Consider the following 53,809-nt stretch of genomic DNA (forward strand, 5'->3'; position numbering starts at 1 on the left):
AGCCACGGCAGTTGCCGCGCGAACTGGACCGGATCCCACCCGACCGACGCCCACATGTTGAGCCCGACCACCTCGAACGCGAGGAACCCGAAGAACAGCGACAATATGCCGAGCCCGCCCAGATAGATCGGGCCGATCTGCGCATTGCCGATCTTGCCGATCCAGTAGGAGAAGCCTGGCTTGCCGAGCCGCGGAAAGTCATAGGGCCCGAGCAGCGGGCCCATTTCCGGTGCCCCGCGCAATTGCACCTGCGTGAAGATGTTCTGATAGCGTGCCATCGTCTTTCCCCCTCACGACCAGATCGGCAGGTTGAGCCACCAGCTCCACCATTCTGGCCACCCGCGAGCCCACAACGGCCCCGAGATGATGATGCAGATCGCGCTCCAGAACCCCGCACTCAGCGCGAGGAACAGCCCGAGCCGGTGGATCCCCAGCGTCCCGATCGAATAGCCGATCGTGTCGCGGAAGAAGGCGTCCTCATATTCGGGCGACTTGACCTCGCCTTGCGTCCCGTCCGGGTTCTTTGCGGGGTTGACCGCGGACAACACCAACCCGCCATGCAGCGCGAGCGCGAGCGTGGTGGTGAAGAAGAAGCTCACCGCGAGCATGTGCGCGGGATTGTAATGGAAATGGAGATATTGGTAGCCGGTGTTCGACACCCAATCGAGATGGCTGAAAATCCCGTACGGAAAGCCGAAGCCCCACGCCCCGAGCAGCCACGGGCGGATCACCACCAGCGAGACATAGGCGAAGATCGCCACGCCGAAAGCGATCGGCACATGATAGCCGATCCCGAGCTTTCGACAGATCTCGACTTCGCGCAGCGCCCAGGACACGAACGACCCGACCGCGCAGATCGTGATGATCTGCCAGAACCCGCCTTCGCGCAGCGGCGCCAGCGACAAGCCATAGGACAGGTCTGGCGGCGCGATGCTGATCAGCCAGATGTTCCACGTCGGCCCGAGCGACGCGGCATAGACGATCAACGCCGTGCCAAGCCCCGCGAACAGCGCGGTCGTCACGCCGAAGAAGCCCACGTAAAACGGCCCGACCCAGAAATCGAAAAGATCGCCGCCGAGCAACGTGCCTCCTCGGACACGGTATTTCCGTTCGAAACTCAGCAACGCCATGACGACTTCCTCCTCCCCCGGAAGGTCGCGGACGGCCCAGACCCGGGTTTACAGTCTTTGCGGTTCGCTGCGACGGGAACGGATATTCCGCACCCGCCGCACCGAGTGTCTGCGTTTCACTGCGCCGGCGGCGCCGCTGGCGCGGTTGCCACCGCCTGCGCGTGATGCGGACCGTCGAGCCAATTGAACCGGTCGGTGCTGAGCAGGATGAAGTGGATCAACAATGCCAGCACGAACAGGAACGCGAACAGCGCGACGAGCGTCCGTCGCGGATCGAAGATGAGCCAAATTCTCCACATGGTGGAAGTCTCCCTTTTATCTGTATCAGGCGATCACTGGATCCACGGTTTCCACATCCACACCAGAATGTGCGCGACGATCGCAACCGCCGTGAACAGGGCGAAGCTGGTGATGAAGATCTTGTGGAACTCCCTCGCCTCTTCAGGGGTCAGGTAGGTTCCCGGACCGAATCTCTCGTCTCTCTTGTCGCTCATTGTTCCGCCTCCATCGTGACGACCAATATCAGGAGCGTCGGATGCGCTCCCCGGCTGCATCCGCGCGGCGTTGCACCGTGGGGATCTGGGGTCCGCGTTGCCGCGGCAGGGAGCGCGCGCGGAGTCATCCGCCGCGGCTCTCGAGAAGGGCGTGCGCAAGGCGAGTCGGGGTGACCGATTCCTCGCCTGCACGGCGGGCGCCACGTTCCGCGGCATCGCGAATGCGTTTGGCGGCGGAGATCCGGACCAGCACCGGCTCCCGCTCGACCGCTGCGTCGAGCGCCGCCTTGGCGGCGTCCTCCCAGGCGACCGCGCGATCAACCCGTGCCGGTGTCGGATCGACCTGATCGAGCTGCCCAGCGAGCGGAAGGATATGGAAAAGCGCGTCGAACAACGCGTTGCACACTTCCTGGATCAGATAGGTCGCACCGGCATAGCCCATGAACGGGGTGCCGGTATGGCGGCGGATCACCGCGCCGGGGAAGCTTGCGGGAATATAGACCCCGCGCGCACCCGCTTCGGCCATGTACATCCGCTCGTTGAAGCTGCCGAACACGATCAGCGGCGGATTTGTGCGGATCGCGTCGATCACCGCCTGATTATCGGGCTTCACGCCCGCCGACCGAGCGAAAGCGAAATGACATGGCAGCCCCATGTCGGTTTCGAGGAAGTTCCGGATTCCCCGCGCGTAGGTTTCGGTCGCGACGATGCCGAAGCTCGCGGTGCCGAAGAAGTCCTGCGTGACCGAGCGCCACAGGTCCCATAGCGGCTTGATCGTGGTGTGCTTCTCGCGTTCGATGAACGGCTCGGGATCGAGACCGAGCAGATCGCCGAGCGTGCGCAGGAACAGGGTCGTGCTCTCCAGCCCGATCGGTGCCTGCAGATACGGCCGCTCCAGCACCTCGCACAGGCCGCGCCCGAATTCGCGGTACATGCAGACGTTGACCTGCGCGTCGGCGAGTTTGCGGACATCGGCGAGATGGCTGCCGAGCGGGAAGACCATGCCCACTTGCGCGCCGATCCCCTCGATCAGGCGGCGGATCTCCGCAAGATCGGAGGGCATGTTGAAGCTGCCGTACATCGGCCCGATGATGTTGACCCTGGGACGCTCACCCGGTTTGAGCGGACGCGGCGCCGGGACCTTCTTCGGCCCGAACTGAGTCCACAGCCAGGTCAGCGCGCGGTCCCCCGACTGCCACTGGTCCTCGTCGATCGTGCGCGGCAGGAAGCGCTGGATATTGGTGCCTTCGGGGGTGACGCCGCCGCCGATCATCTCGGCGATCGAGCCGGTCACCACCACCGCGGGCAGATCCGGGTCGAGCGTCGCCCAGGCGCGCTTCATCGCGCCTTCGGTCCCGTCGCGCCCGAGTTCCTGTTCGCCGAGCCCGGTGACGACGATCGGCAATTCATGCGGCGGCAGCGCATCGGTATAATGGAGCACCGAGGTGACGGGGAGGTTCTCGCACCCGACCGGGCCGTCGATGATGACCTGCAACCCTTTGATCGCGGTGAAGGCGTAGACCGCGCCCCAATAGCCGCCTGCGCGGTCGTGATCGAGGATGAGGGTCATCGGATCGCCCCCGTTGCGTGCGCTGCAAAGCGAGCTGGACTCGCGCAAAGACGCAAAGACGCGAAGCAAGATATCTTCCTAGGAAGCACGGCGTCGACGTTCGGCGTCCGCCCGCTTTGCGCCTTTGCGCCTTTGCGTGAGGCCAACTTGCTGCAAGCGCTGCTACGCGCGGTAGGAAAACCGCTCATGACCCAACGCTTTCTTCGGCCTTGGCCGCGGCGATGCGTTTGGCGGCGTATTTCGCCTTGAACTCGGGCCGGTCGACTGGCGTGTCTTCCCACACGCCAGCCGTCGCACCTACGCCCACGCCCTCGAAGAACGCCGTCATCTTGTCGAAGCGCGCCTGATTGGCGAGCGCCGCGTTGACGACCATCGCAAGGCTCCCCGCCCCCGCCGGGCCCATCAGCGGGCGCGCCGAGATGAGGTTGGTGAAATACAGCGCCGGGATCGATTTCTGCTTGGCGTGTTGGACCACCGGGGTCGTGCCGATCGCCAGATCCGGGCCGAAGGCATCGACCGCGGCGAGATCCTGCTCGAGGCTCGCGCGATACTGGACCTGGACGCCGCGGCCGACCAGCCAGTCGCGGTCGGGTTCGGACCAGGGGGTGCGCGGGCAGGCGGTGCCGACATAGGGCACGTCCGCGCCGCTTTCGATCAACAGCCGCGCGACCAGCAGTTCGGAACCTTCATACCCCGAGACGGTGATCCGCCCGGCGATCGGCTTGGCCGCAAGCGCGCCGCGAATGGCGGGGAGGAAGCGATTCTTCGCCGCATCGACCTTGTCCTGCGCGATGCCACAGGCCGCGCCGATCGCGTCGAGCCACGCCGCGGTCCCGTCCGCGCCGACCGGCGCCGAGCCGACGACCGTGCGCCCCGCCGCCTCGAATTCGCGGACGCTCGCGGTGTAAAAGGGGTGGATCGCCGCGACGACGGCGCCGTCGAGCGCGGCATACAGCTCGCGCCATTCCCGCGTGGGGACGACCGGACCGGCCGCAAGGCCCAGCGGTTCGAGCAATAGCCCGATTCCTGGCGGGTCAGCCGGAAACATCTCGCCCAGGAGAGTCACGGTCGGCCGGTCCGGTCGTTGCTTGGGCGCAGCGACGGGGCCGAGCTCGGCCTCCTTGCGCGCATAGGCGAGCATTGCGCCCGCCAGGACATCCTTTGCCTCGGCATGCGTCGGCACGCCAAATCCGGGGACATCGATTCCGATGATCCGCACCCCGTTGATCTGGTCGGGAAGCAATTGCAGCGGCACGCCTGAGGCGGTTGGGACGCAGAGGTTGGTGACGATGATCGTGTCGTACAGCGCCGGGTCGGCCAGTTGGTGGACGGCATCGCGGATGTCTTCGAACAATTTCCCCGTCACCAGCGTCTCGGACGAGAAGGGGACGTAGCCGACGCTGCGTTTGGCGCCGTAGAAATGCGAAGTGAAGGTCAGGCCGTACACGCAGCAGGCCGAACCGGAGAGGACGGTCGCGGTGCGGCGCATGCGGAGTCCGACGCGGAGGGAGCCGAAAGCGGGGCACATGGATTGCGGTTGGTCGTGAGGACCTTTGGGGTAATCGGCGTCGTAGCGGGCTAGGATATCGGATTTTCCAGCGAGCTCGGCGGCTTCGCGGAGGGTGGTGCCGTTCGAACACGCAAGCCCCTCCTCTTCAGGGGAGGGGTTGGGGTGGGGCAGTCCAGCAGACACACCGCCGGAAGCAGGCACGGCCCCACCCCCAACCCCTCCCGTGAAGGGGAGGGGCTTGAGAAGATCTTGGCCCTCAGACGGCATCGTACACGACCTCGAGCGTCGGCTTCGCCACATAGGCAACACCGCGCATGTCGGCCTGGCTCGCGGGCTTCAGCGCATAGTCCGCCCCCGTCACGTCCGCTGAGAACAACCCCAGCAACCCGTCCTGATCCAGCGGCGACGGCCGTAGCGGCGGGGCCTCCGCCACGTTGACCGCGAGTTCCTCGAACAGGCTTGCCCATTGCCCGCCGGGCTTGCCGATGATCTGATAATTCGCGCTTTTCTTGCGAATGTTCTCGTTCGCGGGGATCGCGGTGAGTACCGGGATGCCGACCGCTGCGGCAAACGCCTGCGCTTCGCCGGTGCCGTCGTCCTTGTTGAGGATCATCCCCGCGACGCCGACATTGCCGCCCATCTTGCGGAAATATTCGACCGCTTTGCACACGTTGTTCGCGACATAGAGCGATTGCAGGTCGTTCGAGGCGACCACGATCACCTTCTGGCACATGTCCCGTGCGATCGGCAGGCCGAAGCCGCCGCACACCACGTCGCCAAGGAAGTCGAGCAGGACATAGTCGAAGCCCCATTCGTGGAACCCGAGTTTCTCGAGCGTCTCGAACCCGTGGATGATCCCGCGCCCGCCGCATCCGCGCCCGACCTCGGGTCCGCCCAACTCCATCGCGAACACCCCGTCGCGCTGGAAGCAGACGTCCTCGATCCCGATCTCCTCGCCCGCGAGTTTCTTGCGCGACGATGTCTCGATGATCGTCGGCGTGGATTTTCCGCCGAACAGCAGCGACGTGGTGTCGCTCTTGGGATCACAGCCGATCAGCAGCACGCGCTTGCCCTGTTGCGCCATCATGTAGCTGAGGTTGGCGAGCGCGAAGGATTTCCCGCTGCCGCCCTTGCCGTAGATCGCAATGATCTGGGTTTCCTTGGTGACCGGGCCGGTCGGGACCGGGTCCGGTTCCTGGGCGGCTTCGTCGCGCAGGGGGCCGGGATCGAGCATCGTCATACGGCTCTCCAGTCGAGTACCATCTTGAGGCAGGCAGGGTCGCCGAACGCCGCCGGATAGGCATCGGCAGCATCGGCGGCTGGGCGAACGTGGCTGATCAGGGAATCGAACCTCAAAGCTTTGGTCGCCACCAGCGCGGTCGTGGCGGCGACATCCGCTGGCGTGAACTCGGCGGAGATGCGAAGGCGCGCCTCGCGTTGGAAAGCGGGCGGAAACGCGAAGCTCAACCGGTCGTAAAACCCTGCGAGGACGATCTCCCCGCGTTTGGCGAGGCGAGAAACGGCCAGATCGAGAATGTCGGCCGCGCCGCTGGCGTCGCAGATCGTCGCATAGTCGCGGAGGTCATCCTGACTCGGGTCGATCACCGTATAGCCGTCACTGTCCTGCCGAGCAGGATTGGTTTCCCACACGACCGGCGCGGGTGCGCCGAGCGCGACCACGATACGCGCGATCAGCCGTCCGACGATCCCGTGACCGATCACCAGATCCGGCGGATTGCCCCCCGCCACCGCATGATAGGCCGTTGCCGCCAAAGCGGTCAGCGTTCCGTCGGCGCCGAGACGTTCGTCGATCGGCATGGCACGGAGCGACGGAAGTACGACCCGGCGTGCCGTTCCCCCGAACAAGCCGCGCGCGTCCCGGTAGCAATTGGCGCCAGGGACGAAGACCCATTCCCCGATCCGCCCCCGCACATCGGATCCGGCATCGACGATACGCCCCACCGACTCATATCCCGGCACCAGGGGATACCCCATGCCCGGGAAGGCGGGCATCCGGCCCGACCACAGCAGTTTCTCGGTGCCCGAGCTGATCCCGCTCCAGGCGACCTCGATCAGCACGTCTCCGGCGCCGATCGGGTTCAGCGCGAGCGGACGGAGCAACAGCCGTTCCGGCGCCTCCAAAACCACTGCCAGTGTCTCCACCGCGCCTCTCCCAAATCAACCGCCGAACCAGCGATCTTGTTGAGTGTCGGTTTAGTTGGACATTTCTGACTGTCAATATCGTTGATCAATTACCGCGCGACGCGACGATGATGCTGCACGTCAACGGCAAGGCGGTCGCGACCGTGCGCGCCGTTGCGAACCCGGCCAGCCGGAGCATTGCGTTGATTTCGTGGGACGTCCGCGGGCGACCGGACCCCATCGCAAACAGATACATCCCGAAATAGGCATCCCCCGCCGGTTCTGCCCCGCGCGTTCCCGCCATCGGTTCCGCGATCAGCAGGCGTCCTCCTGCCGGGAGCGCGTCGTGGATCGCGCGTAACAGGCGGAGCGCCGGGGCATCGTCATGATCGTGGAGCACGCGCACCAACGTGATCAGATCATACCCCCGCGGCAACGGATCGACCAGAAAGCTTCCGGCATGGAACGTCGTTCGCGATTCGAGCCCCGCTTCGCCGAGTCGCGCCCGCCCGCGCTCGACGACGGCGGGAAGATCGAACAGGCCAAGGTTGAGCGCCTTGGCCGTACGCGCGACCGTTTCGAGAAACCGCCCTTCCCCACCACCGATATCCAGCATCCGCCGATGCCTGGAAAACCGATAGGATCGAACGATTTGCGCGGCGACCAGCGGCTGCGACGCCGCCATCAGCCGCGAATACGGATCGACTTCCGCCGACTCCAGGGCGTCGTGCGTGCGGGCATAGCCCCAATAGTTGGCCAGGCGTCCGCCGCCCCCGCCCCGACGCAGCAACCCGACCGGATCGGCGAGATCGGCGTAGAGCATCGGGTGATGCGCGACCATTTCGGTGATGCCCGCATTGCCGCACAGCGCCGCCCCGGCACGCCCCAACACCCACTCCTCGCCGAGGTGGTCGACCAGCCGTAACGCCGCCGCCGAACGGAGCAGCCGGAGCGCCGCGGGTGGTGGCAAGGCACAGTGTTCCGAAACGTGCTCGGTGCTGGTCGGCCCGCGCGCCAGCAGGTCGAGCAGCCCGGTCTGAACGCATGCCGTCAGCGTCTGTGTGTAGACGAACCCCGCCACCAGATCGAACAATTCGCGGGCGCGCGCACGGGCGATCGGCCGGGTCGGCCAGAAACGGGTCGCCGCTTGCTGAAAGCGCGGCGACGCCAGCACCCGGTTGCGCCAGCCGACCCACGCCGTCCGCATCCGCAACCAATAGCCCTTTGACATGTTGCTTGAAGTGGACGAAGCCATATGTCCAGTTGATTGGACATAAATCCTGCTTCGGTCAACTGGCGGGAGCGCGTTCGATGGTATCGCAGCACAATACCGTGATCATCGGAGCCGGGATCGGCGGACTGGTGAGCGCTGCCCTGCTTGCCGCACGCGGCATCGGCGTCACGGTGGTAGAGGCTGGCGTAGCCCCCGGGGGCAAGCTGCGCGAGATTGTTGCAGACGGGGTTGCGATCGATGCGGGACCGACCGTGTTTACGCTCCGCGACGTGTTCGACGAGGTTTTCGAACGCTGCGGCACGACGCTCGACGCCCATCTCTCGCTGCGCCCCGCCGCTATTCTCGCTCGCCACGCCTGGGGAGCCGACCGGCTCGACCTGTTCGCCGACCCCGCGGAAAGCGAAGCTGCGATCGGTGCCTTTGCGGGAGCACGCGAAGCGGCGGGCTATCGCGCCTTCCGGGCCGAGGCGAAGCACATTTTCGAGACGCTCGACCGTCCCTTCCTGCGCGCGCCCGCCACCAATCCGCTCGAACTGACGTGGCGGATGGGGTGGCGGGGGTTTGCCGACCTCACTCGCATTCGCCCGTATGAAACGCTGTCGCGGGCGCTTGCCGGGCATTTCCAGGATCCGCGGCTTCGGCAATTGTTCGGGCGGTACGCGACCTATGCCGGATCGTCGCCGTACGCCTGCCCGGCAACGCTGATGTTGATCGCGCATGTCGAGGCAGCGGGGGTCTGGCTGATCGACGGCGGGATGCACGCCTTGGCCCGTGCGCTCGAAGCGCTCGCGATCCGCAATGGCGCGACCTTCCGATACGGCGTGCCGGTTCGCGAGATCACGGTGGACCGCGGACGGGCGGCGGGCGTCATCCTCGCGTCGGGGGAACGGATCCCGGCAGCCGCGGTAGTGTGCAACGCCGATCCCGCGGCGCTTGCCGCAGGAGCCTTCGGGGAGTCCGTCCGTCGGGCCGTTTCCGGCGTCGCGCCGAAGCGGCGGTCGCTGTCGGCGCTAGTGTGGTGCGCGCGCGGAACCGCCGACGGATTTCCGCTGGTCCGCCATAACGTGTTCTTCTCCGGGCAATCCCAGGCCGAATTCGGTGCGCTCGCGGCGGGCCGGCTGGCCGACGACCCGAGCGTCTACGTCTGCGCGCAGGATCGCGGCGCAGACCGGTCGGAGCACGCGTCCGGAGACGCCCCCGACGGGCGCACGCCGCACCGCGAGCGCTTCCAGATCATCGTCAACGCGCCCCCCACCGGCGACACTTCCCCCCTTACTCAAGCGGAGACGGACCAATGTACCCAGTCGATGCACGCAACGCTGCGCCGCGCCGGCCTGACGCTGGACTTGCCGGCACAAGCGACGGTTCTCACGACGCCGGCTACTTTCGCCACGCTGTTCCCACAGACGGGTGGAGCCCTTTATGGACCGGCCTCGCACGGGTGGGCGGCATCCTTCCGCCGCCCGGGCAGCCGGACGCGGATCCCTGGGCTCTATTGCGCGGGCGGGAGTACCCATCCGGGCGCGGGCGTCCCGATGGCGGCCTTGTCCGCCCGCCTAGCCGTCGCATCCCTGCTCACGGACCACGCTTCGATGGCGCGGTCGCACCCGGTGGCTATGCCTGGTGGTACGTCGATGCGTTCAGCGCGGACCGCCGCTTCGGCCTGACCATCATCGCGTTCGTGGGGAGCGTCTTCTCCCCCTATTACAAACTCTCGGGTCGCGAACGGCCCGACAATCATTGCGCGATCAACGTGTCGCTCTGCGGGCCGCGCGGAGGGGCGTGGGCAATGACCGAACGCGGGCACAAACGCGTGCGGCGCGACGCGGACCATCTCGCGATCGGACCGAGCGCGCTGAGCTGGGACGGCGATACGCTGGTGATCGACATTGCGGAGATTTCCGCCCCGTTGCCCTATCCCGTGCGCGGCACTGTCCGCGTGAAGCCCGAGATGATCGGTACGACGGCGTTCGCGCTCGATCCGGCAGCGCGGCATCGCTGGCACCCGGTCGCCCCGCGCGCGCGCGTGGAGGTCGACATGATCCATCCCGACATGCGCTGGTCGGGGGACGGATACTTCGATTCGAACTTCGGGGACGAGCCGCTTGAGGCCGGGTTCGACGACTGGCATTGGTCGCGCGCGCATCTGACACGCGACGTCGCGGTTCTTTATGAAGGACGACGCCGGAGTGGCGAGCCGTTCGATCTCGCGCTCAAGTTCGACCGTCAGGGGCGCTGGCACGATGTTGCGCCACCACCGCGAGTCGCCCTGCCGCGGACGGGCTGGCTAGTGTCGCGGGCGACTCGCGCGGATGTCGGATCGCACCCGAAAGTCGCGAAGACCTGGATCGATGCGCCCTTCTACGCCCGCTCCGCGCTGGATACGCAGCTGTTCGGCGAGCCCGTGCGGGCGGTGCACGAGAGCCTGTCGCTGGGGCGTTTCCGCTCACCCATCGTCCAGTCGATGCTCCCCTACCGCATGCCCCGCGCTTTCTGGTGAGTCCGCCTTCTTCGCCTTGTCCCGCGCGATCTCGCGGTTGATCGAGACGAGCTGCCAGACGACGAACACGATCGTCGGCACTCCGACGATCGCCATGTCCATCAACGCGAACAGGCCGGAAGGCATTGCGCTACGACACCGCTTGGGGGACCGGCATCGATGCCGGATCCGCCGCGAGGGCGCGGATCATCGCTGCCACGTCGGCGGGCCGTTCTTCATGCGCCAGATGCCCCAGATCCGGCAGGACCTGCACGTGACAGGCGGGCATCCGTTTCGCCGCCTGCTCGACCGAGGCCAATGGGATCGCCGCATCCGCCCCGCCGTGGAGCAGCAGCGCTGGCACGGTCATCCGGGGCAAGTCGCGCGCGAACGTGTCGAGATCCCACGCGGCCATCATCGTCAGCGCTCCTGCCACGTGATCCGACGTCGCGAAGAGCCGACGGTACAAGGTGACCCCAACGGGATCGATCCGCGACCCCGTCGCGCGCTGGAGATACGCCCCCGCATCCCCCGGTCCGCGAGCGAGCCCCGCGACCAGATGCGGCACGAACGGGTTGACGAACAGCATCCGGGCGAAGGTCGGGAACATCTTCGCGGCCAGCCCCGGAAACGGCATCAGCGCCGGGTTGAGGCCGACGACGGCGTTCGGCGCGACGATGCCATCCAGCACCATCCGGAACGCGATCGCCGCACCGGCGGAATGCCCGACGACGAGATCGGGCGCAGCCCCAAGCACGCGGAGCAAGTCGCCGACGCTCCGCGCCATTGCGGGCATCGCCAGACCACCGGTCGGACGCCCGGTCGTGAAGCCGTGCCCCGGCAAATCGGGGGCAATCACGGTGAAGTCCGCCGCGAGCAAGGGGGCAAGCGCCCGCCAGCTGTGCGTTGCCGCGCCTGTGCCGTGCAGCAGCAGCACCGCCGGCGCAGTGCCTAATTCTGCGCCGAGGACCTGTACGTGCCAGCGGATCCGCCCGGTATCGACGAAACGGCTCGCCGCGCGGTTGGGCCAGTCGCGCCCCTCGTCCGACCAGGTCGCGCGACTCATGCCGCCTGTACCGCCGCGATCGCGCGGTGCATTGCGGCGGCATCGGCGCGCGGCAACGGCAGGTAGCGCGCGCCCATCGCGAGCGCGAGCCGCGCACCCTCAGGCCGCGGGCGGGCGGCGGTATCGATGAACACCGCCCCGATCCGCGCCTGCCCGATCGTCCGCGCCGCCAGCTCGGCTTCCTGCTCGGCGCGCGCGCGGACCGCGCTGCCGTCGAGCGCGATGTTCGCGCGACCATCGGTGAGGACGACGAGAAACGGCGTCCGCCCCCGCCCCCGCGCCGCTTCCGCCAGCGCGCGGGCGGCATCGAGGCCGGCGGCCAGTGGCGTTCCTCCGCCGCCGGGCAAGTCCGCCAATACGCGCCGGGCACGCGTCAGCGAGCGCGTTGGCGGAAGCAATACCTCCGCCGCAGTCCCGCGGAACGCGATCAGCGCGACCTGCGCGCGTTTTACATAGGCTTGGGCGAGCAACAGTTCGACCGCGCCTTTGGCTTCCGCCAGTCGCGCGGCCGCCGCCGATCCCGATGCATCGACCGCGAAGATCGTCAGCGTTTCCGCGCGCGCCTCGAACCGGCGAATGCGCAGGTCGTCACGACGGATGCGGATCGGACCGTTCCCCCGATCGCGCAGCGCCTGCCACGGCGCAGCGGCGCGAAGGGTATCGATCAGACTGAGCCGCAATCCGCCGCGCGGCACCCCTGCGCGCGCACTCAACGGCCGTCCGCGGACAGCGGACTTGCGCCGTTCCCCCGCGCCCCGCGACCGAGTGCTTCCGCGCGGTCCTCGTCCGAGCGCAAGGCGTTCGAGCACGTCGCGCGGAAGCGTCGCCAGCGCGGCGGCGAGGATCACATCCTCGGGAAGGTCGGATCCGGTCTGCTCCCCCTCGCTCTCGTTGTTTTCGGGCGGCGGCGGTGGTGGGGCGGTGGTCCTGTCGGGCTCGGACGTCGGTGGAAGCCGGGTCGCACGCGGCCCCAGGACGAGGCGCACCGCAAGCAGCACGTCATCGCTGTCGATCGTCGAACGCCCGGCCAATGCTGCGGCGGCGCGAGCCGCCCGGAGCGCGAACACCGGCGCGCGCGCGGAGTCGACGCCAAGCGCCAGCGCGGTCGCGGCGAGGATCGTGATGGGGTCGATCGCGGCAGGATCGTCTTCCATGCCACTTGTCGAAACCGGCGGGTGCGCCGCCATGCGCTGTTCCGCGAGCGTGCCCGGGACAGCGGCATCCGGGAGTCTACATTCGGAGAGGTCGATCCGAAACGCCAGCCGCTCGACCAGCGCGGCCGGTGGCGCTTCCTCTTCGACGCCGTCGTCAAGCGCGATCACCGCAAGCCGCACGGACGCGCCATCCACCGCACCCGCATCGAGCACCGCCGCGATCTGCGCCGCCGTCGCCCCACTCATACGCTCCGCCATCGGTAGCACGACCACGCCACCGTCCGCAGCAGCCAACACGCCGCGTTGCCGCACCGGTCGGCCAAGCGCGAGCGTTGCGGTGAGATCGAGCCCGCCGACCAGTCCGTCGCCATCGACATGCGCAGGGATTCGCCGCAGCGGGGCGTTGTCCGGAAGCGCCGCGTGCAGGGCCGCGACCACCTCGTCGCGCAGGTCGCCGCCGCCCCGCAGGATGATTCCCCCCAGCCCGACCGAATCGATTGCGCATAAGCGTGCTGCCATCAGCGCATCGTCCAGCGACGAAGGCTTGGCGATCATGCCGCCGCCAGGTCTTCCAGCGCGCGTTCGATGCGGACGGTCGATCCGGTTTCGTCGAGCACCCCACGCCGCAACCGATGCCGCAGCGCAAGCGGCGCGACCCGTGCGATGTGCTCCGTCGCGACCGACCCTGCGCCTTCCAGCGCCGCGAGTGCGCGGCTCGCGCGCATCAGCGTCAGCTCGCCGCGCAGCCCGTCCGCCCCAACCGCCATACACAATTGAGCCGCACGGGCGAGCATCGCGTCTGGCACTGCCACCGCGGACACGGCTGCGCGTCCGCGCGCGATCCGCTTCACCGTCTTCTTTTCGGAACTGTGCCAGCTTTCGGCAAAGGCTTCGGGGGTTCGCTCGAACGCGTCGCACCGCTTCAGGATCTCAACTCGGCTTGCCAGGTCCTGCGGGGTCCGCACCTCGACCGACAGGCCGAAGCGGTCGAGCAATTGCGGACGCAGTTCGCCTTCTTCGGGGTTGCCGCTGCCGACCAGCACGAAGCGTGCGGGATGCCGTACCGACAGCCCTTCCCGCTCGACGACATTCTCGCCCGACGCTGCAACGTCGAGCAGCAGGTCGACGATATGGTCCTCGAGCAGATTGACCTCGTCGATATACAGGAACCCGCCATTTGCGCGCGCCAGCAGACCAGGCTCGAACGCTTTCACGCCAGCCCCCAGCGCACGCTCGAGATCGAGCGCGCCGACGACCCGGTCCTCGGTGGCCCCCAAGGGCAGATCGACGAAGGGGACCGGTACGGTGGCCTTCGCCGGCGGCGGTACTGCGCCCTCCGGATGGAACCCCGCGAGCGCGGCGGACATCGGCGGGAGCAGCGCCGCCAGCGCCCGCACTGCGGTCGACTTGCCCGTCCCGCGATCCCCGAACACCATCACGCCGCCGATCCGCGGATCGACCGCGGCGATCAGCAGCGCGAGCTTCATCTCGTCCTGACCGACGATCGCCGAAAAGGGAAAGGCCTTGCCCATACGCTTGGTGTACCACACACTTGACACCGGGCAAGTGGACACTGGTGTTTCGGGGCGCGATGCTTCAAGGAATTTACGATGAATCCGCTCTATGTCTCCGGCGCCTGTGCGATCGCGCTTCTCGTAGCCGGCGGTCTCGCAACGCCGATCGGCGCTTGGTACCGCGATTTGCGCAAGCCGAGCTGGCAGCCCCCCAATTGGCTGTTCGGTCCGGCATGGACAATTCTGCTGGGCCTCGCGGCCTGGTCGGCGGCGATCGCGTGGACTGCGGCTCCGGATGCGGCGGGGCGCACCACGGTGGTCATCCTGTTCGCAGTCAACGCGCTGTTCCATTTCCTGTGGAGCCCGCTGTTCTTTGCGCTTCGCCGTCCCGACTGGGCCCTCATCGAGGTCGTGTTCCTGTGGGGGTCGCTCGTCGCGCTCCTCGTTGGCCTTGCGCCGATCTCAGGCTTTGCCGCGCTGCTGATCGTGCCCTATTTCCTGTGGGTCAGCTTCGCGGCGGTGCTCAACTGGGCGATCGTGCGCCTCAACGCGCCGTTTGGACAAGCGGATCGGACACCGCGCGCCCAACCCTAGACTGCGCCGCCGCCATCCGCGCGAACTGGTCGATCGCGGCGACCCGCTCGACGATGTCGGCGCGGTAGAGCGCGCCCGCCGGAGTCACCGCCAGCGCATACGCCCAGAAGGGACGCGCCGCGGTCAGATCGCCCGCGTCGACATACGCCATTCCGAGGAAGAACGCCGGCCCCGGTGTGCCGGGCGCAAGCGCCACCGCTCGGCTGAACGCGAATTTCGCGGCGGGCGATACCGCGCGATCGTGCAAGGCCAGGACATAGCCGAGTTCGGTCCACAACGCCGAATCACGCGGATGTTGCGCGAGATCCTGCAACAGCCCTTGTGCGGCGGCGTGCGTATCCCCCGTCTCAAGCCGTCCATCCGCACTGGCGAGCGCGAGCGCGTCCGGCGATTGCGGCGCGAACACTGCCGTCCGGAACGCCACCATTCCGGGATCCACCGCAATCGGTACGCTGGCGGCGCGGACCAGGATCCCCGGCTGGTGCCGAACTGCCTGTACCGCAAACCCGGTCGCCCCGACCATCAGCGTAGCGCCGACCAGCATCGCGAGCGACCGCGCGATTCCCAGCGACCACAGCAGACCCACGGTCGCCGCCCCCATCAACGCCAGCATCACCATGTTCATAGCATCACGCCCCGCACGGTTGCCGTGCCGATGCGCTCCACCCCGACCAACCGATCCGCCATTTCGGCCAGGGCAGGACATTTCGACACCGGTACGGGATACGCTTCCTTCGATCCGAGCGCCACAATTTCAAAGGAGCGGCAGATCGGCAGCGCAAACAGATCGACCGCGCCCGATCTGGCTCGCTATGACCGGCGCAGGAGGAGCCCATTGTGACCAAGCCATTCAACCCCGGGACGCCGCAATGATCACGCTGATTCTGGCGCGCGCTACGAATGGCGTGATCGGTCGGGACGGCGCGCTGCCGTGGCACATTCCCGCCGATCTCAAACGTTTCAAAGCGCTGACCATGGGCAAACCCATGATCATGGGGCGGAAAACGTTCGACAGTTTCCCCGCGCCGCTGCCGGGGCGGCGCCACATCGTGCTGACCCGCGACCGGGACTGGCGCGCCGACGGAGCGGAACCGGTGTACGACGTGGACGCTGCGCTCGCCTGTGCCGGGGACGGAGCGGTTGCGGTGATCGGGGGCGCCGAAGTGTTCGCGCTATTCGAACCGCTCGCCGACAAGCTTGAACTAACCGAAGTCCACGCCTCGCCCGTAGGCGACGTGACCGTCCCGCGTTTCGTCGGTTGGAAGGAAACCGCGCGGGAAGACCATTCCGCGACCGAATCTCAACCGGCGTACAGCTTTGTAACCTCCGCAAGACTTTGAAACGTCGCGCGGGGTTGTCGCCACCGTTACCAGACCGCATACCGACGGCATGACCGGACGTGGCATCGCGGATGCCGCATAAAAGTCCTGCATGATGGAGAGCGGTGCCGATGCGCAAAGTCCTGGGGGCGGTGGCCGGCATCGTCGCGCTTGCGGCAATCCTGTTCTTCATGCTCGCGCCCAGCATGATCGAGCGCAGCATGAACGTCGTGGCACCGCTGCCCTTACCGATCTCGCCGCGCGCCGCGGCGCTCCACGCGCGGTTGCAGGTCGCCGACATGCATGCCGACAGCCTGCTGTGGAACCGCGACCTGCTGACGGAGTCGCGGCAGGGACAGGTCGACGTACCCCGACTGCTGAAAGGCAACGTCGCGCTGCAAGTGTTCTCGTCGGTCACGAAGACACCGAAACGGCAGAATTACGACTCGAACCCGGCCAACAGCGACACCATAACCGCGCTCGCCATCGCCCAATTGCAGCCGCCGCGCACGTGGGGATCGCTGCTGCAACGCTCGCTGTGGCATGCCAGCAAGCTCGATCGTTTTGCCGCCGCCTCGAACGGACGCTTGCGCGTGATCCGGTCCGCCGCGCAGTTCGACCGCCTGCTCGCCGATCGAGTCGAAGGCGCCAAGGTCGTCGGCGCGATGCTGTCGATCGAGGGGTTGCAGGACCTCGAAGGTCAGCTTTCCAATCTCGACGTTTTGCACGGCGCCGGGTTTCGGATGGCGGGCCTCGCGCATTTCTTCGACAATGATGTCGCGGGATCGATGCACGGGGAGCGCAAGGCAGGTCTCACGCCGCTCGGACGACAGGTGGTGCGGCGGATGGAAGCGCTGGGGATGATCGTCGATATCGCCCATTCCAGTCACGCGACGATCGCCGACGTGCTCGCGCTGGCCCGCCGCCCCGTGGTCGCGAGCCACGGCGGCGTACAGGCGACGTGCCGGGTCAATCGCAACCTGACGGACGCGGAAATCCGCGGCGTCGCCCGGACCGGTGGCGTCGTCGGGATCGGCTATTGGGACGGCGCGATCTGCTCGACGCGGCCGGATGCGGCGGCGGCGGCGATCGCGCACGTCCGCGATCTCGTCGGAGTGGATCATGTCGGCCTCGGCTCCGATTTCGACGGCGCGGTCACCACGGCGTTTGATTCGGCGCACGTCGCCGCGATCACGCAAGCGCTGCTCGATCGCGGGTTCAGCGATGCCGATATCGGCAAGGTGATGGGGGGCAATGTGCTCCGCGTGATCCGCGCTGGGATCGTTCCGAACAAACCTGCCTAGCGCAGCCGCTTCGCCGTGCTTATAGGCCGCATCCATGGAGCGGCTCGACGGCAGCTCGGCGGTTCCGGAGCGCTTGCGCGGTGGGATCATCGCGCTCGGCAATTTCGATGGATTTCACCTGGGGCATCAGGCCGTGGTCGGCAGTGCCGTCGCGCGCGCGCGCGCCGAGGGACGTCCGGCGTTGGTCGGGACGTTCGATCCGCACCCGATCCGCCATTTCGTGCCTGACAGCGCTCCGTTCCGGCTCAGCACGCTCGATCAACGCCAACGCCTGTTCGCGGAAGCGGGCGCAGACGCCATGGTGGTGTTCCACTTCGACACCGCGCTCGCCGCGCTGGGGGCCGAGGCGTTCGTCGAGCAGTTGCTGATCGACCAGATCGGGATCGCCGGCGCGGTTACGGGCGAAGACTTTACCTTCGGCAAGGGCCGCAGCGGATCGGTCGCGATGTTGGCGGAGATTGGCGCGACGCGTGGTTTTTCGGTCGATACGGTGGCGCCGGTGATGCTCGACGATACGCCGGTTTCGTCGAGCCGCATCCGCACCTTGCTTCAGCAGGGCGATCCGCGCGGCGCCGCGCGCCTGCTCACGCGCCCGTTTGCGATCGAAGGTACCGTCCAGCATGGCGACAAGCTCGGGCGGACGATCGGCTACCCGACGGCCAATCTCGACATGGGGCAGTATGTCCGGCCGGCCTACGGCATCTATGCAGTGCGCGGACGTCTGGCGGACGGGCGGATGGTGGACGGTGCAGCGAACCTGGGAATCCGCCCGAGCTTCGATCCGCCGAAGGAATTGCTCGAGCCGTTCTTCTTCGACTTTTCGGGCGATCTGTACGGTCAGGTAATCGAGGTTGCGCTGATCGAATATCTCCGCCCAGAGGCGAAGTTCGACACGCTGGAAGCGCTCACCACGCAGATGGACGCCGACTGTCTGCGCGCGCGAGACCTGCTCTCGGCCTGACGTTAACCAGGTAACGCCAAGACTTCGTTCGATATCCTCAAGTACTCCCCGCATTTTGCGACACACTGCGCGTAGCTGAACAGCAGGTTGTTTCAGGTTCATGCAACGTTGCTAGAACAGGGATCGTTCTTGCTGTGGAATTGATCCAAGCACGGTGTAACTGGGAGAAACTTTCATGCGTACGTTCTTGATGGCGCTCAGCGCCGCTTCGCTCGCCATCCCCGCAACCATGGCGTTCCCGACCGCGGAAGCCAGCGCGCGCGATCATCATCGCCGCTATGCGCCGCGCGTCTATGAGGGGCGCGACGGTCGCCGCTATTGCCGCCATTCGGACGGCACGACCGGCCTGCTCATCGGCGGCGTCGGCGGGGCGTTGCTCGGTAACCAGATCGCCGGTCGCGGCGACAAGACGCTCGGCACCGTCCTGGGCGGGGTTGCGGGGGCGTTCGGTGGCCGCGCGATCGACCGCGCCAGCACGGCGAGTCGTCGCTGCAACTAACAGCCGTCACATCCGCACCCTATATCCAACGCGGGCCCCAACGGGCCCGCGTTTTTATGCGCCAAGGAGAATGACGATGACCACACGCAGCGGATCGGCCAAATATGACGGCCTCGGCAAGGCCGGCAAGGGCCATGTCTCGACTCAGTCGGGCGTTCTTTCGGACACGCAATATGGCTTCAACAGCCGCTTCGAGGACGGTGCCGGCACCAACCCCGAGGAACTGATCGCAGCCGCGCACGCAAGCTGCTTTACGATGGCGCTTAGCTTTGCACTCGCGAAGGCCGGTTTCACCGACGGCAAGCTCGAGACGACCGCCAAGGTTACGCTCGACAAGGACGGCGATGGTTTCACCATCACCAAGTCCGCGCTCGACCTCAAGGCGACGGTCGACGGGATCGACCCCGCCAAGTTCGAAGAGATCGCAGCGGGCGCAAAGGCGAATTGCCCGGTTTCCAAAGTGCTGAATGCCGAGATTACATTAACCCATTCGCTTAACGCTTAATTTTATCTGACAAGAGTGTGAACGAACGGTAGTTTTCGGTTCACGCAACTTAGCGGCGGGGGATGAGTTCTCTATCCTGATCCACGATATGGATTTGGTTCAAGGAGCTCATCCCAATGCGTAAGTTCATTCTGGCGGCGGCAATCGCAGCGAGCACGCTCACCGCGATTCCCGCAGTCGCCCAGAACAATCCCAACCGCGAATATCGCGAGGACGTCCGCGACGCCCGCCAGGAGTACCGTCGCGACATCCGCAACGCCGATTCGCGCGATGACGTTCGCGACGCCCGCCAGGATTATCGCCGCGACGTGCGTGATGCCCGGCGCGACCGCAATCGCGATCGCAATCGCGATTGGCGCCAGTATCGCAACTATGACTACAATCGCTACGAAAATGGCCAGCGCGCCTATTACGCTGACAGCTATTATCGCGATGGTCGGTATTACCAGCCACGTCGCCTGACGCGGAACGACCGTATCTATCGCGGTCGCGACAATCGCTATTACTGCCGCCGTGGTGACGGCACGACCGGCCTGATCATCGGCGGTCTCGCTGGCGGTGCGCTCGGCAACACGATCGCAGGTGGCGGTTCGCGTCTGCTCGGGACATTGATCGGCGGCGGCGCGGGTGCGTTGCTTGGCCAGTCGGTCGACCGCGGGAACGTCGTCTGCCGCTAAGGTAATCGACAGGATGAAGAGGCCCGGCGTGCAGACGCCGGGCCTTTTTCTTGTTCGGCGTTACAGCAATCCGCCGCCGAGCATCAGCCGGATCGCCGCGACGATCAGCACGAAGATATTGAAGTTCCGCCCGCTCCTGTGTCCCGACAGCATGCCGACCGCAGCGCCTACGACCGCGATCGGAATCGCAAGGTAATTGGCGAGGCCAAAAAACGGCACAAGCCCGACGAGTGCCACCGGCAGGGCTACAAGGCCGACCAGAACTGAAACGATGTTGAAGATCATACCCATGACGCGAACATGACGTCGGGGGCGAGCTTATGCAAGGTGCGGCCCCCGAGGCCACGTGGATCCACGGCGATCCGGGGGGTCGTCAACGTGCGTCGCACGACGTTTCCGCAGGCCGGGGTGACGACGGCGTCAATCCGCGCTAACGCAGCCGCAATGTATCAGCTTTTTCTCGTTATGGCGGGCGGTGCCGTGGGCACTGCGGCGCGCTATCTCGTCGGGCGTGGCGCCGTCGCCGCGTTCGGTCCGGTCTTTCCGTTCGGCACGCTTGCGGTCAACCTCATCGGCGGGTTCGCGATGGGCGTGCTCGCGGGATTGCTTGCGCGTGTCGGTGGCAACGAGAATACACGGCTGCTGCTCGGCGTCGGGGTACTCGGCGGCTTTACAACCTTCTCTTCCTTCTCGCTCGAGGTCGTGACGATGGTCGAGCGCGATGCGTGGATGACCGCGCTCGGCTATGTCCTTGCGTCGGTCCTCGGCGCGGTGCTGGCGCTGTTCGCCGGCCTCTGGCTTACCCGGATCGCAGCATGACCACGAAGACTCCCGAAAAACCCAGCAAAGCCACCAGCGACGTTCGCCAGTTCAGCGTCGGTGGCGACGATGACGGAATTAGGCTCGACCGCTGGTTCAAGCGGCATCTGCCCGACACGAGCTACACCACCGTCGCGAAATGGGCGCGCACCGGGCAGCTCCGCGTCGATGGCGCGCGCGCCAAGCCGGGCGACCATGTCGTCGCCGGCCAGGCGATCCGCGTGCCCCCGGCCGAGCCGGTCCGCGTCGACGCGCCGCAAAAGCGCGAGCGTCCGCCGCTAAGCGACGATGAGATCACCTTCGCGCGCGAAATGGTGATCCACCGCGATGCGCAGGCAATCGTGCTCAACAAGCCCCCCGGCCTCGCGACGCAGGGCGGGACCAAGACGATCGAGCATGTCGACGGCCTGCTCGATGCGTTACAGGACGACATGGAGGGCCGCCCCAAGCTGGTCCACCGGCTCGACAAGGATACGAGCGGCGCGCTGCTGATCGCTCGGACCGCGCGCGCGGCGGCGTATTTCTCCAAGTCCTTCTCGTCACGCACGGCGCGCAAGACCTATTGGGCGCTGGTCGTCGGCGTTCCGTCGATCGAGGACGGGATGATCGAACTGCCGATTGCCAAGCAGCCCGGCACCGGCGGCGAGAAGATGCATGTCGACGAGAAGGAAGGCAGCCCCGCGCGCACGCGCTACCGCGTGATCGAGATGGCCGGGACGACGACGGCGTGGCTCGAGCTGATCCCGCATACCGGACGTACCCATCAGTTGCGCGTCCATCTCGCGGCGATCGGGCATCCGATCGTCGGCGACGGCAAGTACGGCGGACAGGCCGCGTTCCTGACCGGCAATATCTCGCGCAAGATGCATCTTCACTCGCGGCGGATCCGGATCGACCATCCTGATGGCGGTGCGATCGACGTCCAGGCCGAACTGCCGACGCATTTCGCCGAAAGCCTCAAGCAGCTCGGGTTTGACGAGATGCTCGGCAACATGATGCCGCTCGAATCGCCACCGCCGCCCAGCCGCGAGGTCAAGAAGCAGCAAGCGCGCCAGCACGCCAAGACCTACCGCAAGGATCGCAAGGGCGAGCGGCGGCGGCGCGGTTCGGCGACGTGATCGTCATCCGCCTTCCTGCGCATGCGTTAGGCTGATGCATCCCGATCCGGCCTTTCGCTGGGAAGACCGCACTGCGATGCGCGCGCTGGTGACCGAACTCGGGTTTGGCGCTTTGTTCGTCGCTACGCCCGATGGGCCGCGCGTGGCGCATGTCGCGGTGGTGTGGAACGACGACGCGACGCTCGCTTTCCACGTCGCGCGGGGTAACGGGATTGCGCGGCATCTGGATGGTGCCACGGGCGTGTTCGTGGTGCAGGGGCCGGACGGCTATGTCAGCCCGGACTGGTACGGGCTCGGCCCCGACCAGGTGCCGACGTGGAATTACGTCGCGGTCGAGCTGGAAGGCCGGATCGCGCGGCTCGACCATGACGGGCTGGTCGAGCAGGTCGATCGCGTCTCGGCGCTGCAGGAGGAGCGGCTCGCGCCCAAGACGCCGTGGACTCGCGACAAGATGGATGCGGCGCTGTTCGAACGGATGACGCGCGGGATCCTCGGGTTCACGCTCACCGTCCAGGCGTGGCGGGGCACGCTCAAGCTCGGGCAAAACAAGCCGGACGCCGCGCGGTTTGCGGCGGCGGATGGCGTCGAAGCGGCGGGGCGACGCGGGATCGCGCACTGGATGCGGAACGTATGACGCCCGCACGCAACGCCCAGCCCGATCGCCAGCACGACGGGACCCCGGCCCGAGCCGCGGAACGGAGCATCGTATGACAGCCATCCCTTCTCCCGCCCGCCTCGCTTTGTTCGATTGCGACGGCACGCTGGTCGACAGTCAGGACAATATCTGTCGCTCGGTCGAGGAAGCGTTCACCGGGGCAAATCTGATCGCGCCCGATCGCGGCGCAATCCGTCGAATCGTCGGCCTCAGCCTCGTCGAGGCGATGGAGAGGCTGTTGCCCGAAGGCGACTCCGCGCTGCACCGCACATTGGCGGACGACTACAAAGCGGCGTTCTTCAAGATGCGGACCTCGGGCGCGATGAGCGCCGAACCGCTGTACGACGGCATCCTCGACGTGCTCGACCATCTTGCGGCGGACGGCTGGAAACTCGGCGTCGCGACCGGCAAATCCGACCGGGGCCTTGCGCATATCCTGGCACATCACGGGATCGCTGCGCATTTCATAACGCTCCAGACCGCCGACCGTCACCCTTCCAAACCACATCCCTCGATGATCGAGACCGCAATGGCGGATGCTGGCGCAGTGCCGGAAACGACCGTGATGATCGGCGACACCAGCTACGACATGTTGATGGCACGCGCGGCGGGGACGCGCGCTTTGGGTGTGGCGTGGGGCTATCACCCCGCCGACGAACTGACCGAGGCGGGCGCGCATGCGATAGCAGAGACGGTCGCCGCGCTTCCCCGATTGATGGAACACCGATGAATGACCCGGATACTACCGCGCGCAACCGCTATTTCGCGATGGTAGGCACACGTCTGCTGGGCGTCGCTGGCGCGCTGCTCGGGCTGGTCCTGATCGCGCGCGCCGACGCGACTGTCCCCAAGGCGATCGGTACCGCGCTGGTGATTTCCGCGCTGCTGCTGATCGCGATCGTCCCGCGCGCGCTGGCACGGCGCTGGCGGACCCCGCCGCAGCCATGAAGCGCTTTTGGAAACACGTCGCGGTCGATGCCGAGCGCGGGATCCGGCTCGACGAGCGCCCGCTGCGGACGCCGGGGCGCGTGCCGCTCGTGCTGCCGACCGCGGCGCTGGCGGAGGCGGTTGCCGACGAATGGCGTGCGGTGGAGGATGGCCAGGAGATCGACCCGCGCGCGATGCCGCTGACCGGGCTCGGCAATGCCGCGATCGACCGGGTTGGCGCGGACCCGGCGCTGTTTGCGGCGGGTCTCGCGCATTATGGCGAGAGCGATCTGCTCTGTTACCGCGCAGATTCGCCCGAGGATCTGGTCGCGCGGCAGGCGGCGGCGTGGGACCCGCTGCTCGACTGGGCACGGGCGCGCTACGATGTGCATATCGAGGTCGCGACCGGAATCCTTCACCGCGCGCAGCCTGCTGTGACGCTCGCGCGGCTGGCGGATGCGATTGCGGCGCGCGATGCGTTCACGCTGGCGGCGCTGTCGCCGGTGGTGACGATCGGCGGCTCGCTGATCGCTGCGCTCGCTTTGGTCGAGCGTGCGGCAACGGCGGAACAGGTGTGGGACGCGGTGACGCTCGACGAAGAGTATCAGGCGGAACGCTGGGGCCGCGACCCGCTCGCCGAGGCGGGCATTGCCGCACGGCGGCGTGATTTCGGCGGCGGCGTGCGGATGCTGGAGTTGCTGGGGGACTGATTTCTAGGCATAGGCCTCGCCCCAACCGCTCCTTACTTCTCGGGCAACCGCCGGATGAATCCGATCATCCCGCGCTGGCGCGACCGCTTCAGCCGTTCTGCGGTCAAAATCGTCTGGACGCACTCGTAACAGTCGTCGAGATCGTCGTTGACCAGCACGTAATCATAGCCATCCCAGTGACTCACTTCGGCGAGCGCGCGATCCATGCGGCGGTCGATGACCTCCTGCGAATCGGTCGCGCGCTTCTCGAGCCGGTCGCGGAGCGTCTTCAACCCCGGCGGCAGGATGAAAACACGCACCACGTCGCCGCCCGCAAGCTGGAACAATTGCTGCGCACCCTGCCAGTCGATGTCGAACAGAATGTCCTGCCCGTGCTCCAAATCCTTGAAGACGGTGTCCCGCGGCGTGCCGTAGCGTTCGTCGAACACACGCGCCCATTCGAGGAACTGGTCGTCCTCCGCCATGTGACGGAAGGTTTCCTTGTCGACGAAATGATAATCGCGTCCCTCGACTTCGCCCTTTCGCATCGGGCGGGTCGTGTAGGACACCGACATCTTGAGCTTGTTACGCTCTTCCTTGAGCAGGCGATTGGCGATCGTCGATTTGCCCGCGCCAGAAGGCGAGGACAGGACGAACATCAATCCGCGGCGTTTGAAGCTTTTGGGCTGCGAAGAGCGATGGTCGGGCATGCCCGCTAGTGGCGCGCACGCCGGAAGGCGTCAACCCATCCGGCGCTCAGCGGCGTACGGGTTCGTCCGTGCCAAACACTTCGTCCTTGAGCTTCCCGATGCCGCGCAGGACGAACCAGCCGGTCGCGAAGGTTAGCGCGAGTGGGATCACCGCGGTGATCACCTTTGCCGCGATCGCGCCGCCGATCGCGCCGTCGAGGTTGCTGTCTTCGCCGTCGGAACCGTCGATTGCCGCGCCGATGGCTGCGCCGATAAGGGTCGTTACGCTCATGATGATCTCCTGTGTCGGGAGCGGTAGCGTTCGGGCGCGGCGTTGGTTCCGTCTGCGTCAGACCATGGTTTCGGGCCGCACCAGCCGGTCGAACGTCGCATCGTCCACCAATCCGAGCGCATGCCCCGCCTCGCGCAGCGTCAGCCCCTCGTGGTGCGCATACTTGGCGATCTTGGCGGCTTTATCGTAACCGATCTCGGGGGCGAGCGCGGTGACGAGCATCAGCGAGCGATCGACCAGCTCGGCGATTCGCGTCTCGTCGGGTTCGATCCCCTCGACGCAGCGTGTCGCGAAGCTCTCCATCGCGACCGCGAGCAGATCAATCGAGCGGAGCAGCGCCGCGCCGAGCATCGGCTTGAACACATTGAGTTCGAGATGCCCCTGCAAGCCCCCGATCGTGATCGCCTGATGATTGCCGATCACTTGCGCCGCAACCATCGTCAGCATCTCGCACTGGGTCGGATTGACCTTTCCCGGCATGATCGAGCTGCCCGGTTCGTTCTCGGGCAGATGCAGTTCGCCCAGCCCCGAACGCGGGCCCGAGCCTAAAAGGCGAATATCGTTGGCGATCTTGGTGAGCGCGACCGCCAGCGTGTTGAGTGTCCCCGACAGCTGGACGATCGGATCGTTCGACGCGAGCGCCTCGAACGCATTCTCCGCCGGATGGAACGGCAGGCCAGTGATCTCGGCGATCACCAGACAGACGTCGCGCGCAAAGCCAGTGGGTGCATTGAGCCCGGTGCCGACTGCGGTCCCGCCCTGCGCGAGGCGGTTGGTGCCATGCGTCACCGCCGGGTCGATCCGGCGGCGGCAGCGATACAATTGGTTGGCGTAGCCCGAGAATTCCTGCCCGAGCGTCACCGGCGTCGCATCCTGCAGATGCGTCCGCCCGATCTTGACGATGTCGCTCCACGCGCGTGCCTTGGCGTCGAGTGCGGCGTGCAGCCGGTCGAGCGCGGGGAACAGCCGCTGCGTCACGCCGATCGACGCCGCAATGTGGAGCGCGGTCGGGAAGCTGTCGTTCGACGACTGGCTCTTGTTGACGTGATCATTGGGGTGGACCGGCGTCTTGCCGCCGCGCGTGCCGGTCAGCTGCTCGTTGGCGCGACCGGCGATCACCTCGTTGACGTTCATGTTGGTCTGCGTGCCCGACCCGGTCTGCCAGATGACCAACGGGAACTGGTCATCGAGCGAACCCGCGGCGACTTCGGCGGCGGCCGACTCGATCTGTTCGGCAATGTCCTCGGGCAGGCCGTGCGCGCGGTTCACCCGCGCGGCGGCCTGTTTCACGATCGCCAGCGCGTGGACGATCGCGATCGGCATCCGCTCGGTCGCCGGGAAGGGAAAGTTTTCGATCGAGCGCTGCGTCTGCGCGCCCCAATAGGCGCTTGCCGGGACCTCTACGGGGCCGAGCGAATCGGTTTCGGTACGGGTGTCGGTCATCGCCAGTCTCCACTGCCCCCGCGCCCGTCAGCGGGGACCGGAGGGTTTATTTCTTGCGCTTAAAATCGACCGCGACGACGTTCGATCCATCCTCGATCGGAGTCGCGGTGGGGCCGTCATTCTCGGCTTCGTCGTGCGGCTCGGGGCCCTCGGGACCTTCCGCCGCCTGGAACCGAAGTTCGAAATTGACCGCAGGATCGCTGAACCCGGTGATCGCCGAATAGGGAATGACCAGTTTCGACGGAACCTGGTTGAAGCTCAGCCCGACCGAGAACTTGGTGTCATCGACGAGCAGATCCCAATAGCGGTTCTGCATGACGATCGTCATCTCGTCGGGAAAACGCTCCATCAACCGAGTCGGGATGTCCACGCCGGGGGCCTGGGTCTTGAAGGTGATGTAGAAATGGTGCTCCCCCGGCAATCCGCCGCTTTCGGCAACCGAGCCGAGCACGCGGCCGACGACTGCGCGCAGTGCCTCCTGCACGATATCGTCGTAGGGAATCAGGCTATCGGGAAGACCATCGCTCATGCGCCCTTGGGTAGCGCCCTTTGGTCCCCGGTCAAGATTGCACGGGTGCAAAGAAGCGTTATGGGAAGGCCATGCGCACCGCCACCATCAGCCGCCGTACCAGCGAAACCTCGATCGACGTCACCGTCAACCTCGACGGGACCGGTCGTTACACCGTTTCGACCGGGGTCGGCTTCTTTGACCACATGCTCGAGCAACTCTCGCGCCACTCGCTGATCGATATGGATATCAAGACGGTGGGCGATCTGCATATCGACCAGCATCATACGGTCGAGGACACGGGGCTCGCGATCGGCGAGGCGGTGCTCAAAGCGCTGGGCGAGAAGCGCGGCATCCGCCGCTATGCCGATGCGCTGTCGCCGATGGACGAGACGCTGACGCGCGTGGCGATCGATATTTCTGGCCGCCCGTATCTGGTGTGGAAGACCGAATTCTCGCAAGTGCGGCTGGGGGAGATGGACACCGAAATGTTCGAGCATTTCTTCCACTCTTTCGCGCAGACTGCCGGCGTTACGCTGCACATCGAGACGCTTTATGGCAGCAACAACCACCATATTGCAGAGGCCGCGTTCAAGGGGGTTGCGCGGGCGCTTCGCGAAGCGGTCGAGATTGACCCGCGCAAGGCCGATGCGATCCCGAGCACCAAGGGGACGCTCTGACATGGCCGCTTCGTTTCGCGCCGATGGCCCGCTTTGCCTGATCCTGCTCGACTACGGCGCTTCGATCGAAGCGGTCGATGCGCAGTTGAAGCACCATGTTGCCTGGCTCGAAAAGGGGTTCGCCGAGGGTGTGTTCCTCATCGCCGGGCGACAGGATCCGCGCACCGGCGGCGTGATCGTCGCGCGCGGGCGCAAGGCCGAGGCGGAAGCGCTCGCCGCGACCGACCCGTTCGTAACCAGCGGCGTCGCGACCGCGCGCGTCATTCAGTTCAACGCGAGCTTCGCGCTGCCCGAGATTGCGGCGCTGCTGGCATGACACTCGCGCTGATCGACTATGGCGCGGGCAACCTCCATTCGGTCGCCAACGCGCTGAAGGCGGCTGGCTGCACCGACATGCTGATCACCGCCGATGCCGACGCCGTGATGAACGCGGACCGGATCGTCCTTCCCGGCGTCGGCGCGTTCGCCGCCTGCGCATCGGCGTTGCGCGCGGTGCCGGGGATGGTCGAGGCGCTCGAGCAGCGCGTCCAGCGGGAGGCGGTGCCGTTCCTCGGGATCTGCGTCGGGATGCAGTTGATGGCGGAAACCGGCGAGGAACACGGCACCCACGCTGGGCTTGGCTGGGTCCGCGGGACGGTGCGCCACCTGACCCCCGACGATGCGTCCGCCAAGGTGCCGCACATGGGCTGGAACGACGTGGTGCCCAGCCGCGATCATCCGCTGATCGTGCCCGGCGAAGCGTATTTCCTGCATTCCTACGCGTTCGAAGGCGCGGACGTAATCGCCGGGACGAATCATGCCGGACCGGTCACCGCGGCGATCGGGCGGGACAATCTGCTCGGCGTCCAGTTCCATCCCGAAAAGAGCCAGCGTTATGGGCTCGATCTTCTCACCCGTTTCTTGAGCTGGATGCCATGAGCCTTATCGTTTTCCCCGCGATCGACCTCAAGGGCGGCCAGGTCGTCCGCCTTGCCGAGGGCGATATGGACCGTGCGACCGTCTATGGCGATGATCCCGCCGCGCAGGCGATGCTGTTCGCCGAGGCTGGCGCGGAGCATCTGCACGTGGTCGATCTCGACGGCGCGTTCGCGGGGGAATCGGTCAATGGCGATGCGGTGCGCGCGATCGTTTCGCAATTTCCGGGGCATGTGCAGCTCGGCGGCGGGATTCGCGACCGTAGGGGGATCGAACGCTGGTTCGATCTCGGCGTGTCGCGCGTCGTGATCGGCACCGCGGCGCTCGAGAATCCGGATCTGGTGCGGGAGGCCGCGCGCGATTTTCCGGGAGGGATCGTCGTTGCGGTCGATGCGCGCGACGGGTTCGTCGCGACCAAGGGGTGGGCGGATGTCTCGACGGTCGAGGTGATCGACATGGCGCGGCGGTTCGAAGATGCGGGCGTGGCGGCACTGCTGTTCACCGACGTTGGTCGGGATGGGATGCTCAAGGGCTGCAACGTGGATGCGACGGTCGATCTGGCGCGGAGCGTGCGGATCCCGGTGATCGCCAGCGGCGGGGTCAAGGGGATTGCCGAGATCCATGTGCTGGCGCTGCATAACCGCGATGGGGTCGAGGGCGTGATTACCGGGCGGGCGCTGTATGACGGGCGGCTGGATCTGGCGGCGGCGCTTGCCGTGGCGAAGGCGGCGTGAGCGGGCTCTATCGGGCGGATACCCCTCCCCTGAAGGGGAGGGGCCAGGGGTGGGGCTGGGTCTCACCGAGAGGTCGGCTTGCTGGACTCCCCCACCCCAACCCCTCCCCTGAAGGGGAGGGGCTTTTGAAGGTGATCGGGCGCAACACACGCATTCCCTTCCCCTTCAGGGGAGGGGCTAGGGGTGGGGCCGTGTCTCATAGAGAGTCCGGCTTGCCGGATGCGCGAACCCCTCTCCGGAAGACAAAGGGCTTTCGATGACCGTCCGTGCACGCGTCATTCCCTGTCTCGATGTCGCCAACGGGCGCGTCGTCAAGGGCGTCAACTTCGTTGAACTGCGCGATGCGGGCGATCCCGTCGAGCAAGCCCGCGCCTATGATGCGGCGGGGGCGGACGAGCTCTGCTTCCTCGACATCACCGCAAGTCATGAAGCGCGCGGAACGATCCTCGACGTGGTGTGCCGCACCGCCGAAGTGTGCTTCATGCCGCTGACCGTCGGCGGCGGCGTCGGCTCGGTCGCGGATGCGCGCGCCTTGCTGCTGGCAGGCGCGGACAAGGTCGCGGTCAACAGCGCCGCGGTCGCGCGGCCCGAGTTGGTCGGCGACATGGCGGACCGCTTTGGTAGCCAGTGCGTCGTCGCTTCGGTCGATGCGCGGCGGGTCGAGGGCGGCTGGGAAGTCTTCACCCACGGCGGCCGGCGCGCCACCGGGATCGACGCGATCGCGCACGCGCTGCGGCTGGCCGAGCTCGGCGCGGGCGAATTGCTCGTCACCTCGATGGACCGTGACGGGACGCGCGGCGGGTATGATCTGGAGCTGATTCGCACGATTGCCGATCAGGTCCGCGTGCCGGTCGTCGCGAGCGGCGGCGTCGGCGGGCTGGACGATCTGGTCGCGGGGATTGTCGACGGTCACGCCAGCGCAGTGCTGGCGGCGTCGATCTTCCACTTCGGCGAATCGAGCATCGCGGACGCGCATGCTGCGCTGGCGGCGGCGGGGATTCCCGTGCGGCGGCCGGTGGCGTGAGGTTTGCTGATCGCAAAATCTTCCTGATTGGGGCATTTGGGGCAACCCAGGCTTTCGCTGCCCCGCACAGCGGCGTGGCCACCCCGCGCACTGGCCCCGCACTCTCCGACATCGCCTTGTTCGTCGTCGCGGCGATCGGCGTGTTCCTCGTCCGCCGGGCGCTGCGCAAACGCCTCCTGAAGCGACCACCCAAGGATTGACGCGCGCGCCGGGTTGGGCCAGCCCCGACCGCATGGCCGACGACATTCTCGATACGCTCGCCGCGACGATCCTTGCCCGCAAGGATGCCGACCCCGCGACCTCCTACACCGCCAAGCTGTTCGGCAAAGGCCGCAGGAAGATCGCGCAGAAGGTCGGCGAGGAAGCGGTCGAGACCGTGATCGCCGCGCTGACCGAGGACAAGGCCGCATTGGTCGGCGAAGCGACCGACCTCGTCTTCCATCTGCTCGTCCTGCTGGCGGATTGCGACGTGACGCTCGACGACGTCCGCGCCGAGATCGCGCGGCGCGAAGGCGTGTCGGGGATCGACGAGAAGGCCGCGCGCAAACCGGATTGAGAGGAAGCCCCATGCCCGTCGACGCCACCCTGCCCTATGACGACCAGAATATCTTCGCCAAGATCCTGCGCGGCGAGATCCCGGCCAAGCGGCTGTATGAAGACGATTTCGCGATCGCCTTCCCCGACATCAACCCGCAATCGCCGACGCATATCCTGGTGATCCCGAAGGGGGCCTATGTGTCATGGGACGATTTCAGCGCGCGTGGCTCGGACGCGGAGATCAGCGGGTTCGTCCGCGCGGTCGGCACGGTTGCGCGCGACGCGGGGCTGGTCGTGCCGGGGTATCGGCTGCTCGCCAATGCAGGCACGGATTCGATGCAGGAAGTCCCGCATCTCCACGTGCATATCTTCGCAGGGCGCGCGCTCGGGCCGCTGCTCGCGCGCTAAGGGTCTTGCGCGAGGGTAATTTGCGGCTAGGCTCGCGCACAATCATTGCGCGGCGACAGACCGCGCACATCCCCAGGGGAAGTCACCGCATGCTATTTGGGCGTATCAAGTCTCTCGACGCCATTCTTGCGACAGCCGAAAAGAAATCGCTGCACCGCTCGCTCGGGTGGTTCCAGCTGACCCTGTTCGGGATCGGCTGCGTCATCGGCACCGGCATCTTCGTGCTGACCGCCGCCGGCGCGCAGAAAGCCGGCCCCGGCCTGATGCTCGCCTTCGCGATCGCCGGTGCGATCTGCATCGTCGCCGCGCTGTGTTATGCCGAAATCGCCGCGATGATCCCGGTTGCCGGGTCGGCCTACACCTATACCTATGCTTCGATGGGCGAATTTCTCGCCTGGACGGTCGGCTGGGCGCTGATCCTGGAATATGCGGTTGCCGCCAGCGCGGTCGCGGTCGGCTGGTCGGGCTATTTCTCGGGCACGATCCTGCAACATACGTTCGGGATCCACTTGCCCCCCTACCTTGCAGCGGGGCCGCTCGCGCTTGGTGGCGCGCCGGGCGGGTTCATCAACCTGCCCGCCGTCGCAATCGCGCTGCTCGTCACCTGGTTGCTCGTGATCGGCACGAGCGAGAGCGCCAAGGTCAATGCGGTGCTGGTGATGATCAAGATCGCCGCGCTGCTGGTGTTCATGTTCCTCACCGTGCCGCGGATCGACCCGGCGCAGTTCAACCCGTTCCTGCCCGCGGGCCTGTTCGGCGGGTTCGGCACGGGCGTCGGCGCAGTCGGTGCGGCGGCGACGATCTTCTTCGCGTACGTCGGGTTCGATTCGGTCTCGACCGCGGCCGAAGAAACCAAGAACCCACAACGCAACGTGCCGATCGGGCTGATCGGCAGCCTGTTGTTCTGCACGATCTTCTACATCATCGTCGCGGCGGGCGCGATCGGCACGGTCGGCGGACAGCCGATCATGGGCCCGAACGGGATCCCCTTCCCCACCGGGTCGGAAGAGCTGGCGCGGCAGTGCACCCTGCCCGCGTATCGGGACGCGCTGGTCTGCTCGAACGAGGCGCTCGCGCACGTGTTGCGCCAGATCGGTTTCAGCCAGGTCGGCAACATGCTCGGCTATGCCGCCTTCATCGCGCTGCCGTCGGTCATCCTGGTGCTGCTGTTCGGCCAGACCCGCATCTTCTTCGTGATGAGCCGCGACGGGCTGCTGCCCGCCGCGTGGAGCAAGGTCCATCCGAAGTGGAAGACCCCGCATATCGTGACGATGATCACGGGCTGCGCGGTCGCGCTGGCGGCGGCGTTCCTGCCGGTGGGGCAGCTGGCCGATTATGCCAATGCCGGGACGCTCTACGCGTTCATGATGGTGGCGATCGCGCTGCTCGTGCTGCGCAAGGTCCAGCCCGACCGCAAGCGCAGCTTCCGCACGCCGTTCGCCTGGGTCGTCGCACCGCTGACGATCGTCGGTTGCCTGTTCCTGTTCTTCAACCTGCCGCTGGTCGCAATGCTGGTGTTGCCGGGCTGGGGGCTGATCGGGTTGCTGATCTACTTCCTCTACAGCCGCCAGCGCAGCCATGTCGGGCGCGGGCTGGACGATCCGGAGGAAGCCGAGCTGGCGGGGATGCCGCCACCGCGGTGATTTTTGGCAGGTTGCCGATACGAAAAAGGCCGGGGAGCGATCCCCGGCCTTTTTCGCTGTCTATAGCCCCTCCCCTTCAGGGGAGGGGTTGGGGGTGGGGGAGTCCAGCAGAACCAAGCTCTCTGCGAGACACAGCCCCACCCCAACCCCTCCCCTGAAGGGGAGGGGCTTAAGCGGAGTGTTATGCCAGCTTCGATTCCACCAGCGCCTTGAGGTCGACCTGGGCGCGCGCGCCATAGTGCGAGATGATTTCCGCCGCGCAGACCGCTCCCATCTTGAGCGATGCCGCGACGTCCTTGCCCTGCGCCTGACCGCGCAGGAAACCCGCCGCGAACAGGTCGCCCGCGCCGGTCGTGTCGACGACGCGCTCGATCGGCTCGGCGGGGACGTGGACGGTCTCGCCGCCCGTCACCGCGATCGCACCGTGTTCGCTGCGCGTGACCACCAGCATCGGCACTTCCGCCGCCGCCGCCGCGACGGCCGCGTCGAAATCAGACGTCTCCATCAGCGCGGTAATCTCGGCTTCGTTGGCGAACATGATGTCGATCAGGCCATCCGCCATCAACTGGCGGAAGTCGCCGCCGTGGCGCGAGATGCAGAACGTGTCGCTGAGCGTGAACGCGACCTTGCGTCCGGCTGCCCGCGCGATGTCGATCGCGGCGCGCATCGCCTGGCGCGGTTCCTCGGGATCCCACAGATACCCCTCGAGATACAGGATCGCCGCATTGGCGATGAGGTCGCGGTCGAGCGCCGCCTCTGGCAGGAACTGCGACGCGCCGAGGAAGGTGTTCATCGTGCGCTGGCCGTCCGGCGTCACGAAGATCAGGCAGCGCGCGGTCGTCGGGTCGCCCTCGCGCGCCGCCGTCGTGAAATCGATCCCGACCGCGCGAATGTCATGTGCGAAGATGTCGCCCAGTTCGTCGTTCGCGACCTGGCCGATGAAGCCGCACTTGCCGCCCATCGCCGCGATCCCGGCGACCGTATTGGCCGCCGAGCCACCGCTCGCCTCGATCCCCGGGCCCATCTTCGCATAAAGCGCGTCGGCTTCCTCGGGCGAGAACATCAGCTGCATCGAGCCCTTGGTCATCGCTGCGGACGCGAGAAAGGCATCGTCGGACTGCGACAGCACGTCGACGATGGCATTGCCGATCGCGACGACATCATAGGTTGGCTCGGTCACGGGGAAATCTCCGGTTCAAAAATTCAGTTGCTGCGCCGTACCGGGGGGGTGCGCCCGGCGCAACCGGGACGCTGTCTTGCGTGCCGCACAGAAGAATTCCGGTCTGCCCGCAATTCGGCTACGGCGCTGACATGGTGCGCGCATTCCTCCTCTCGCTGGCCCAGCTCGGCGATCGCCGAATCCTGGCCGTGTTTCTCAAGTCGCTGGCGGTCACGGTGGTGTTGATCGCCGCCTTCGGTGCCGCCTTATGGTATGGCGCGACGCACCTGGCGGCGGGATGGGGTTGGGACACGACATCGGGCGGGCTGCTCGGCGCCGTTGCGCTGCTTGCCGCCTTCGGAGTCAGCTGGCTGCTGTTCCGCGCGATCGCGATCGGCGTAATGGGCGTGTTCGCGGACGATGTCGTCGTCGCGGTCGAAGCGCGGCATTACCCGAAGGCGCTCGCCACCGCGCAGAACCTGTCGATCGCGCGCGGGATCGGACTCGGGCTGCGCTCGGCGGGACGCGCGATCCTGATCAACCTGGCGCTGGCGCCGGTGTATGTCGGCTTGCTCGTCACCGGGGTCGGCACGTGGCTGCTGTTCTTTCTCGTCAACGGCTGGCTGCTCGGGCTCGACCTCGGGACGATGGTGGCCGCGCGGCACGTGCCGTCTGCGATGATGCGAGACTGGCGCAAGACCGGCGCGGTCGACCGGTTCGCCCTGGGGGTTGCGGGGACCGCGCTGTTCATGGTTCCGTTCCTCAACCTGTTCGCCCCGATCCTGGGCGCGGCAATGGCGACACATCTGTTCCATGAAAGACGTTCGGTATGACGAATCGCGTTACCACGGGCCGGAGACCGTGAAGAAGCTGGCCGGATCAGCACTGCTGCTGGCGGTGCTGGGCGGGTGCGCGTCCACCGCGACGAGCATCCCCGTCGCGCGTGCGCCGATCATTCCCATTCCGACGGGTACGGGCCTCGGTCAGGTCGTCGGCGCGACCGCGGCCAACCTGACGCGGATGTTCGGCACGCCGATCGCGGACGTGCGCGAAGGCACCGCGCGCAAACTCCAGTTCAGCAACGCGACCTGCGTCCTCGACACCTATCTCTATCCCAAGGGGAAAGCCGAGCCGGTCGTCACCTATCTCGACACGCGGCAGACCGACGGATCGCCGATCGACCGCGCGAGTTGCGTGGGGGCGTTGCAGATCGGGCGCCGGAAGTAGGGGGCTTCTCGCAGGCCCCTCCCCTTCAGGAGTATCGGGTGAACAGCGCGCCGCGCTCTTGAGGTCATGCTGGCAGCATGACCGACCCGACACTGGGTTGGGTTGGGCCGCTTTAAAGCCCCTCCCCTTCAGGGGAGGGGTTGGGGGTGGGGCTGTGTCTCGCAGAGAGGTTCGTTCTGCTGGACTTCCCCACCCCAACCCCTCCCCTGAAGGGGAGGGGCTTTAGACTAGGAGAGGCGTGCCAGCGCCCATTCGGCGGCTTCCGCCACGACCGTGTCCGGATCGTCGCGCAACGCCTGTACGCGTTCGATCAACCCGGTGTCCCCGCTGTTGCCAGCGGCGATCAGGCAGTTGCGGATCATCTTGTTGCGGCCGATCCGCTTGATCGGCGAGCCGGCGAAAACCTGACGAAAGCTCGCGTCGTCCAGCGCGAGCAGATCCGCCAGCCGGGGGGCGACCATCTCCGCGCGGGGCAGGAACGCGCGGTTCGCGGCGGCGCGTTCGGCAAACTTGTTCCACGGGCAGACCGACAGGCAATCATCGCACCCGTAGATGCGGTTGCCGATGCTTTCGCGGAATTCATGCGGGATCGGCCCCGCATGCTCGATCGTCAGATACGAGATGCACCGTCGCGCATCGAGCCGATAGGGCGCGGGGAACGCATCGGTCGGGCACGCGCGCTGGCAAGCGTCGCAGGACCCGCATCGATCGATGACGCTTTTTTCTTCCCCCTCCCCCATCTCCGCTGGGGAAACCCCTTCGAACACATCCGCCTCGAGCGTGGTGTAGATCGCCCCCAGGAACAGCCAGGACCCATGGTCGCGGCTGACCAGATTGGTGTGCTTCCCTTGCCACCCCAGCCCCGCCGCCGCCGCGAGCGGCTTTTCCATCACCGGCGCGGTATCGACGAACACCTTGAGGTCGGTCCCCGGCACTTCCGCCACAAGCCACCGCGCGAGCGCCTTGAGCGCGCGCTTCACCACGTCGTGATAGTCGCCCCCCTGCGCATAGACCGAGATTCGCCCGATCTCGCCGTGATCCGCCAGCGCCAAAGGATCGACGGCGGGCGCATAGCTCATGCCGAGCGCGATCACGCTGCGGACTTCGGGCCACAACGCTACAGGGCTCTCGCGCTGGTGCGCGCGCTCCTCCATCCAGATCATGTCGCCGTGCATCCCGCCCCCAAGCCACGCGTGGAGGCGCGCCGCGGTTTGCGGGGCGGCATCCGCGCGCGCGACCCCACAGGCGACGAACCCCAATTCGCTCGCCTTGGCGCGGAGCCGCTGCAACAGTGTCTTGTCTTCCTGCACCCGGCCCCGCTACCACGAGCGGGGCTATCTGGGGAATTGGCGTTGCGGCAGGATCTTGCGGTCGACGCATCGGGCTTGGTCAAACTGTTCGGCGGACGGCGTGTGGTCGACAGGGTCGATATCGCGGTGCCCAAGGGGGCGATCTACGGCGTCCTCGGGCCCAACGGCGCTGGAAAGACCACGACGCTGCGGATGCTGCTCGGGATCATCGAACCCGATTCCGGGTATCGCACCCTGCTCGGGCATGATCGCCCGCGCGAAGCGAGCGACCGCGTCGGGTATCTCCCCGAGGAACGCGGCCTGTATCCGGCGATGCGCGCGAAGGACGCGATCGCGTTCATGGGCGCGCTGCGCGGGCTCGATCTCAAGACCGGGCGCAAGCGCGCGGTGGCGTTGCTCGAAACCGCCGGGCTGGGCCACGCGGTCGACACCAAGATCCGCAAGCTCTCGAAGGGCATGGCGCAACTCGTCCAGTTGCTTGGCTCGGTCGTCCACCAGCCCGACCTGCTCGTGCTCGACGAACCCTTTTCGGGGCTCGATCCGGTCAATCAGGAACGGCTCGAGGCGCTGATCCTCGCCGAACGCGACCGCGGCGCGACGATCCTGTTTTCCACCCACGTCATGGCGCATGCCGAGCGGCTGTGCGACCGGCTCGCGATCATCGCGGGTGGAAAGCGCCGGTTCGAGGGCACCGTCGGCGACGCACGCGCGATGCTGCCGATGCGCGCGCTGTATACGCCGACGCGTAACGACAGCGGTCTCGCGGGGCAATTGCCCCCCGATGCAGAGCCGGTCGGCGACGGCTGGCGCTTTACCGTCCCCGAAGACGGCGTAGAGCGGATCCTCTCTGCGCTGATCGCTGCGGGCCATGGCATATCGGGCCTGTCAATCGAACGGCCGTCGCTCCACGACGTGTTCGTCAAGGTCGTCGGCCAGGCGGCGCTGGACGATGCCGCCGGGGAGAAGACCGCATGAGCCGGTTTCGCATTCTGCTCCGCCAGATCTGGACGATCGCGCGGCGGGACTTCGTCGCGACGGTGTTCACCCCGACCTTCCTGATCTTCCTGCTCGCGCCCGTGGTGATGGGGTCGTTCGGCGCGATCGGTGGTCTCGGCGCGAACGCCGCCTCCAAGGGGGCGGAAGCCAAGACGCGGATCGTGGCGATCGTCGATCCGGCGCGCAGCGCGGACGTCGCTACGATCGACCAGCGCCTGCGGCGGCTGTACCGCCAGTCCGAGGAAGCGCCGCCGGTGCTCGAGACGGTTGCCCCCGCCGCCGACCCGGCAGCGCAAGCGCGCGCGCTGTTCGACGACACGCGCGTCGACGTGGTTGCGGTTTTGTACGGTCCACTGACCACCCCGCAACTGCTGTACACGCCGACGAGCCTGCGTTCGGCCGATTATCTCGCGCTTCTGGCGGAGGACGTGGCGCGCGCGGATCGTAGCGGGATCGCGCCGCTCAGCACCCCGACCAGGACGGTGATTTCGCGCACCGCCCCGTCCCTGCGCGGGGCGAGCGCGTCCGCGTTCTTTGCGGTGTTCGGCTTGTTTTTCCTGACCCTGCTGCTCGCGGGACAAGTGGTGAGCGGCGTTGCGGAGGAGCGCAGCAACAAGGTGATCGAGGTGCTGGCGGCGGCGGTCCCGCTCGAATCGGTATTCTTCGGCAAGCTGCTCGGCACGTTCGGGGTCGCGGTGCTGTTCCTCGTGTTCTGGGGCACGCTGATCAGCCAGGCGAGCATGCTGATGCCGGCCAATGTCGCCGTCGGTCTTGCGGGTTTGACCCCTGCGCTGGGGTTGCCGGTCTTTACCGCGCTGTTCTTCGCTTATTTCACCATGGCGTACATGCTGCTCGGCGCGGTGTTCCTCGGGGTCGGCGCGCAGGCGGCGAGCGTGCGCGAGATCCAGCTGCTGTCGTTGCCGATCACGCTGATCCAGGTGGCGATGTTCGGGCTGGGCGCGGTTGCGGTGTCCAAACCCGACAGCTGGCTCAGCACCTTCGCCGCAATCTTCCCGCTGAGTTCGCCATATTACATGGCGGGTCGCGCGGCGCAGTCGGACAGTCTCGGTATCCACTTGCTCGCGTTGCTGTGGCAGGCGCTGTGGGTCGCGATCTTCATCGCGGTCGGGGTGCGCGCGTTCCGCCGGGGCGTGTTGCAATCGGGGAGCGGCACGTTCCGCTGGAAGCGCCGGCGGGCCGCGCACAACGCTGTTGACACGGCTGTCAGTTAGAGGTCTGCTCACTCCAAAATCAGGAGAGAGCCATGGCCACAGCAGCGATCGAGTCGGACTCCGTCAGCCCGTTGCCCGTCGATCCGTTCGACGTCAGCCGTCCCGAACTGTACCGCGACGACGTGTGGCAGGCGCCCTTCCGGGAGCTGCGCGCGAACAGCCCGGTCCACTACGTCGCGCAGTCCGACTTCGGACCCTATTGGTCGATCTCCAGTTACAAGCCGATCGTCGCGGTCGAATCGCTCCCCGATCTCTATTCGAGCCAGGCGGGCGGAATCACCATCGCCGATTTCATCGAGGACCGCGGCGACGTGAAAATGCCGATGTTCATCGCGATGGACCGGCCCAAGCACACCGGCCAGCGCCGCACCGTCGCCCCCGCCTTCACCCCGTCCGAGATGGTGCGGATGACCGACACCATCCGCGCCCGCACCTCCGAGATCCTCGACGGGCTCGACTGGAACACTCCGTTCGACTGGGTCGACCGCGTGTCGGTCGAACTCACGACGCAAATGCTTGCGATTCTGTTCGATTTCCCATGGGAGGACCGGCGCAAGCTGACCTTCTGGTCCGATTGGGCGGGCGACATCGAGATGGTCAAGACCGCCGAACTGCGCGCGCAGCGGTTGCAGCACATGTATGATTGCGGCGGCTATTTTCAGAAGCTGTGGAACGACAAGGTCGGCAAGGAACCGACCCCTGACCTGATTTCGATGATGATCCATTCCGACGCGATGGCGGAAATGGACCAGATGGAATTCCTCGGAAACCTGATCCTGCTGATCGTCGGGGGCAACGACACGACACGCAACACGATGAGCGCGGTCGCTTATGGGCTCGACCGGTTTCCGGACGCCCGCGCCAAGCTGGAGGCCGACCCCGGGCTGATCCACAATGCGGTGCAGGAGATCGTCCGCTGGCAGACCCCGCTCGCGCATATGCGCCGGACCGCGACGGTGGACAGCGAGCTCGAGGGGCAGCGGATCGCGGCCGGGGACAAACTGATCCTGTGGTACATTTCCGCCAACCGCGACGAGAGCGTGTTCGAGGATGCCGACAGCATCCTGGTCGATCGCCCCAATGCGCGGCGGCACCTTGCGTTCGGACACGGCATCCATCGCTGCGTCGGCGCGCGGCTGGCGGAATTGCAAGTGTATGTCCTGCTGGAAGAAATGGCCAAGCGGCGAATGCGCGTCAACGTGGTCGGCGCGCCCGAGCGGGTGGCGGCGTGCTTCGTCCATGGGTATCGCAAGCTGCCGGTGGAAATCAGCCGCTATTGAGCCGCGGTCGGGTGCGTCGGCTTGGCGAAGGCGTGCGTAGCTCCCACATGAGGGTGCGTACCCCTTGCCTGTTTAGGACCATTCGATGCACGATCGCCGCCATTTCCTGACGCTTGCTGGTTCAGGCGTTGCCGCTTTCGCGCTGTTCGGATGCAAAAGCGCCACCGCTGGACCGCCCGAGACGTTCGAGGTCACGCTGAGCGACGCCGCATGGAAAAAGAAACTGTCGCCCGCCGCCTACCGCGTGCTGCGCCAGGAAGGCACCGAGACGCCGTACACCAGCCCGCTCAACGGCGAGCATCGTGCGGGGATCTTTTCGTGCGGCGGCTGCGCCCTACCCGCGTTCTCGTCCAAGACCAAGTTCGAGAGCGGGACCGGCTGGCCGAGCTTCTGGGCGCCCTTGCCCAATGCGGTGCGCAACCGCGTCGACGGGTCGCTCGGGATGGAGCGCACCGAGGTCCACTGCCGCCGTTGCGGCGGGCATCTCGGGCATGTGTTCGACGACGGCCCCAAGCCCACCGGCAAGCGCTATTGCATGAATGGCGTCGCGATGACCTTCACCCCCGGCAAGGCGTAACGCCGCCGGGGCCGCCCACGGCCGCGGCATCGCGCGCTTCGCGGTATCCGGGGCAGCCGCACTCTATTCGGTTAACGTAGCCATCACGCCGCCCCTGATCGACGTTGAGCCGAGGCTGTAGCGCACCGCCCGCGTACGGTCCTTGTCATGAATGTTCGCCAGGCGATCTCGACAACGGTGGTTTCAAACGCACGCGACGTTTCGCGGGCGCCGAAGTCGACGCGCTCGAACACCGTCCGGCATACGCTATCGCGATGCGGTATCGCTCGAGTTCCCTGCAAGCGGTCTACCTCAAGACGAATCCGTACCGTCTCCGGCGTCTTCGGCGTGGCATTGCTCGGGATGCCGTCGACGTGTTAACGTTATCATGCGGCGGCGTTTGCAGCGCTGCCGACGGCGGCGCGCTAGACCAATGACCGGATCAATCCGGCCCCGCGTGATGAAGAGTAAGGATCGGCATGTCGAATACTTTGAAACGAGGCCTTTTTGCTTGCCTCCTGGCAAGTGTCGCCACACCGGCACTGGCCGAGGATGGATATGATCTGTGGCTCCGCTATCATCCCCTCGCGACGTCTGGCGTCATCGACGCCGCGACCGTCGCGGTGCTGGGCGACACGCCGACGCTGAAAGTCGCTGGACAGGAAGTGCAGCGGGGCTTGGCGGGGCTCTCGGCGCATCATGTACAGTTCGGCACTGCGATCCGTTCGGGCGGGGTCGTCCTCGCCTTGGCGACGGAACCACGGTTGCAGGCGCTCGGGCTCAAGACCGACGCGCTGGGCAGTGAAGGCTATCTCGTCCGGTCGGTCGATCTCGACGGACGTCGCGTCACGCTCGTTACCGCGAATAGCGATCACGGCGTGCTGTACGGCGCGTTCGCGCTGTTGCGCTGGGTCCAGACCGGGCATCCGGTGTCCGCCGCGAACCTCACCTCGACGCCGCACATAGCGCTGCGCGTGCTCGACCATTGGGACAATCTCGATGGGACGGTCGAGCGCGGCTATTCCGGACAGTCGCTGTGGGACTGGTGGACGCTCCCCGACTATCGCGACCCGCGCTACACCGATTATGCGCGTGCCAACGCCTCGATCGGAATCAACGGCAGCGTCCTCAACAACGTCAACGCCAAAGCCGAGAGCCTTACGCCATTCTACATCGCCAAGGCGGCGGCACTTGCCGATATCTTCCGACCCTATGGCATCAAGGTCTATCTCTCGGCGCGCTTCTCCGCGCCGATCGAACTTGGCGGGTTGAAGACCGCCGACCCGCTCGACCCCGCGGTCGCGGCATGGTGGCGCGCCAAGGCGGACGAAATCTACCGCGCGATTCCCGACTTCGGCGGCTTCCTGGTGAAAGCCAATTCGGAAGGCCAACCCGGCCCGCAGGACTACCACCGCACGCATGCCTACGGCGCGAACATGCTCGCCGCCGCGGTCGCGCCGCACAAGGGAATCGTGATGTGGCGCGCGTTCGTCTACGCGCAGGAAAACGCCGAGGACCGCGCCAAGCAGGCGTATGACGACTTCCATCCGCTCGACGGCAAGTTCGCGTCGAACGTCATCGTTCAGGTCAAGAACGGCGCGATCGATTTCCAGCCGCGCGAGCCGTTCCATCCGCTGTTCGGGGGCATGCCCAAGACGCCGCTGATGATGGAATTCCAGATCACCAAGGAATATCTCGGGCAGGCGACGCACCTCGCCTATCTCGGCCCGTTATTCGAGGAGACGCTACGCGCGGATACGCTCGCGCAGGGGACGGGGTCGACCGTCGCGCGGGTCGTCGACGGCACGCTCGATCATCACGCGCTGACCGGCATGGCGGGCGTCGCCAACATCGGGCGCGATCGCGACTGGTCGGGGTCGACCTTCAACCAGGCCAATTGGTACGCGTTCGGGCGGTTCGCGTGGAACCCCGACGACACGTCCGACGCGATCGCGCGCGATTGGGCGGCGATGACGTTTGACCCTGCCCCCGCGACCGTGGCGCCGGTCGTGCGGATGATGGCGGGGTCGCGCGAGGCGGTGGTCGATTACATGACGCCGCTTGGTCTGGCACACGTCATGGCGACCGGGCATCATTATGGGCCGGGGCCGTGGATTTCGGATCTCAAGCGGCCTGAATGGAACCCTTATTACTATCACCGCACGACCCGGGATGCGATCGGCGTGGAACGCGGGCCGAAGGGCAATGCGGCCACCGCGCAATATGCACCGGCGCTCGCACGGCAACTGGCGGACCCGAAGACCACCCCCGAACGCGACCTGTTGTGGTTCCACCGTGTGCCGTGGACCTACCGGCTGCGGTCCGGCGAAACGCTGTGGCAGGGAATGGTCGGTCGATATGATCGCGGTGTCGCGGCTGTCGCCGACATGCGCGCGGACTGGGACGCGCTCCGGCCACGGATAGATCCGACGCGCTACGCCAAGACCGAGAGCTTCCTCGGCATCCAGCAGCGCGAGGCAGCGTGGTGGCGCGATGCGAGCCTGGCCTATTGGATGTCGGTCAACGGTCTGCCGCTCCCGGCCGGCGTCAGGCCGCCCGCGCATGATCTCGACTGGTACAAGGCGCAGAAATTCCCCTATGCACCCGGTAACCCCTGACTTGCCGACTGCGTGACGTTGGCGTCATAGTCCCCGCAACGAAAGGACCCGAATGACGGACACCCGACCCTCGCGGCGCCAGCACAACGTTCCGACGATAACCGATGTCGCGCGCAAGGCCGGAGTATCCCCGATGACCGTGTCGCGGGTCATCAACGCCAAGCATACCGTGCGCGAACAGACCCGCATCCGGGTCGAGGCGGCGATCGCCGAACTCAACTACGCCCCCAATGCCGCCGCGCGGACGCTGGCCGGGGGCGAGGAAATGCGGATCGGCCTGCTGCATTCCAACCCGAGCTTCGCCTACCTCAGTGCCTTCCTGGTCGGCAGTCTCGATCAGGCGAGCCGCAGCAACGTCCAGCTCGTGGTCGAAAAGTGCGATGAACCGGGACAGGAAGCGGCTGCGGTCGCGCATCTGCTCAACGGTCGGATCGACGGGATCGTCCTGCCGCCACCGCTGAGCGATTCCCCCGAGGTTCTTGCCGCGCTCAAGGCCGCCGGTGTGCCGATCGTCGCGGTCGCCACCGGCCGTGCGCCCGAATGGGCGCTGTCGGTCAGCATCGACGATCGTCGGGCGGCGTATGACATGACGCGGCATCTCGCCGCGCTCGGCCATGTGCGGATCGGCTTCATCACCGGCAACCCCAACCAGACCGCCAGCGCGGAACGGCTCGACGGGTACCGTGCGGCGCTGGCCGACATGCACCTTCCCGATGATCCGGCGCTGGTGACCGAGGGTCTGTTTACCTATCGCTCGGGGCTGGACGCGGCGGACCGCTTGCTCGACCTTCCCGACGCGCCGTCGGCGATCTTTGCGTCGAACGACGACATGGCCGCCGCGACCGTCGCGATCGCGCATCGGCGCGGGCTCGACGTCCCCAGCGATCTGACGGTTTGCGGGTTTGACGACACCGCCCTCGCCACGACGATCTGGCCCGAACTGACCACGATCCGGCAGCCCGTCGTCGAAATGTCGCGGATGGCGGTCGAGCTGCTCGTCCATGCGATCCGGCTGAGCAAGGCCGGGCGTCTCGAAGACATTTCCGAACCGCACATCCTGGCGGACTATACGCTGATCCGGCGCCAGTCGGACGCCGCGCCACGGCGACGGCCTGCCGCGCGGCCGGTCGCCCGCTAAAGACCTGCCGCGGACATCGTACGATCCGTACCGCATTCGGCTAGTATCGGAGAATGGCCCGGCCATTTAAGCTCGTGCTCCGAGGACGCCTGACGGAAGGGGGAAGCATCCATGCGGCTCGCACTGGCGATGCTGACGGATCAGCACGGCTACCCCCTTGCCCGCTACGCGATGGCCTCGGCGCTGTTGACGCAGACCGAGGCCTTTCACCCGCATTTGTTCGTGAACGGCTGGGACGGGCCTGAGCCGGACGATACCGTCCTCGCGCTGGCGCACCGGTTGGGCAAACCGATCGCGGTGACGCGCCTGCGCGACGATCCGCTTGCTGCCATGACGCTCAAGACGGCAGCTCACATCACGCCGACCGCTTACGGCAAGTTCGCCGCGCTGGAGACGCTGGCCGACCGCTATGACATCGCGGTCTATGCGGATACCGACATCCTGTTCTTCGATCCCATATCGGTAAGCACGATCGATTTCCGGGGAAACGCAATCGCCGCGGTGAACGATCTCGCGGACTGCAATGCGGGCGGATTCTACCAGTTGCAGGTCCATCACCCCGACCGGACTCACCGGCATTATTTCAACTCCGGGCTCATCGCGTTCGATTTCCGGAACTTCGACATGCACGCGATGCGCGAAACCTATCTGGCGAATTGCGTGCGGCATCAATCGGGGTGCCCGATCTATGTGCGGTGCACGACCGCGGATCAGTGTCCCTTCAACCTCACCTTTGCCGGGAACTGGGTTGCGCTGCCGCTGGCGTGGAACATGCAGACCTTTGCGCTGCACACGTCGGCCTGGGCGACGGCGTCGGTCCGCCATTATACCGGCGCGCGCAAATTCCTGCCGGTGCAGGCGAGGCGGGCGGATCGCCGCGAGCGGGACTTCCTCCGCCGCATCGCCATCGCTTTGGGAGAGGAACCCCCGCGCGCTTGGCCGGGGATGGGGCTGGTCTATTGGGCCAACAGCGTGCGGCGGTCGCACGCTCGGGGCCTTGCGGAAGCCGCGGTCGCGCGAATCGAAACCGAAATGTCGAACCGCAGCGCCGAGCCCGCCATACCGGCGTGACCGGGAGTCCCCGGACCAAGGACCCTGCCGTGTCGGCAGGCCCCTTGGTCCAAGGGCAGTCCCTAGCCTTCCATGTCTTCCAACTCGCGACCACGGGTTTCGTTGATCATCGCCTTGACGAAGAAGAACGACAGCGCCGCGAAGATCGCATAGCCGGTGTAGGTGACCGCCAACCCGGGCGACACCGCGAGCGTGGGGAAGCTGACCGAGATCGCCGCATTCGCGATCCACTGCGCGAAGCCTGCGACGGCAAGCCCCGATCCGCGGATCTGGTTGGGGAACATCTCGCCCAGCATGACCCACATGATCGGGCCCCAGCTGAAGTTGAAGAACACGACGTACAGGTTCGCCGCAACCAGCGCGATCACGCCGTTGTTGCCCGGCAGTGATACGCCGCCGTCCGCCGCGGTTACCGCGGTCGAGAAAGCGTAGGCCACCGTTGCCAGCGTCACCGCCATGCCCGCCGAACCGACGAGCAGCAGTGGCTTGCGACCGATACGGTCGACGAAAGCGATCGTGAAGATGCACGCACCAATCGACAGCGCGCCGGACAGGATGTTGATCTGCAAAGCGTAATTCTCGGAGAAGCCGACGGCCTCCCACAACGTCGCGCCGTAATAGAAGACGACGTTGATGCCGACGAGCTGCTGGAAGATGGCAAGACCGATACCCGCCCACAGGATCGGACGGATCTTGCCGGTGCGCTTGTCGAGCAAGTCGGACAGCCGCGGCTTGTGATGGTCGGCCGCAAAACTGGCGCGGATTTCGGTGACCTTGCGATCCGCCTCTTCCTGGCCGAACAACCGCGCGAGAACGGTGCGCGCGCGCTCGTCATGCCCCTTGGCCATCAGATAGCGCGGGCTCTCCGGAATGATCAGCAGGGCGAAGAAATAGATCGCGGCGGGGATCGCCTGGAGCCAGAACATCCAGCGCCATGCCGGCTCGCCCAGCCACAGGATCGCGGTCGATCCGCCGGCATAATTGGCGAGGACGTAATTGGCGACGAACGCGCCGGTCAGGCCGGTGATGATCATCACCTGCTGGACGCTCGACAACCGGCCGCGGATCGACGCGGGGGTTACCTCGGAAATATAGACCGGCGAGATCACGCTCGCCGCGCCGACGCCGAGGCCACCGATGATACGGGCAATGATGAAAACGATCGACGATCCGGCCGCACCCGCGGCGATCGCGCTGACAAGGAACAGCACCGCGGCGAGCATCATCACGCTGCGACGACCGATCCGGTCGGCCAGCCGCCCGGCGGTGAACGCGCCGATCGACGACCCGACGAGGATCGCGCCGACGTTGATCCCGATCCCGAGCTTGCCGAGATCGAACGCGGCCTCCAGCCCCTTCTGCGTGCCGTTGATTACGCCCGAATCATAGCCGAACATGAATCCGCCAATCGTCGCCACCGCGACGATGGCGGCAATAAAGCCGAAATTGACCTTGCTCATATCCGGGCCAAGCCCGGGCAACGATGCCGTCGCCATCAGTGTTTCCTCTTTTCCCGATTTTATAGTTTTGCCGGCGTCACGGGCAGGCCCGCCACGCCGGGGTCGAACGCGAACACATTCCCCGCCTCGGGTTGGTCCGCCAGCGCCGCCGGGTCGAGCCCCTTGCGCGCGGTGGTGGCATAAGCGGTGCGCAGATCGGCACCGCCAAAGGCGATCTTGGTGATATTGGAGACGGGGAAGCGCACCTCGCTGATCGCGGTGCCCGCCGGATCGTACCGCCGCACCCGCCAGCCGCCCCACAGCCCGGTCCACAGGCAGTTCTCGGAATCGATCACGCACCCGTCCGGATGCCCCGCGCCGTCCTCGATCTCGACGTGCACAGCGGGCGTGCCGAGCGTGCCGTCATCGTTGATCGGCACGCGCCAGATGCGCTTGCCGAGCGTATCGGTGTGGTAGAGCGTCGTCGCATCCGCGCTGACCGCGGGACCGTTGGTGATCGCGACGGGCGGGAGGCCGCTGTCCTGCGTCGTTCCGTCCGCAAGGCGGTGGAGCCGCCCGGTCTCGCCCGCTTCATTGTCGTCCATCGTGCCGAACCAGACGCGCCCGCGCGAATCCGTCGTCGCGTCGTTGAGACGATTGTCGGGGTGATGCGGTTCAGGATCGTGGAACAGAGTGAATGCGCCAGTCGCGGGATCGAAGCGGTGCAGTCCGGTCTTTACCCCGGCGAGCAGATCGCCGCTTTCGGTCGGGAGTACCCAGCCGATCTGGTCGGGCGCGGTCCAGTGCTGTGCCGTTCCGGTCGCCGGATCGAAACGGTACAGCCGGTGCGCCTTGATGTCGACAAACCACAGCGCATCGCCGATCCAGACGGGGCCCTCGCCCAGCGTTGCCCCGACTGCGAAAACCGACTGAACCATCGTCACCCTCTCCTCAGCGCCAGCCGGCATCGACGAAATAGTCGTGCCCCGTGCACATGCGGGCATCGTCCGACGCGAGGAACAAGGCAAGCGCTGCGACGTCCGCAGGCTGAATCCGGCCGTCAAGGCATTGCGCCGACACGATTTCGGCTTCGCCTTCAGGCGTGTACCATCGCTCCTGGCGCGGCGTCTGGACGTTGCCCGGGACGATTGTCGTGACGCGGATGTTGTCGCGACCGAGATCGCGGGCGAGGCTGCGTGTCATGCCTTCGATCGCGGCCTTGGCGGTCTGGTAGAGCACCAGATCCGGCAGGCCCAGATGCCAGCTGATCGACCCAAAATTGACGATTGCGCCGCCGCCGGCCTGCCGCATGTGCGGAACGACCGCCTGTGCAGCGAAGAACAGGTGGCGCAGGTTGGTCGCCATCCGGTCGTCCCAATAGTCGGGCGTGACCTCGGCGATGCTGTGCCGGTCGTCGTTCGCGGCGTTGTTGATCAGGATGTCGATCCCGCCGAGCTGGTCCGCGACCGTGGCGATCGTCGCCTGCAGCGCGGTGATGTCGCGAAGATCGCAACGGTGGAACCCGCCCGGCGCGAACCGTTCGGCCACGGCCGCCCCTGCGGTGGCGTCGATATCGACGAACGCGATCTTGGCCTTTTGCGCGGCAAAGGCCTCGACCAGCCCTGCGCCGATCCCGGTGGCACCCCCGGTGATCAGAATGCGCTTGCCCGCAAGGCTCGGATATTGCGCGCGAATTGACATCGCGTCGGTGGTCGGCATCGCCGTCACTGCGTCTTCTCCAGCAGGCCGCGTTGGGCCAGATTCGTCATCAGGGCACCGATCCCGACCTGCCACGGCGCGGCATCGCGCGAGGTGACGACGCGGTTGACCAGTCGCCCGAGCTTAGCGCTCTCGATCGAGACGATGTCGTTGATCTTGTGGGTGAAACCACGGCCAGGATCGTCGCGATCCTGGACCGGGGCGAACAACGTGCCGAGGAACAGCGCGAAACCGTCGGGATATTGATGCTCGCTCAAGGTTTGCCGCACCAGATCGAGCGGATCGCGGCTGATCTCCGCCATGTTGCTTGCGCCTTCAAGGACATAGCCGTCCTCGCCGACGATGCGCAGCGCGACTTGCGCGGTTCGGACGTCGTCGATCGTGAAGCTGTCGTCGAACAGGCGGACCAGCGGCCCGAGCGAACAGGATGCGTTGTTATCCTTCGCTTTGCCGAGCAAAAGCGCCGATCTGCCTTCGAAATCGCGCAGATTGACGTCGTTTCCGAGCATCGCACCGACGGTTTTGCCGCTATTATCGACCAGAAGCGCGATTTCGGGCTCGGGATTGTTCCAGGTCGAATCCGAACGGATCCCGATATCGGCATTCGGCCCCACCGTTGCAAGCACGGGGGCCTTGGTGAACACTTCCGCATCCGGGCCGATCGCCACTTCGAGATATTGCGACCACAGGCCATCGTCGATCAGCGCCTGCTTGAGCGCGGCCGCCTCGGGCGTGCCCGGCACGACACCACGGATCGACCCGCCGACACGGGCTTCGAGCCGCTCGCGGATCGCGCTTGCGGCGCCGGGGTCCCCGCGCCCGCGTTCCTCGATCACGCGCTCGAGTGCGGACACCGCGAAGGTCACGCCGCAAGCCTTGACGCATTGCAGGTCGACCGGACTGATCAGGTCGACCGAGTCGAGCGAGAAATCGGCGATCGGCGCGCCGCCGGTGCCGCTAAAATCACCGCGCTCGATCACCGCCGCGACCGTTGGTGCGACGGTGGACATATCGAACGCTGCGCCGCGAACGACGAGCACTGGCGATGGTCCGGCCTCGGTCAGCATCCGCCCGACAAACGTGCCCGACCTCCAGTCCGCCGGAAGTGCCGACGTCATCTCGCCTTGTTCGCCCCTCATACCCACTCCACTCGACATATTATTTTGATAGCGTTACCAACACTAGCGTCGACGCGCTGTCAAGGGCGCCAAAGCCACATGATAGTGGCGTAGAGAGGGAAAACCGATATGAAAACGATCCGTCTGATCGGTCTGGCGTTTATCGCGTGCTTTACGCTCGCCGCGCGCCCGCCGGAGCACGACCGATGGGTCGGAAGTTGGGCGACCTCGCAGCAAATTCCCGAACCCCGCAATGCGCTTCCCGAGGCCGCGCTGACCGATGCGACGCTGCGCCAGACGGTGCGGCTGTCGCTTGGCGGGGCACGCGTGCGGATCCTGCTCAGCAACGCGTTCGGCACCGAGCCGCTGCGGATCGACAGCGCGCACGTCGCGCGCGCCGCAGGTGGCGCGGCGGTGACGCCCGGGACCGACCATGCGCTGACCTTCGACGGTGCGCCGGACGTGCGCATCCCGGCCGGCGCAAGCTATTGGTCGGACCCGGTCGCGATCCAGGTTCCCGCCTTGTCCTCGGTCACGATCTCGCTGCATCTGCCGGCTGCCCCCAAGGGCCAGACCAGCCACCCCGGATCGCGCGCGACCAGCTATCTGGTCCCGGGAAACCACGTCGCCGATCCGACCTTGCCGGGCGCACGGGCGGTGGAACACTGGTTCCAGATCGCCGGGGTCGCGGTGGCCGCGCCCTCTCCCGCTGCGCGATCGATCGTCACGCTCGGTGATTCGATCACCGACGGGCATGGCGCGACCACCGACGGCAACGACCGCTGGCCCGACCTGCTCGCGAACCGGCTCCACGCCAACCGGGCGACCGCGACGGTCGGCGTGCTCAACCACGGGATCGGCGGCAACCGCGTGCTGTCGGACGGGCTCGGCCCCAACATGCTCGCGCGGTTCGACCGCGACGTGCTCGCGCAGCCGGGGGTGCGCTATCTGATCGTGCTCGAAGGGATCAACGATCTCGGCACGCTGACCCGCGAGGCGCCGGTGTCGGCGGCGGCGCATGCGGCGCTGGTGGCGCGGATGATCGGCGCGTATCGCCAGGTCATCGCGCGTGCGCATGCCGCGGGGATCAAGGTGTATGGCGCGACGATCCTGCCGGATGGGGGCTCCGGCTATTACCACCCCGACGCGCAGAACGAGGCCGACCGGGCGGCGGTCAATGCGTGGATCCGGGCGGCGGGGCATTTCGACGCGGTGATCGATTTCGACGCTCTGATGCGCGATCCTGGTGCGCCGACGCGGCTGCGGAAGGAGTATGATTCTGGGGACGGGTTGCATCCTTCGCCGGTGGGGTATCGGGCGATGGCTGGGGCGATTCCGTTGGGGTTGTTTCGGTAGGGGGTGGGGTTTGGACTGAGGATGGTTGGAAGTGGAATAACCCATTTGAAGTGACTAACCGAGGCAAGCGGACATTCGTTGTACACGTCCCACGCGAAAGATACTCGTTTGCTGAAACGTTAGGCCGCCGCCGCCGGCTGACCTTGACCGGCATTCAGGGCGGCTGCCTGTAGGCTGTGCTTCAATGCACGCCACTGTTCATGGTGATAGCGCGCCCGTGGCTTGCATCGGCTGTTGATTTGTGCCGCTTCGTAGAGGCGCGAAACAAGCTTCGGGTATTTTTCCAACCGCTCCACAGGATCGACGCATCCTTCGACTTCGCGCACCGCCTCGCGGATCTTCTGCCAGCGTGAGAAGGGCAGATCGATGCCCGTGTCACCGACAATGACCCCCGTAACGAGCCGAGGCGCTCCTGGCCGGAAGTCGTAATCCTTGTGCGCGCGTAAGCCAGCCCGGAAGATAAGGGTCCGCGCCTCGTGAAGCACCGCCCGCCCTGCGCCAAGTCCCGACATGGTAATATCATCGACGTAGCAGGTCATTGTGAGACCCCGACGATCGGCCAGCGCCTTCAATTCGTCGAATAGCCCCTTGTAGGTATAGTAGGAAATGATCGGGCTTGCGGCGCTGCCAGTTGCCAATTTGCCATGAAAACAGATCAAGTTCGCGAGCAACCCCGCCACATCCGGTGCACAATGCATTACATCGCGGAAGAAGTGCATAACCTTGTGCTGGGGCACTGACTGGTAGAACTTGGCGATATCCAGCTTGACGAGCCCACCAGCACCGACGTGCGCCTGCGCGTTTGAGACGTAGGATCGACCCTTGACCGCCGAGTGAAGGTAGGCCGGAGCCTCAACGCGCACGAGGTAGTGGTGGATTTGCCGGTGAATGCTCTGCAAAGCCTCACCTGGCTCCTGGATCATGCGACCGGTCTGCTTGTGCGGATAGACCTTGTAGCCGCCGTAGGCAGCGAGCTGATCGAGCTTGCTCAAGTCCCACCCAAGACGGTTCGCAAGCGCGTGCGGAGAGCGAATGCCGTACAGGTGACACCGCTCAATGGGTATGGGTTGGCTGCTTTTCCGGTTCGCTTTCGGCATCTTGGTCGTCTTCCGCTATCCATTCCAGCATCTTGAGAACCTTGTCGGCGACATAGAGCCGCGCTCGATCAAGCTTAGGATTCTGGGTTTGCTCGGCAAAAAGCATGAGAGATGATAAAGGGATATCAAAACGCTCAGCATATTTCGTAAGTATATCTAAACTCGGCTCTTTCCGCTTGCGCTCAATCTCATTGAGATATGATCGGGATATGCCAAGCTGTTCGGCTAAATCCGACTGAGTAAGCCTATGATACAGCCTCAATGTTTTTAACGCTCGTTCATACATAACCGTCTCCAACTAGACGTTGGAAGGAATTAAGGGGGACTTACGTAAACATTTCCCCGATCTTCGCGCCCACACGAATGATTCCGTAGATTACTCTTAGAATCGCCAACATGGTCGTCCAGGTCTTCGGCTTCAGAAGCGCATCCTTGATAGGATGCGCCTTTCGACTGTCCTCCGCACGCTTCTTCTCGGCATCCGGTACGGGTAAAGAACCCATAGGTATTCACTCCTGCATACTCGCCTCAGGATTGAGGCCAGCTCCACCGCAGCAGTGACAACGAGAGAAGAAGCACCCCCCTAACCCTTCGCGCCCGCTCCACACGGGCGCGCCTTATCGGTGCCGGCGGCGGTCCCCGGGCGGGGTGCCTCCACAAGATCCGACAAGTAGGAGGACCGGCCGGAGCAGGTCCCGCAGGTGATTGCTCACCCAGAGGTTGAGTGGGATGTTGCCTTTTTCCCGAATGCTGAAGCCGTCCTAAACGACGTCAGCGCAATAGTCAACACTTTGTTCGCTGTCAGCGACAATTGTTCGACTAGCGGCGTCCGTCACTAACCCGGGTCGGAATGACTAACGCCGCCAGCGTGTGCGATCGGGCAAGGCGCGGGCTAACCGTTTCTTGATCCCGGCCAGTCGAGTTTACTGGCGACACCTCCGCGCCACCCAAACTCACAATATAGCAACACTCTGGAACACCCCCGCGCGCGGAACGTATCAGCGGGGACTTCCGGGGATTGCAGACCATGCCGCCACACGACCGCCACGCGACCCAGACGGTGCCGCCCCCGCATCCGATCCACACGCTGCTGGCCGCGTTTCCGCTCGCGTTCTTTACCGCGGCGTTCCTGACCGACCTGACCTACGTCAACACCGCCGAGATGCAGTGGGCCAATTTCTCGGTGTGGCTCATCACCGGCGGGCTGATCATGGGCGGGTTCGCGGCGGTTGCCGGGATCGTCGATTTCGCGCGCAACCG

The 53,809-nt window shown here is 66.1% G+C and carries 62 protein-coding genes (2 of these 62 cut by a window edge); 35 read left to right on the forward strand and 27 right to left on the reverse strand.

The genetic code is table 11. The features are described 5' to 3' along the window. The 9 genes from pufM to QBJ92_RS00945 all read right to left on the reverse strand — a co-directional run. A protein-coding gene (gene pufM / locus QBJ92_RS00905) for a photosynthetic reaction center subunit M (protein WP_277967782.1) crosses the window boundary here: on the reverse strand, window positions 1–278 show its 5' portion. It extends 697 nt beyond the left edge of the window; only the first 278 of its 975 coding nucleotides appear in the window; it begins with the start codon at window positions 276–278; its stop codon lies beyond the left edge, outside the window. 12 nt (window positions 279–290) lie between these two features. Further along, window positions 291–1,130 carry a photosynthetic reaction center subunit L gene (pufL, locus tag QBJ92_RS00910; RefSeq protein WP_277967783.1) on the reverse strand — a complete coding sequence of 280 codons (840 nt, stop codon included), beginning with the start codon at window positions 1,128–1,130 and terminating at the stop codon, window positions 291–293. Between the two features lie 116 nt (window positions 1,131–1,246). Next, window positions 1,247–1,429 (reverse strand): light-harvesting antenna LH1, alpha subunit, encoded by a 183-nt coding sequence (pufA, locus tag QBJ92_RS00915; RefSeq protein ID WP_277967784.1) that lies wholly within the window; start codon window positions 1,427–1,429, stop codon window positions 1,247–1,249. A 33-nt stretch (window positions 1,430–1,462) separates the two neighbouring features. Beyond that, window positions 1,463–1,624, reverse strand: a complete 162-nt coding sequence (gene pufB / locus QBJ92_RS00920) for a light-harvesting antenna LH1, beta subunit (protein WP_277967785.1) — start codon at window positions 1,622–1,624, stop codon at window positions 1,463–1,465. 124 nt (window positions 1,625–1,748) lie between these two features. Next, complete coding sequence (gene bchZ / locus QBJ92_RS00925; protein ID WP_277967786.1) at window positions 1,749–3,194, reverse strand: chlorophyllide a reductase subunit Z; 1,446 nt, start codon at window positions 3,192–3,194, stop codon at window positions 1,749–1,751. 184 nt (window positions 3,195–3,378) lie between these two features. Then, window positions 3,379–4,875: a chlorophyllide a reductase subunit Y gene (bchY, locus tag QBJ92_RS00930; protein ID WP_277967962.1), complete on the reverse strand. Its 1,497-nt coding sequence runs from the start codon at window positions 4,873–4,875 to the stop codon at window positions 3,379–3,381. 85 nt (window positions 4,876–4,960) lie between these two features. After that, entirely contained in the window at window positions 4,961–5,944 is a 984-nt protein-coding gene (locus tag QBJ92_RS00935; RefSeq protein WP_277967787.1) for a chlorophyllide a reductase iron protein subunit X, read from the reverse strand. After that, a complete protein-coding gene (gene bchC / locus QBJ92_RS00940; RefSeq protein ID WP_277967788.1) occupies window positions 5,941–6,867 on the reverse strand; it encodes a chlorophyll synthesis pathway protein BchC in 927 nt (308 codons plus the stop codon). Before bchC ends, QBJ92_RS00935 begins: the two co-directional genes overlap by 4 nt. Window positions 6,868–6,952: 85 nt before the next feature. Beyond that, a complete protein-coding gene (locus tag QBJ92_RS00945) occupies window positions 6,953–8,077 on the reverse strand; it encodes a methyltransferase (RefSeq protein ID WP_277967789.1) in 1,125 nt (374 codons plus the stop codon). An 80-nt stretch (window positions 8,078–8,157) separates the two neighbouring features. On the opposite strand from QBJ92_RS00945, the gene crtD reads away from it, so the two are divergent. After that, entirely contained in the window at window positions 8,158–9,747 is a 1,590-nt protein-coding gene (gene crtD, locus QBJ92_RS00950) for a 1-hydroxycarotenoid 3,4-desaturase CrtD (RefSeq protein ID WP_277967790.1), read from the forward strand. A 122-nt stretch (window positions 9,748–9,869) separates the two neighbouring features. Continuing rightward, on the forward strand, window positions 9,870–10,580 hold the full coding sequence (locus QBJ92_RS00955; protein ID WP_277967791.1) for a hydratase: 711 nt from the start codon (window positions 9,870–9,872) through the stop codon (window positions 10,578–10,580). Here the strand turns inward: QBJ92_RS00955 and QBJ92_RS00960 are convergent. Genes QBJ92_RS00960 through QBJ92_RS00975 form a run of 4 tightly spaced genes read right to left on the reverse strand, consistent with a single transcriptional unit; the run spans window position 10,527 to window position 14,311 of the window. Then, window positions 10,527–10,706, reverse strand: a complete 180-nt coding sequence (locus tag QBJ92_RS00960) for a hypothetical protein (protein ID WP_277967792.1) — start codon at window positions 10,704–10,706, stop codon at window positions 10,527–10,529. The genes QBJ92_RS00955 and QBJ92_RS00960 overlap by 54 nt on opposite strands. A gap of 4 nt (window positions 10,707–10,710) precedes the next feature. Then, window positions 10,711–11,625, reverse strand: a complete 915-nt coding sequence (gene bchO, locus QBJ92_RS00965; RefSeq protein ID WP_277967793.1) for an alpha/beta fold hydrolase BchO — start codon at window positions 11,623–11,625, stop codon at window positions 10,711–10,713. After that, a complete protein-coding gene (locus tag QBJ92_RS00970) occupies window positions 11,622–13,334 on the reverse strand; it encodes a magnesium chelatase subunit D (RefSeq protein WP_277967794.1) in 1,713 nt (570 codons plus the stop codon). Before QBJ92_RS00970 ends, bchO begins: the two co-directional genes overlap by 4 nt. Next, on the reverse strand, window positions 13,331–14,311 hold the full coding sequence (locus QBJ92_RS00975; protein WP_277967795.1) for an ATP-binding protein: 981 nt from the start codon (window positions 14,309–14,311) through the stop codon (window positions 13,331–13,333). The genes QBJ92_RS00970 and QBJ92_RS00975 overlap by 4 nt, the downstream gene beginning before the upstream one ends. A 78-nt stretch (window positions 14,312–14,389) precedes the next feature. Here QBJ92_RS00975 and QBJ92_RS00980 point away from each other — a divergent pair, with 78 nt between their 5' ends. After that, window positions 14,390–14,887 carry a TspO/MBR family protein gene (locus QBJ92_RS00980; protein WP_277967796.1) on the forward strand — a complete coding sequence of 166 codons (498 nt, stop codon included), beginning with the start codon at window positions 14,390–14,392 and terminating at the stop codon, window positions 14,885–14,887. On the opposite strand, the gene QBJ92_RS00985 is transcribed toward QBJ92_RS00980, so the two are convergent. Beyond that, on the reverse strand, window positions 14,838–15,512 hold the full coding sequence (locus tag QBJ92_RS00985) for a tetratricopeptide repeat protein (protein WP_277967797.1): 675 nt from the start codon (window positions 15,510–15,512) through the stop codon (window positions 14,838–14,840). The genes QBJ92_RS00980 and QBJ92_RS00985 overlap by 50 nt on opposite strands. Window positions 15,513–15,756: 244 nt before the next feature. On the opposite strand from QBJ92_RS00985, the gene QBJ92_RS00990 reads away from it, so the two are divergent. The 6 genes from QBJ92_RS00990 (at window position 15,757) to QBJ92_RS01015 (ending at window position 20,152) form a co-directional block, all read left to right on the forward strand. Beyond that, the gene (locus QBJ92_RS00990) at window positions 15,757–16,227 is read left to right on the forward strand and encodes a dihydrofolate reductase (protein ID WP_277967798.1); all 471 of its coding nucleotides are present in this window, start codon (window positions 15,757–15,759) and stop codon (window positions 16,225–16,227) included. Between the two features lie 110 nt (window positions 16,228–16,337). Next, the gene (locus QBJ92_RS00995) at window positions 16,338–17,510 is read left to right on the forward strand and encodes a dipeptidase (protein ID WP_277967799.1); all 1,173 of its coding nucleotides are present in this window, start codon (window positions 16,338–16,340) and stop codon (window positions 17,508–17,510) included. Between the two features lie 34 nt (window positions 17,511–17,544). Next, window positions 17,545–18,471, forward strand: coding sequence for a bifunctional riboflavin kinase/FAD synthetase (locus QBJ92_RS01000; protein WP_277967800.1), 927 nt, complete (start codon window positions 17,545–17,547; stop codon window positions 18,469–18,471). Window positions 18,472–18,646: 175 nt separating this feature from the next. Further along, window positions 18,647–18,970, forward strand: coding sequence for a glycine zipper 2TM domain-containing protein (locus QBJ92_RS01005; RefSeq protein ID WP_277967801.1), 324 nt, complete (start codon window positions 18,647–18,649; stop codon window positions 18,968–18,970). Window positions 18,971–19,046: 76 nt separating this feature from the next. Continuing rightward, window positions 19,047–19,475 carry an OsmC family protein gene (locus QBJ92_RS01010; protein ID WP_277967802.1) on the forward strand — a complete coding sequence of 143 codons (429 nt, stop codon included), beginning with the start codon at window positions 19,047–19,049 and terminating at the stop codon, window positions 19,473–19,475. 116 nt (window positions 19,476–19,591) lie between these two features. Next, window positions 19,592–20,152 carry a glycine zipper 2TM domain-containing protein gene (locus QBJ92_RS01015; protein WP_277967803.1) on the forward strand — a complete coding sequence of 187 codons (561 nt, stop codon included), beginning with the start codon at window positions 19,592–19,594 and terminating at the stop codon, window positions 20,150–20,152. 60 nt (window positions 20,153–20,212) lie between these two features. Here QBJ92_RS01015 and QBJ92_RS01020 read toward each other — a convergent pair whose 3' ends face one another. Continuing rightward, window positions 20,213–20,437 (reverse strand): hypothetical protein, encoded by a 225-nt coding sequence (locus QBJ92_RS01020; RefSeq protein WP_277967804.1) that lies wholly within the window; start codon window positions 20,435–20,437, stop codon window positions 20,213–20,215. 159 nt (window positions 20,438–20,596) lie between these two features. Here QBJ92_RS01020 and crcB point away from each other — a divergent pair, with 159 nt between their 5' ends. From crcB to QBJ92_RS01050, 6 genes are all read left to right on the forward strand, one after another. Next, window positions 20,597–20,971: a fluoride efflux transporter CrcB gene (gene crcB, locus QBJ92_RS01025; protein WP_277967963.1), complete on the forward strand. Its 375-nt coding sequence runs from the start codon at window positions 20,597–20,599 to the stop codon at window positions 20,969–20,971. Continuing rightward, a complete protein-coding gene (locus QBJ92_RS01030; protein WP_277967805.1) occupies window positions 20,968–22,089 on the forward strand; it encodes an RluA family pseudouridine synthase in 1,122 nt (373 codons plus the stop codon). Before crcB ends, QBJ92_RS01030 begins: the two co-directional genes overlap by 4 nt. Window positions 22,090–22,123: 34 nt before the next feature. After that, window positions 22,124–22,723, forward strand: coding sequence for an FMN-binding negative transcriptional regulator (locus QBJ92_RS01035; RefSeq protein ID WP_277967806.1), 600 nt, complete (start codon window positions 22,124–22,126; stop codon window positions 22,721–22,723). A 73-nt stretch (window positions 22,724–22,796) separates the two neighbouring features. After that, complete coding sequence (locus tag QBJ92_RS01040) at window positions 22,797–23,474, forward strand: HAD-IA family hydrolase (RefSeq protein ID WP_277967807.1); 678 nt, start codon at window positions 22,797–22,799, stop codon at window positions 23,472–23,474. Next, a complete protein-coding gene (locus QBJ92_RS01045) occupies window positions 23,471–23,692 on the forward strand; it encodes a hypothetical protein (RefSeq protein WP_277967808.1) in 222 nt (73 codons plus the stop codon). The genes QBJ92_RS01040 and QBJ92_RS01045 overlap by 4 nt, the downstream gene beginning before the upstream one ends. Further along, entirely contained in the window at window positions 23,689–24,381 is a 693-nt protein-coding gene (locus QBJ92_RS01050; RefSeq protein ID WP_277967809.1) for an ATP12 family chaperone protein, read from the forward strand. Before QBJ92_RS01045 ends, QBJ92_RS01050 begins: the two co-directional genes overlap by 4 nt. A 32-nt stretch (window positions 24,382–24,413) precedes the next feature. On the opposite strand, the gene gmk is transcribed toward QBJ92_RS01050, so the two are convergent. From gmk to QBJ92_RS01070, 4 genes are read right to left on the reverse strand one after another with little or no spacing between them, the layout of a single operon-like run. Beyond that, window positions 24,414–25,070 carry a guanylate kinase gene (gmk, locus tag QBJ92_RS01055; protein WP_277967810.1) on the reverse strand — a complete coding sequence of 219 codons (657 nt, stop codon included), beginning with the start codon at window positions 25,068–25,070 and terminating at the stop codon, window positions 24,414–24,416. Window positions 25,071–25,116: 46 nt separating this feature from the next. Continuing rightward, on the reverse strand, window positions 25,117–25,341 hold the full coding sequence (locus tag QBJ92_RS01060) for a hypothetical protein (RefSeq protein WP_277967811.1): 225 nt from the start codon (window positions 25,339–25,341) through the stop codon (window positions 25,117–25,119). Between the two features lie 57 nt (window positions 25,342–25,398). Next, the gene (gene fumC, locus QBJ92_RS01065; RefSeq protein ID WP_277967812.1) at window positions 25,399–26,784 is read right to left on the reverse strand and encodes a class II fumarate hydratase; all 1,386 of its coding nucleotides are present in this window, start codon (window positions 26,782–26,784) and stop codon (window positions 25,399–25,401) included. A 46-nt stretch (window positions 26,785–26,830) separates the two neighbouring features. Next, window positions 26,831–27,313, reverse strand: coding sequence for an SspB family protein (locus QBJ92_RS01070; protein ID WP_277967813.1), 483 nt, complete (start codon window positions 27,311–27,313; stop codon window positions 26,831–26,833). A 71-nt stretch (window positions 27,314–27,384) separates the two neighbouring features. Here QBJ92_RS01070 and hisB point away from each other — a divergent pair, with 71 nt between their 5' ends. From hisB to QBJ92_RS01115, 9 genes are all read left to right on the forward strand, one after another. Continuing rightward, entirely contained in the window at window positions 27,385–27,972 is a 588-nt protein-coding gene (gene hisB, locus QBJ92_RS01075; RefSeq protein WP_277967814.1) for an imidazoleglycerol-phosphate dehydratase HisB, read from the forward strand. Window position 27,973: 1 nt separating this feature from the next. After that, window positions 27,974–28,288, forward strand: coding sequence for a YciI family protein (locus tag QBJ92_RS01080; protein WP_277967815.1), 315 nt, complete (start codon window positions 27,974–27,976; stop codon window positions 28,286–28,288). Continuing rightward, complete coding sequence (hisH, locus tag QBJ92_RS01085) at window positions 28,285–28,890, forward strand: imidazole glycerol phosphate synthase subunit HisH (RefSeq protein WP_277967816.1); 606 nt, start codon at window positions 28,285–28,287, stop codon at window positions 28,888–28,890. Before QBJ92_RS01080 ends, hisH begins: the two co-directional genes overlap by 4 nt. Further along, a complete protein-coding gene (gene hisA, locus QBJ92_RS01090) occupies window positions 28,887–29,621 on the forward strand; it encodes a 1-(5-phosphoribosyl)-5-[(5-phosphoribosylamino)methylideneamino]imidazole-4-carboxamide isomerase (protein ID WP_277967817.1) in 735 nt (244 codons plus the stop codon). The genes hisH and hisA overlap by 4 nt, the downstream gene beginning before the upstream one ends. A gap of 256 nt (window positions 29,622–29,877) precedes the next feature. Then, entirely contained in the window at window positions 29,878–30,645 is a 768-nt protein-coding gene (hisF, locus tag QBJ92_RS01095; RefSeq protein WP_277967818.1) for an imidazole glycerol phosphate synthase subunit HisF, read from the forward strand. A 74-nt stretch (window positions 30,646–30,719) separates the two neighbouring features. Continuing rightward, window positions 30,720–30,845 carry a hypothetical protein gene (locus QBJ92_RS01100; RefSeq protein ID WP_277967819.1) on the forward strand — a complete coding sequence of 42 codons (126 nt, stop codon included), beginning with the start codon at window positions 30,720–30,722 and terminating at the stop codon, window positions 30,843–30,845. A gap of 32 nt (window positions 30,846–30,877) precedes the next feature. Then, window positions 30,878–31,201 carry a phosphoribosyl-ATP diphosphatase gene (locus QBJ92_RS01105; protein WP_277967820.1) on the forward strand — a complete coding sequence of 108 codons (324 nt, stop codon included), beginning with the start codon at window positions 30,878–30,880 and terminating at the stop codon, window positions 31,199–31,201. Window positions 31,202–31,212: 11 nt separating this feature from the next. Next, on the forward strand, window positions 31,213–31,590 hold the full coding sequence (locus QBJ92_RS01110) for an HIT domain-containing protein (protein ID WP_277967821.1): 378 nt from the start codon (window positions 31,213–31,215) through the stop codon (window positions 31,588–31,590). 89 nt (window positions 31,591–31,679) lie between these two features. Beyond that, on the forward strand, window positions 31,680–33,233 hold the full coding sequence (locus tag QBJ92_RS01115) for an amino acid permease (protein ID WP_277967822.1): 1,554 nt from the start codon (window positions 31,680–31,682) through the stop codon (window positions 33,231–33,233). Window positions 33,234–33,414: 181 nt separating this feature from the next. Here the strand turns inward: QBJ92_RS01115 and QBJ92_RS01120 are convergent, their stop codons facing one another. After that, complete coding sequence (locus QBJ92_RS01120) at window positions 33,415–34,413, reverse strand: adenosine kinase (protein ID WP_277967823.1); 999 nt, start codon at window positions 34,411–34,413, stop codon at window positions 33,415–33,417. A 131-nt stretch (window positions 34,414–34,544) separates the two neighbouring features. On the opposite strand from QBJ92_RS01120, the gene QBJ92_RS01125 reads away from it, so the two are divergent. Both QBJ92_RS01125 and QBJ92_RS01130 read left to right on the forward strand, forming a co-directional pair. Then, the gene (locus QBJ92_RS01125; protein WP_277967824.1) at window positions 34,545–35,225 is read left to right on the forward strand and encodes an EI24 domain-containing protein; all 681 of its coding nucleotides are present in this window, start codon (window positions 34,545–34,547) and stop codon (window positions 35,223–35,225) included. Then, the gene (locus tag QBJ92_RS01130) at window positions 35,206–35,619 is read left to right on the forward strand and encodes a hypothetical protein (RefSeq protein ID WP_277967825.1); all 414 of its coding nucleotides are present in this window, start codon (window positions 35,206–35,208) and stop codon (window positions 35,617–35,619) included. The genes QBJ92_RS01125 and QBJ92_RS01130 overlap by 20 nt, the downstream gene beginning before the upstream one ends. Window positions 35,620–35,846: 227 nt before the next feature. Here QBJ92_RS01130 and queG read toward each other — a convergent pair whose 3' ends face one another. Then, the gene (gene queG / locus QBJ92_RS01135; RefSeq protein ID WP_277967826.1) at window positions 35,847–36,929 is read right to left on the reverse strand and encodes a tRNA epoxyqueuosine(34) reductase QueG; all 1,083 of its coding nucleotides are present in this window, start codon (window positions 36,927–36,929) and stop codon (window positions 35,847–35,849) included. 36 nt (window positions 36,930–36,965) lie between these two features. Between queG and QBJ92_RS01140 the strand changes: the two genes are divergently transcribed. From QBJ92_RS01140 to QBJ92_RS01170, 7 genes are all read left to right on the forward strand, one after another. After that, window positions 36,966–37,904, forward strand: a complete 939-nt coding sequence (locus QBJ92_RS01140; protein WP_277967827.1) for an ABC transporter ATP-binding protein — start codon at window positions 36,966–36,968, stop codon at window positions 37,902–37,904. Further along, on the forward strand, window positions 37,901–39,157 hold the full coding sequence (locus QBJ92_RS01145; RefSeq protein WP_277967828.1) for an ABC transporter permease: 1,257 nt from the start codon (window positions 37,901–37,903) through the stop codon (window positions 39,155–39,157). Before QBJ92_RS01140 ends, QBJ92_RS01145 begins: the two co-directional genes overlap by 4 nt. A 32-nt stretch (window positions 39,158–39,189) precedes the next feature. After that, a complete protein-coding gene (locus tag QBJ92_RS01150; RefSeq protein ID WP_277967829.1) occupies window positions 39,190–40,437 on the forward strand; it encodes a cytochrome P450 in 1,248 nt (415 codons plus the stop codon). Window positions 40,438–40,522: 85 nt separating this feature from the next. Beyond that, on the forward strand, window positions 40,523–41,014 hold the full coding sequence (gene msrB / locus QBJ92_RS01155) for a peptide-methionine (R)-S-oxide reductase MsrB (protein WP_277967830.1): 492 nt from the start codon (window positions 40,523–40,525) through the stop codon (window positions 41,012–41,014). 458 nt (window positions 41,015–41,472) lie between these two features. Beyond that, window positions 41,473–43,611: an alpha-glucuronidase family glycosyl hydrolase gene (locus QBJ92_RS01160; RefSeq protein ID WP_277967831.1), complete on the forward strand. Its 2,139-nt coding sequence runs from the start codon at window positions 41,473–41,475 to the stop codon at window positions 43,609–43,611. A gap of 52 nt (window positions 43,612–43,663) precedes the next feature. Beyond that, on the forward strand, window positions 43,664–44,749 hold the full coding sequence (locus QBJ92_RS01165; RefSeq protein ID WP_277967832.1) for a LacI family DNA-binding transcriptional regulator: 1,086 nt from the start codon (window positions 43,664–43,666) through the stop codon (window positions 44,747–44,749). A 111-nt stretch (window positions 44,750–44,860) separates the two neighbouring features. After that, entirely contained in the window at window positions 44,861–45,820 is a 960-nt protein-coding gene (locus QBJ92_RS01170; protein WP_277967833.1) for a glycosyltransferase family 8 protein, read from the forward strand. 62 nt (window positions 45,821–45,882) lie between these two features. On the opposite strand, the gene QBJ92_RS01175 is transcribed toward QBJ92_RS01170, so the two are convergent. Genes QBJ92_RS01175 through QBJ92_RS01190 form a run of 4 tightly spaced genes read right to left on the reverse strand, consistent with a single transcriptional unit; the run spans window position 45,883 to window position 50,117 of the window. Then, window positions 45,883–47,316: a sugar porter family MFS transporter gene (locus tag QBJ92_RS01175; protein ID WP_277967834.1), complete on the reverse strand. Its 1,434-nt coding sequence runs from the start codon at window positions 47,314–47,316 to the stop codon at window positions 45,883–45,885. A 23-nt stretch (window positions 47,317–47,339) separates the two neighbouring features. Further along, window positions 47,340–48,197, reverse strand: coding sequence for an SMP-30/gluconolactonase/LRE family protein (locus tag QBJ92_RS01180; RefSeq protein WP_277967835.1), 858 nt, complete (start codon window positions 48,195–48,197; stop codon window positions 47,340–47,342). A 13-nt stretch (window positions 48,198–48,210) separates the two neighbouring features. After that, window positions 48,211–48,978, reverse strand: coding sequence for an SDR family NAD(P)-dependent oxidoreductase (locus QBJ92_RS01185; protein WP_431358351.1), 768 nt, complete (start codon window positions 48,976–48,978; stop codon window positions 48,211–48,213). Between the two features lie 5 nt (window positions 48,979–48,983). Beyond that, on the reverse strand, window positions 48,984–50,117 hold the full coding sequence (locus QBJ92_RS01190; RefSeq protein WP_277967836.1) for a fumarylacetoacetate hydrolase family protein: 1,134 nt from the start codon (window positions 50,115–50,117) through the stop codon (window positions 48,984–48,986). Window positions 50,118–50,225: 108 nt separating this feature from the next. Here QBJ92_RS01190 and QBJ92_RS01195 point away from each other — a divergent pair, with 108 nt between their 5' ends. Continuing rightward, a complete protein-coding gene (locus tag QBJ92_RS01195) occupies window positions 50,226–51,452 on the forward strand; it encodes an SGNH/GDSL hydrolase family protein (RefSeq protein ID WP_277967837.1) in 1,227 nt (408 codons plus the stop codon). 119 nt (window positions 51,453–51,571) lie between these two features. Here QBJ92_RS01195 and QBJ92_RS01200 read toward each other — a convergent pair whose 3' ends face one another. Continuing rightward, window positions 51,572–52,444 (reverse strand): reverse transcriptase family protein, encoded by an 873-nt coding sequence (locus QBJ92_RS01200; RefSeq protein WP_277967838.1) that lies wholly within the window; start codon window positions 52,442–52,444, stop codon window positions 51,572–51,574. Window positions 52,445–52,505: 61 nt separating this feature from the next. Beyond that, entirely contained in the window at window positions 52,506–52,835 is a 330-nt protein-coding gene (locus QBJ92_RS01205; RefSeq protein WP_277967839.1) for a helix-turn-helix domain-containing protein, read from the reverse strand. A gap of 741 nt (window positions 52,836–53,576) precedes the next feature. On the opposite strand from QBJ92_RS01205, the gene QBJ92_RS01210 reads away from it, so the two are divergent. After that, a protein-coding gene (locus tag QBJ92_RS01210; RefSeq protein ID WP_277967840.1) for a DUF2231 domain-containing protein crosses the window boundary here: on the forward strand, window positions 53,577–53,809 show its 5' portion. Its footprint extends 217 nt past the window's final position; only the first 233 of its 450 coding nucleotides appear in the window; its start codon is at window positions 53,577–53,579; its stop codon lies off the right edge, out of view.

Source organism: Sphingomonas echinoides (assembly GCF_029623395.1).
Classification (GTDB): Bacteria; Pseudomonadota; Alphaproteobacteria; order Sphingomonadales; family Sphingomonadaceae; genus Sphingomonas; species Sphingomonas echinoides_A.

Excerpts from the sequence above, each read along its gene's own strand:
- QBJ92_RS00985 (WP_277967797.1), bottom strand. The coding sequence starts at position 15,512 with ATGAACATGGTGATGCTGGCGTTGATGGGGGCGGCGACCGTGGGTCTG.
- hisF (WP_277967818.1), top strand. The coding sequence starts at position 29,878 with ATGACCGTCCGTGCACGCGTCATTCCCTGTCTCGATGTCGCCAACGGG.
- QBJ92_RS00980 (WP_277967796.1), top strand. The coding sequence starts at position 14,390 with ATGAATCCGCTCTATGTCTCCGGCGCCTGTGCGATCGCGCTTCTCGTA.
- QBJ92_RS00955 (WP_277967791.1), top strand. The coding sequence starts at position 9,870 with ATGACCGAACGCGGGCACAAACGCGTGCGGCGCGACGCGGACCATCTC.
- QBJ92_RS01195 (WP_277967837.1), top strand. The coding sequence starts at position 50,226 with ATGAAAACGATCCGTCTGATCGGTCTGGCGTTTATCGCGTGCTTTACG.
- QBJ92_RS01000 (WP_277967800.1), top strand. The coding sequence starts at position 17,545 with ATGGAGCGGCTCGACGGCAGCTCGGCGGTTCCGGAGCGCTTGCGCGGT.
- QBJ92_RS00960 (WP_277967792.1), bottom strand. The coding sequence starts at position 10,706 with ATGCCTTCCGGCCTGTTCGCGTTGATGGACATGGCGATCGTCGGAGTG.
- QBJ92_RS01020 (WP_277967804.1), bottom strand. The coding sequence starts at position 20,437 with ATGATCTTCAACATCGTTTCAGTTCTGGTCGGCCTTGTAGCCCTGCCG.
- QBJ92_RS01030 (WP_277967805.1), top strand. The coding sequence starts at position 20,968 with ATGACCACGAAGACTCCCGAAAAACCCAGCAAAGCCACCAGCGACGTT.
- QBJ92_RS01190 (WP_277967836.1), bottom strand. The coding sequence starts at position 50,117 with ATGAGGGGCGAACAAGGCGAGATGACGTCGGCACTTCCGGCGGACTGG.
- QBJ92_RS01130 (WP_277967825.1), top strand. The coding sequence starts at position 35,206 with ATGAAAGACGTTCGGTATGACGAATCGCGTTACCACGGGCCGGAGACC.
- bchZ (WP_277967786.1), bottom strand. The coding sequence starts at position 3,194 with ATGACCCTCATCCTCGATCACGACCGCGCAGGCGGCTATTGGGGCGCG.
- QBJ92_RS01005 (WP_277967801.1), top strand. The coding sequence starts at position 18,647 with ATGCGTACGTTCTTGATGGCGCTCAGCGCCGCTTCGCTCGCCATCCCC.
- QBJ92_RS01070 (WP_277967813.1), bottom strand. The coding sequence starts at position 27,313 with ATGAGCGATGGTCTTCCCGATAGCCTGATTCCCTACGACGATATCGTG.
- QBJ92_RS00995 (WP_277967799.1), top strand. The coding sequence starts at position 16,338 with ATGCGCAAAGTCCTGGGGGCGGTGGCCGGCATCGTCGCGCTTGCGGCA.
- QBJ92_RS00990 (WP_277967798.1), top strand. The coding sequence starts at position 15,757 with ATGATCACGCTGATTCTGGCGCGCGCTACGAATGGCGTGATCGGTCGG.
- pufB (WP_277967785.1), bottom strand. The coding sequence starts at position 1,624 with ATGAGCGACAAGAGAGACGAGAGATTCGGTCCGGGAACCTACCTGACC.
- QBJ92_RS00970 (WP_277967794.1), bottom strand. The coding sequence starts at position 13,334 with ATGATCGCCAAGCCTTCGTCGCTGGACGATGCGCTGATGGCAGCACGC.
- QBJ92_RS01110 (WP_277967821.1), top strand. The coding sequence starts at position 31,213 with ATGCCCGTCGACGCCACCCTGCCCTATGACGACCAGAATATCTTCGCC.
- pufA (WP_277967784.1), bottom strand. The coding sequence starts at position 1,429 with ATGTGGAGAATTTGGCTCATCTTCGATCCGCGACGGACGCTCGTCGCG.
- QBJ92_RS01050 (WP_277967809.1), top strand. The coding sequence starts at position 23,689 with ATGAAGCGCTTTTGGAAACACGTCGCGGTCGATGCCGAGCGCGGGATC.
- pufL (WP_277967783.1), bottom strand. The coding sequence starts at position 1,130 with ATGGCGTTGCTGAGTTTCGAACGGAAATACCGTGTCCGAGGAGGCACG.
- crcB (WP_277967963.1), top strand. The coding sequence starts at position 20,597 with ATGTATCAGCTTTTTCTCGTTATGGCGGGCGGTGCCGTGGGCACTGCG.
- QBJ92_RS01105 (WP_277967820.1), top strand. The coding sequence starts at position 30,878 with ATGGCCGACGACATTCTCGATACGCTCGCCGCGACGATCCTTGCCCGC.
- QBJ92_RS01170 (WP_277967833.1), top strand. The coding sequence starts at position 44,861 with ATGCGGCTCGCACTGGCGATGCTGACGGATCAGCACGGCTACCCCCTT.
- bchO (WP_277967793.1), bottom strand. The coding sequence starts at position 11,625 with ATGAGTCGCGCGACCTGGTCGGACGAGGGGCGCGACTGGCCCAACCGC.
- QBJ92_RS01145 (WP_277967828.1), top strand. The coding sequence starts at position 37,901 with ATGAGCCGGTTTCGCATTCTGCTCCGCCAGATCTGGACGATCGCGCGG.
- hisA (WP_277967817.1), top strand. The coding sequence starts at position 28,887 with ATGAGCCTTATCGTTTTCCCCGCGATCGACCTCAAGGGCGGCCAGGTC.
- QBJ92_RS01205 (WP_277967839.1), bottom strand. The coding sequence starts at position 52,835 with ATGTATGAACGAGCGTTAAAAACATTGAGGCTGTATCATAGGCTTACT.
- QBJ92_RS01125 (WP_277967824.1), top strand. The coding sequence starts at position 34,545 with ATGGTGCGCGCATTCCTCCTCTCGCTGGCCCAGCTCGGCGATCGCCGA.
- QBJ92_RS01115 (WP_277967822.1), top strand. The coding sequence starts at position 31,680 with ATGCTATTTGGGCGTATCAAGTCTCTCGACGCCATTCTTGCGACAGCC.
- QBJ92_RS01045 (WP_277967808.1), top strand. The coding sequence starts at position 23,471 with ATGAATGACCCGGATACTACCGCGCGCAACCGCTATTTCGCGATGGTA.
- QBJ92_RS00935 (WP_277967787.1), bottom strand. The coding sequence starts at position 5,944 with ATGACGATGCTCGATCCCGGCCCCCTGCGCGACGAAGCCGCCCAGGAA.
- QBJ92_RS00975 (WP_277967795.1), bottom strand. The coding sequence starts at position 14,311 with ATGGGCAAGGCCTTTCCCTTTTCGGCGATCGTCGGTCAGGACGAGATG.
- gmk (WP_277967810.1), bottom strand. The coding sequence starts at position 25,070 with ATGCCCGACCATCGCTCTTCGCAGCCCAAAAGCTTCAAACGCCGCGGA.
- QBJ92_RS01150 (WP_277967829.1), top strand. The coding sequence starts at position 39,190 with ATGGCCACAGCAGCGATCGAGTCGGACTCCGTCAGCCCGTTGCCCGTC.
- QBJ92_RS01035 (WP_277967806.1), top strand. The coding sequence starts at position 22,124 with ATGCATCCCGATCCGGCCTTTCGCTGGGAAGACCGCACTGCGATGCGC.
- QBJ92_RS00945 (WP_277967789.1), bottom strand. The coding sequence starts at position 8,077 with ATGTCAAAGGGCTATTGGTTGCGGATGCGGACGGCGTGGGTCGGCTGG.
- QBJ92_RS01040 (WP_277967807.1), top strand. The coding sequence starts at position 22,797 with ATGACAGCCATCCCTTCTCCCGCCCGCCTCGCTTTGTTCGATTGCGAC.
- QBJ92_RS01185 (WP_431358351.1), bottom strand. The coding sequence starts at position 48,978 with ATGCCGACCACCGACGCGATGTCAATTCGCGCGCAATATCCGAGCCTT.
- QBJ92_RS01160 (WP_277967831.1), top strand. The coding sequence starts at position 41,473 with ATGTCGAATACTTTGAAACGAGGCCTTTTTGCTTGCCTCCTGGCAAGT.
- QBJ92_RS01175 (WP_277967834.1), bottom strand. The coding sequence starts at position 47,316 with ATGGCGACGGCATCGTTGCCCGGGCTTGGCCCGGATATGAGCAAGGTC.
- QBJ92_RS01080 (WP_277967815.1), top strand. The coding sequence starts at position 27,974 with ATGGCCGCTTCGTTTCGCGCCGATGGCCCGCTTTGCCTGATCCTGCTC.
- QBJ92_RS01165 (WP_277967832.1), top strand. The coding sequence starts at position 43,664 with ATGACGGACACCCGACCCTCGCGGCGCCAGCACAACGTTCCGACGATA.
- QBJ92_RS01015 (WP_277967803.1), top strand. The coding sequence starts at position 19,592 with ATGCGTAAGTTCATTCTGGCGGCGGCAATCGCAGCGAGCACGCTCACC.
- fumC (WP_277967812.1), bottom strand. The coding sequence starts at position 26,784 with ATGACCGACACCCGTACCGAAACCGATTCGCTCGGCCCCGTAGAGGTC.
- msrB (WP_277967830.1), top strand. The coding sequence starts at position 40,523 with ATGCACGATCGCCGCCATTTCCTGACGCTTGCTGGTTCAGGCGTTGCC.
- QBJ92_RS01060 (WP_277967811.1), bottom strand. The coding sequence starts at position 25,341 with ATGAGCGTAACGACCCTTATCGGCGCAGCCATCGGCGCGGCAATCGAC.
- hisB (WP_277967814.1), top strand. The coding sequence starts at position 27,385 with ATGCGCACCGCCACCATCAGCCGCCGTACCAGCGAAACCTCGATCGAC.
- hisH (WP_277967816.1), top strand. The coding sequence starts at position 28,285 with ATGACACTCGCGCTGATCGACTATGGCGCGGGCAACCTCCATTCGGTC.
- QBJ92_RS01180 (WP_277967835.1), bottom strand. The coding sequence starts at position 48,197 with ATGGTTCAGTCGGTTTTCGCAGTCGGGGCAACGCTGGGCGAGGGCCCC.
- QBJ92_RS01010 (WP_277967802.1), top strand. The coding sequence starts at position 19,047 with ATGACCACACGCAGCGGATCGGCCAAATATGACGGCCTCGGCAAGGCC.
- crtD (WP_277967790.1), top strand. The coding sequence starts at position 8,158 with ATGGTATCGCAGCACAATACCGTGATCATCGGAGCCGGGATCGGCGGA.